Annotated in this window: 45 protein-coding genes and 1 tRNA gene (1 of these 46 only partly in view); 22 read left to right on the top strand and 24 right to left on the bottom strand. The window is 69.2% G+C overall.

Annotated features, from left to right (window positions below; all coding sequences use genetic code 11):
* Window positions 1-27 precede the first annotated feature (27 nt).
* Together M2351_RS24475 and M2351_RS24470 are read right to left on the bottom strand one after the other, a co-directional pair.
* Window positions 28-2,178, bottom strand: a complete 2,151-nt coding sequence (locus M2351_RS24475) for a methyl-accepting chemotaxis protein (protein ID WP_264658660.1) — start codon at window positions 2,176-2,178, stop codon at window positions 28-30.
* A 223-nt stretch (window positions 2,179-2,401) separates the two neighbouring features.
* Entirely contained in the window at window positions 2,402-3,070 is a 669-nt protein-coding gene (locus M2351_RS24470; protein WP_264658705.1) for a protein-L-isoaspartate(D-aspartate) O-methyltransferase, read from the bottom strand.
* Window positions 3,071-3,306: 236 nt separating this feature from the next.
* On the opposite strand from M2351_RS24470, the gene M2351_RS24465 reads away from it, so the two are divergent.
* The 3 genes from M2351_RS24465 (at window position 3,307) to M2351_RS24455 (ending at window position 8,222) form a co-directional block, all read left to right on the top strand.
* Complete coding sequence (locus tag M2351_RS24465) at window positions 3,307-4,962, top strand: 3-(methylthio)propionyl-CoA ligase (RefSeq protein WP_264658659.1); 1,656 nt, start codon at window positions 3,307-3,309, stop codon at window positions 4,960-4,962.
* 9 nt (window positions 4,963-4,971) lie between these two features.
* Window positions 4,972-6,369 (top strand): phospholipase D-like domain-containing protein, encoded by a 1,398-nt coding sequence (locus tag M2351_RS24460; RefSeq protein WP_264658658.1) that lies wholly within the window; start codon window positions 4,972-4,974, stop codon window positions 6,367-6,369.
* A gap of 284 nt (window positions 6,370-6,653) precedes the next feature.
* Window positions 6,654-8,222 carry a methyl-accepting chemotaxis protein gene (locus tag M2351_RS24455; protein WP_264658657.1) on the top strand — a complete coding sequence of 523 codons (1,569 nt, stop codon included), beginning with the start codon at window positions 6,654-6,656 and terminating at the stop codon, window positions 8,220-8,222.
* Window positions 8,223-8,428: 206 nt separating this feature from the next.
* Here M2351_RS24455 and M2351_RS24450 read toward each other — a convergent pair whose 3' ends face one another.
* On the bottom strand, window positions 8,429-8,563 hold the full coding sequence (locus M2351_RS24450; protein WP_264658656.1) for a hypothetical protein: 135 nt from the start codon (window positions 8,561-8,563) through the stop codon (window positions 8,429-8,431).
* Window positions 8,564-9,033: 470 nt separating this feature from the next.
* On the opposite strand from M2351_RS24450, the gene M2351_RS24445 reads away from it, so the two are divergent.
* From M2351_RS24445 to M2351_RS24435, 3 genes are all read left to right on the top strand, one after another.
* Window positions 9,034-10,710: an adenylate/guanylate cyclase domain-containing protein gene (locus M2351_RS24445; RefSeq protein ID WP_264658655.1), complete on the top strand. Its 1,677-nt coding sequence runs from the start codon at window positions 9,034-9,036 to the stop codon at window positions 10,708-10,710.
* Window positions 10,711-11,097: 387 nt separating this feature from the next.
* Window positions 11,098-11,703 carry a cold-shock protein gene (locus tag M2351_RS24440; RefSeq protein WP_264658654.1) on the top strand — a complete coding sequence of 202 codons (606 nt, stop codon included), beginning with the start codon at window positions 11,098-11,100 and terminating at the stop codon, window positions 11,701-11,703.
* A 153-nt stretch (window positions 11,704-11,856) separates the two neighbouring features.
* Entirely contained in the window at window positions 11,857-12,495 is a 639-nt protein-coding gene (locus M2351_RS24435; RefSeq protein WP_264658653.1) for a hypothetical protein, read from the top strand.
* A 20-nt stretch (window positions 12,496-12,515) separates the two neighbouring features.
* On the opposite strand, the gene M2351_RS24430 is transcribed toward M2351_RS24435, so the two are convergent.
* Together M2351_RS24430 and M2351_RS24425 are read right to left on the bottom strand one after the other, a co-directional pair.
* Entirely contained in the window at window positions 12,516-12,773 is a 258-nt protein-coding gene (locus M2351_RS24430) for a hypothetical protein (protein WP_264658652.1), read from the bottom strand.
* Window positions 12,774-12,937: 164 nt separating this feature from the next.
* Entirely contained in the window at window positions 12,938-13,222 is a 285-nt protein-coding gene (locus tag M2351_RS24425) for an HU family DNA-binding protein (protein ID WP_209766651.1), read from the bottom strand.
* A 336-nt stretch (window positions 13,223-13,558) separates the two neighbouring features.
* Between M2351_RS24425 and selD the strand changes: the two genes are divergently transcribed.
* The 6 genes from selD to M2351_RS24390 are packed head-to-tail and all read left to right on the top strand — an operon-like array spanning window position 13,559 to window position 21,502.
* Window positions 13,559-15,745 carry a selenide, water dikinase SelD gene (gene selD / locus M2351_RS24420; protein ID WP_264658651.1) on the top strand — a complete coding sequence of 729 codons (2,187 nt, stop codon included), beginning with the start codon at window positions 13,559-13,561 and terminating at the stop codon, window positions 15,743-15,745.
* Between the two features lie 59 nt (window positions 15,746-15,804).
* Complete coding sequence (locus M2351_RS24415; protein WP_264658650.1) at window positions 15,805-16,053, top strand: hypothetical protein; 249 nt, start codon at window positions 15,805-15,807, stop codon at window positions 16,051-16,053.
* Window positions 16,050-19,238, top strand: a complete 3,189-nt coding sequence (fdh, locus tag M2351_RS24405) for a formate dehydrogenase (RefSeq protein WP_319801919.1) — start codon at window positions 16,050-16,052, stop codon at window positions 19,236-19,238. Before M2351_RS24415 ends, fdh begins: the two co-directional genes overlap by 4 nt.
* Window position 19,239: 1 nt before the next feature.
* Window positions 19,240-20,142, top strand: a complete 903-nt coding sequence (locus M2351_RS24400; RefSeq protein WP_264658647.1) for a 4Fe-4S dicluster domain-containing protein — start codon at window positions 19,240-19,242, stop codon at window positions 20,140-20,142.
* Window positions 20,143-20,156: 14 nt separating this feature from the next.
* Complete coding sequence (gene nrfD, locus M2351_RS24395; RefSeq protein WP_264658646.1) at window positions 20,157-21,131, top strand: NrfD/PsrC family molybdoenzyme membrane anchor subunit; 975 nt, start codon at window positions 20,157-20,159, stop codon at window positions 21,129-21,131.
* Window positions 21,128-21,502 carry a hypothetical protein gene (locus M2351_RS24390; protein ID WP_264658645.1) on the top strand — a complete coding sequence of 125 codons (375 nt, stop codon included), beginning with the start codon at window positions 21,128-21,130 and terminating at the stop codon, window positions 21,500-21,502. Before nrfD ends, M2351_RS24390 begins: the two co-directional genes overlap by 4 nt.
* Here the strand turns inward: M2351_RS24390 and M2351_RS24385 are convergent.
* From M2351_RS24385 to M2351_RS24365, 5 genes are all read right to left on the bottom strand, one after another.
* Window positions 21,471-22,289: a formate/nitrite transporter family protein gene (locus M2351_RS24385; RefSeq protein ID WP_264658644.1), complete on the bottom strand. Its 819-nt coding sequence runs from the start codon at window positions 22,287-22,289 to the stop codon at window positions 21,471-21,473. The genes M2351_RS24390 and M2351_RS24385 overlap by 32 nt on opposite strands.
* A gap of 69 nt (window positions 22,290-22,358) precedes the next feature.
* A tRNA-Sec gene (locus M2351_RS24380) sits at window positions 22,359-22,451 on the bottom strand.
* On the bottom strand, window positions 22,441-24,429 hold the full coding sequence (gene selB / locus M2351_RS24375; protein WP_264658643.1) for a selenocysteine-specific translation elongation factor: 1,989 nt from the start codon (window positions 24,427-24,429) through the stop codon (window positions 22,441-22,443). Before selB ends, M2351_RS24380 begins: the two co-directional genes overlap by 11 nt.
* Entirely contained in the window at window positions 24,426-25,832 is a 1,407-nt protein-coding gene (gene selA / locus M2351_RS24370) for an L-seryl-tRNA(Sec) selenium transferase (RefSeq protein ID WP_264658642.1), read from the bottom strand. Before selA ends, selB begins: the two co-directional genes overlap by 4 nt.
* Before the next feature lie 19 nt (window positions 25,833-25,851).
* On the bottom strand, window positions 25,852-26,304 hold the full coding sequence (locus M2351_RS24365) for a rhodanese-like domain-containing protein (protein WP_264658641.1): 453 nt from the start codon (window positions 26,302-26,304) through the stop codon (window positions 25,852-25,854).
* A gap of 170 nt (window positions 26,305-26,474) precedes the next feature.
* On the opposite strand from M2351_RS24365, the gene ftrA reads away from it, so the two are divergent.
* Together ftrA and M2351_RS24355 are read left to right on the top strand one after the other, a co-directional pair.
* A complete protein-coding gene (ftrA, locus tag M2351_RS24360; RefSeq protein WP_264658640.1) occupies window positions 26,475-27,449 on the top strand; it encodes a transcriptional regulator FtrA in 975 nt (324 codons plus the stop codon).
* A gap of 163 nt (window positions 27,450-27,612) precedes the next feature.
* On the top strand, window positions 27,613-27,990 hold the full coding sequence (locus M2351_RS24355) for a response regulator (protein ID WP_264658639.1): 378 nt from the start codon (window positions 27,613-27,615) through the stop codon (window positions 27,988-27,990).
* Here M2351_RS24355 and M2351_RS24350 read toward each other — a convergent pair.
* Window positions 27,980-28,699 carry a Crp/Fnr family transcriptional regulator gene (locus M2351_RS24350; RefSeq protein ID WP_264658638.1) on the bottom strand — a complete coding sequence of 240 codons (720 nt, stop codon included), beginning with the start codon at window positions 28,697-28,699 and terminating at the stop codon, window positions 27,980-27,982. The genes M2351_RS24355 and M2351_RS24350 overlap by 11 nt on opposite strands.
* A 455-nt stretch (window positions 28,700-29,154) precedes the next feature.
* On the opposite strand from M2351_RS24350, the gene M2351_RS24345 reads away from it, so the two are divergent.
* On the top strand, window positions 29,155-29,586 hold the full coding sequence (locus tag M2351_RS24345; RefSeq protein WP_264658637.1) for a response regulator: 432 nt from the start codon (window positions 29,155-29,157) through the stop codon (window positions 29,584-29,586).
* Window positions 29,587-29,597: 11 nt separating this feature from the next.
* Here the strand turns inward: M2351_RS24345 and M2351_RS24340 are convergent, their stop codons facing one another.
* Genes M2351_RS24340 through cyoA form a run of 7 tightly spaced genes read right to left on the bottom strand, consistent with a single transcriptional unit; the run spans window position 29,598 to window position 36,371 of the window.
* Window positions 29,598-30,131 (bottom strand): response regulator transcription factor, encoded by a 534-nt coding sequence (locus M2351_RS24340; protein WP_264658636.1) that lies wholly within the window; start codon window positions 30,129-30,131, stop codon window positions 29,598-29,600.
* Entirely contained in the window at window positions 30,121-31,428 is a 1,308-nt protein-coding gene (locus tag M2351_RS24335) for an ATP-binding protein (RefSeq protein WP_264658635.1), read from the bottom strand. The genes M2351_RS24340 and M2351_RS24335 overlap by 11 nt, the downstream gene beginning before the upstream one ends.
* Window positions 31,429-31,483: 55 nt before the next feature.
* A complete protein-coding gene (locus tag M2351_RS24330; RefSeq protein ID WP_264658634.1) occupies window positions 31,484-32,254 on the bottom strand; it encodes an SURF1 family protein in 771 nt (256 codons plus the stop codon).
* Window positions 32,251-32,658 (bottom strand): cytochrome o ubiquinol oxidase subunit IV, encoded by a 408-nt coding sequence (gene cyoD, locus M2351_RS24325; protein WP_264658633.1) that lies wholly within the window; start codon window positions 32,656-32,658, stop codon window positions 32,251-32,253. Before cyoD ends, M2351_RS24330 begins: the two co-directional genes overlap by 4 nt.
* The gene (gene cyoC / locus M2351_RS24320; protein WP_454464592.1) at window positions 32,655-33,290 is read right to left on the bottom strand and encodes a cytochrome o ubiquinol oxidase subunit III; all 636 of its coding nucleotides are present in this window, start codon (window positions 33,288-33,290) and stop codon (window positions 32,655-32,657) included. The genes cyoD and cyoC overlap by 4 nt, the downstream gene beginning before the upstream one ends.
* A gap of 3 nt (window positions 33,291-33,293) precedes the next feature.
* Entirely contained in the window at window positions 33,294-35,288 is a 1,995-nt protein-coding gene (cyoB, locus tag M2351_RS24315; protein ID WP_264658632.1) for a cytochrome o ubiquinol oxidase subunit I, read from the bottom strand.
* Between the two features lie 21 nt (window positions 35,289-35,309).
* Window positions 35,310-36,371, bottom strand: a complete 1,062-nt coding sequence (gene cyoA / locus M2351_RS24310) for a ubiquinol oxidase subunit II (RefSeq protein ID WP_264658631.1) — start codon at window positions 36,369-36,371, stop codon at window positions 35,310-35,312.
* 153 nt (window positions 36,372-36,524) lie between these two features.
* On the opposite strand from cyoA, the gene M2351_RS24305 reads away from it, so the two are divergent.
* Both M2351_RS24305 and pdxR read left to right on the top strand, forming a co-directional pair.
* Window positions 36,525-37,859 (top strand): MFS transporter, encoded by a 1,335-nt coding sequence (locus tag M2351_RS24305; RefSeq protein WP_264658630.1) that lies wholly within the window; start codon window positions 36,525-36,527, stop codon window positions 37,857-37,859.
* Between the two features lie 172 nt (window positions 37,860-38,031).
* On the top strand, window positions 38,032-39,522 hold the full coding sequence (gene pdxR, locus M2351_RS24300; protein ID WP_264658629.1) for a MocR-like pyridoxine biosynthesis transcription factor PdxR: 1,491 nt from the start codon (window positions 38,032-38,034) through the stop codon (window positions 39,520-39,522).
* A 137-nt stretch (window positions 39,523-39,659) separates the two neighbouring features.
* Here pdxR and M2351_RS24295 read toward each other — a convergent pair whose 3' ends face one another.
* On the bottom strand, window positions 39,660-40,082 hold the full coding sequence (locus M2351_RS24295) for a hypothetical protein (protein ID WP_264658628.1): 423 nt from the start codon (window positions 40,080-40,082) through the stop codon (window positions 39,660-39,662).
* A 475-nt stretch (window positions 40,083-40,557) separates the two neighbouring features.
* Here M2351_RS24295 and M2351_RS24290 point away from each other — a divergent pair, with 475 nt between their 5' ends.
* From M2351_RS24290 to M2351_RS24270, 5 genes are all read left to right on the top strand, one after another.
* Window positions 40,558-41,577, top strand: a complete 1,020-nt coding sequence (locus tag M2351_RS24290) for a BMP family protein (RefSeq protein WP_264658627.1) — start codon at window positions 40,558-40,560, stop codon at window positions 41,575-41,577.
* Window positions 41,578-41,639: 62 nt separating this feature from the next.
* Window positions 41,640-43,214 carry an ABC transporter ATP-binding protein gene (locus tag M2351_RS24285; RefSeq protein ID WP_264658626.1) on the top strand — a complete coding sequence of 525 codons (1,575 nt, stop codon included), beginning with the start codon at window positions 41,640-41,642 and terminating at the stop codon, window positions 43,212-43,214.
* A complete protein-coding gene (locus M2351_RS24280; protein ID WP_264658625.1) occupies window positions 43,204-44,253 on the top strand; it encodes an ABC transporter permease in 1,050 nt (349 codons plus the stop codon). Before M2351_RS24285 ends, M2351_RS24280 begins: the two co-directional genes overlap by 11 nt.
* Window positions 44,254-44,262: 9 nt before the next feature.
* Window positions 44,263-45,174: an ABC transporter permease gene (locus tag M2351_RS24275; protein WP_264658624.1), complete on the top strand. Its 912-nt coding sequence runs from the start codon at window positions 44,263-44,265 to the stop codon at window positions 45,172-45,174.
* Window positions 45,174-46,460 carry an amidohydrolase family protein gene (locus tag M2351_RS24270; RefSeq protein ID WP_264658623.1) on the top strand — a complete coding sequence of 429 codons (1,287 nt, stop codon included), beginning with the start codon at window positions 45,174-45,176 and terminating at the stop codon, window positions 46,458-46,460. The genes M2351_RS24275 and M2351_RS24270 overlap by 1 nt, the downstream gene beginning before the upstream one ends.
* A 219-nt stretch (window positions 46,461-46,679) precedes the next feature.
* On the opposite strand, the gene M2351_RS24265 is transcribed toward M2351_RS24270, so the two are convergent.
* The 5 genes from M2351_RS24265 to M2351_RS24245 all read right to left on the bottom strand — a co-directional run.
* On the bottom strand, window positions 46,680-48,875 hold the full coding sequence (locus M2351_RS24265; RefSeq protein WP_264658622.1) for an HlyD family efflux transporter periplasmic adaptor subunit: 2,196 nt from the start codon (window positions 48,873-48,875) through the stop codon (window positions 46,680-46,682).
* Window positions 48,860-50,212, bottom strand: a complete 1,353-nt coding sequence (locus tag M2351_RS24260) for an efflux RND transporter periplasmic adaptor subunit (protein WP_264658621.1) — start codon at window positions 50,210-50,212, stop codon at window positions 48,860-48,862. The genes M2351_RS24265 and M2351_RS24260 overlap by 16 nt, the downstream gene beginning before the upstream one ends.
* On the bottom strand, window positions 50,209-51,060 hold the full coding sequence (locus M2351_RS24255; protein WP_264658620.1) for an efflux RND transporter periplasmic adaptor subunit: 852 nt from the start codon (window positions 51,058-51,060) through the stop codon (window positions 50,209-50,211). The genes M2351_RS24260 and M2351_RS24255 overlap by 4 nt, the downstream gene beginning before the upstream one ends.
* On the bottom strand, window positions 51,057-52,655 hold the full coding sequence (locus M2351_RS24250; RefSeq protein WP_264658619.1) for a TolC family protein: 1,599 nt from the start codon (window positions 52,653-52,655) through the stop codon (window positions 51,057-51,059). The genes M2351_RS24255 and M2351_RS24250 overlap by 4 nt, the downstream gene beginning before the upstream one ends.
* Window positions 52,656-52,729: 74 nt before the next feature.
* Window positions 52,730-57,465, bottom strand: the 3' portion of a protein-coding gene (locus M2351_RS24245) for a VCBS domain-containing protein (RefSeq protein WP_264658618.1). Its footprint extends 19,861 nt past the window's final position; the window shows 4,736 of its 24,597 coding nt (coding positions 19,862-24,597); its start codon lies off the right edge, out of view; it ends in the stop codon at window positions 52,730-52,732.

Raw genomic sequence — 57,465 nt, 5'->3', positions numbered from 1 at the left:
AGTTCGGATGGGCGAGGGGGGATATCGTCAGGCTGCGCGGACCTGGGACAGGAAGCGGTCGATCTGCTGGAGCAGGTTGCCGGTCTTCTCGGAAACCTGGCCGGCGGCGGTCAGGACCTCCTGCGCGGACTGGCCGGTCTGGCCGGCGGCGGTGCGCACCAGGCCGATGTTCTCCGACGCCGCGGCGGTGCCGCCGGCCGCCTGCTGGACATTGCGGGCGATGTCGGCCGTCGCCACGCCCTGCTCCTCCACCGCGGCGGCGATGGTCGTGGAGATCTCGTTGAGGCGGGCGATGGTCGAGGCGATGGCGCGGATCGCCGAGGCGGCCTCGCCGGTGGCGGACTGCATGGCGCCGATCTGGCCGGCGATCTGCTCGGTCGCCCGCGCGGTCTGGGTCGCCAGCTGCTTCACCTCCGACGCCACGACCGCGAAGCCCTTGCCGGCCTCTCCGGCGCGGGCGGCCTCGATGGTGGCGTTCAGCGCCAGCAGGTTGGTCTGGCCGGCGATGGAGTTGATGAGGTCCAGCACCTCGCCGATGCGGCCGGCCGTCTCGCTCAGGCTGCGCATGGTCGCGTCCGTGCGCGCGGCGTCGTTGGACGCTTGGCCGGCGATCACCGCGGATTCCGTCACCTGCTTGGCGATCTCGTTGATCGAGGCCGAGAGCTGGTGCGCGGCCGACGCCGCCCCGTCCACGTTGGCCGACGCGCTTTCGGCCGCCGTGGCCGCGCTGCCGGCCTGGGTGGAGGCGTTCTCGGCCGTCGCCACCATGCTGGAGGCGGTCTGGTGCATCTGGGTCGCGGCGGCGGAGACGGTCTCCACCACCATCTTCACGCCGTTCTCGAACTGGTCGGCGAGCGACAGCATGGCCTCCCGGCGCTCCGCCGCGGCGCGGGTCCGCTCGGCTTCCGCCTGGGCGCGGGCGGCCTCCACCTCGCGGGCGGTGTCGCGGAAGACGCGGAGCGCTGCCCCCATCTCGGAAATTTCGTCGCGCCCGTCCAGCGTGACCTCGGCGGCGAGGTCGCCGGAGGCGATGCGGCGCATGTCGCTCTTCAGCGCCATCAGGCGGCGCATCAGGTTGCGCCCGACGTAGAGCCAGACGACCAGGATAGACGCGATGATGCTGACCAGGCAGACGGCGATCTGCGTCAGGCGGCTGGTGTCGAGCATCTGCGCCGTGTCCGACGTGGTGGCGGCGATGCCGCGCTCCTGCGCCTGGACCAGTTCGCCGATGGAGGAGGTCATGCGCGCGGACAGGGCGTGGTTGCTCTCCACCAGGGCGCGGGAGCGCTCCCGCAGGTCCAGGATGCGGCGGCGCGTCTCGACGGCGCTGGTGTCACCGCTGGCGATCCCGGCGATGGCCTTCACCGCGGGGGTCAGCGCCTCCGTCAGCTTCTCTGGAAGCTGCGGCAGGACGCTGTCGATGACGGCCATGGACTGGGCGAGGCGCGCCTCGATGACGTTCAGCCGGTCGGCGTCGGTGGTGGTGCCGGCTTCCAGCAGCAGGTTGCGCGCGTTGCTGGTCTCGTCCATCAGCGTGCGGATCGGCTGCATCCGCTGACCGGCGTCGACCATGGTGGCTGCCGCCGCGCGCATGTCCTCCGGCTTGGTGTCCGGATCAAGCACTGTCTGGCGCGCCTGCCCCTCCTCGTTGGCGATGACGGTCTTCCAGGGCGAGGTGAAGCGCTGGATTTTGGTGTCGGCGTCCAGAATGGCGGGCACCTGTTCCGCGATGCGGCCGTTCTGGGCGATGCGCTGGGCGGCGGCGCCGTCCAGTTCGGCCAGATTGGCGAACAGCGCCTTGGCGGTGTCCTCGATGCCGTTCAGCAGATCGCGGTCCGTGTCGGTTTTGCGCAGTTGGTCGAGGCGGGCGGCGAACTCCTCCTTCACCTCGCGGACGCGGGTGGAGACGGTGTCGCGAGCCGCGGCGTCGCCGGCCGAGGTGAGGGCCGGCGCCAGGGCGACCAGCCGCTCCGTTTGGTAGGCGACGCTCATGCCCTCCTTCATGGAGGGGACCGCGCGCCCGACGATGACGTCGATGGTGTCGCGGACGTTGCCGTAGCCCACCAGCGCGACCGACGCCGCGACCAGGGTGCCCGACAGCACCACGCCGATCGACAGCATCAGCTTGCCCCGAACCCCCACACGCAACCCGGCGCCGGTGGCGTCTTGTGCGTTCAACCCCTGGTTTTGCATCCTTCTTCTTCCCGGCGGATTGTTATTTTATGTTCCGGGAAGCCTGCTCAACAGCAACTAAAAACGCAAGTAACAAAGCAGCATATCCGATCAGCCTCGTTAACTATTCGTAATTGATTCCGTGATGTAGTGCAGCTATCGCGTGGGGAGTCCTTCGATATCGAAGGAAAGTCCCCTGCGGTTGTGCCCCCGCGCGTCCGACGGTCTGTCATTGCACGGTTTCGAGCTGCGTGAAGCGGACCGGGATCACCGGTCGCAGCGACAGGCGGCCCTGCGCGTCCTTGTCCCCGACGGTCAGCGTCTGCGCGCCGGCCCCGCCCATCGGCAGCACGATCCGGCCGCCGGGCTTCAGCTGCTCGGCCAAGGCTGGCGGCACCCGTTCGGCCGCCGCGGTGACGATGATCCGTTCGAAGGGCGCGTGCTCGGCCCAGCCGCGGGACCCGTCGCCGACACGCACGCCGATGTTTATGTAGCCCAGCTTCTGGAACAGCGCCTCGGCGGCGGCCGCGAATTCCTCCACCACCTCCACGGTCCAGACCTGGCGGACCAAGCTCCCCAGCACCGCCGCCTGATAGCCGAGCCCGGTCCCGACCTCCAGCACCGCGTCGTCCGGCCGGACGTCCAGCAGGTCGGTCATCAAAGCGACGATGAAGGGTTGGGAGATGGTTTTGTCAAAGCCGATCGGCAGCGGCATGTTGTGGTAGGCGTAGCCGGCAAGCTGCGCCGGAACGAACAGGTGCCGTGGCACGCCGCGCATGGCGGCCATGACGCGCCCGTCGAGCGCCGCCTTGCCGATCTCGTCGCAGGCCAGCTCCGCCTGGATGGCGATCACCTCCACCATGTGCCGGCGCAGGATGGCGTAGTGATCCTCGCTCATCTCCTTCACGGCCGACTCCTTCCAGACATCCCGTTTATGAAAGGCCCGTTTATGAAAGGCCTGTTTATGAAAGGTCGTTCGCGCGTCGGCGCGGACCACTGCCAGGAGGGGATATCGCTCATTGCAGGACAGGCTGATTTTCGCCACCATCCACATTTAACGAATGGGCATGAGGAAATCCGCAACGCGAGCGGCCGCACCACACAAGAATGGCCGCCCAACAGGGGGAAAACACCATGTTCGGATTGATGCAGCAGCGCCCGCGGCTGGTGTCGTCGCTGATCACCCACGCCGCCCGGCACCACGCGACCGCGGAGGTCGTGTCGAAGACGGTGGAGGGGCCGGTCCACCGCTACAGCTATGCCGACGCCGAACGGCGCGCCCGGCGGCTGGTGCGGGCGCTGCAGCGGCTGGGAGTGGGGCAACAGGACCGCGTCGGGACGCTCGCCTGGAACGGCTTCCGGCATTTCGAGCTGTATTACGCGACCGCCGGCATGGGCGCCATCGGCCACACCATCAACCCGCGCCTGTTTCCCGACCAGATCGCCTACATCATCAACCACGCGGGGGACCGTGTCCTCTTCGCCGACACCAGCTTCGCCAAACTGGTCGAGACGTTGGCCCCGCGCATCGCCGGCAGCGTCGGGGCCGTGGTGATGATGACCGACGCCGCCCACCTGCCGGAGCTGTCGCTGCCTGCGGGCATGGCGCTCCATTGCTTTGAGGACCTCATGGCCGCGGCCGACGAGGATTACGAGTGGCCGGAGTTCGACGAGACCACGGCGAGCGCGCTCTGCTATACCTCCGGCACGACGGGGCAGCCGCGGGGGGTGCTGTACAGCCACCGCTCCACCGTCCTGCACGCCATGACCATCGCCCTGCCGGACGTCATGGGGCTGCGCGCGGCCGACCGCGTCATGCCGGTAGTGCCGATGTTCCACGTCAACGCCTGGGGCATCCCCTACGCCGCGCCGATGATCGGCGCGCCACTGGTCTTCCCCGGTCCGCACCTGGCCGGCGAGCCCCTGCAAACCCTGATGAACGAGGAGCGGGTGACCTTCGCGGCCGGCGTGCCGACCATCTGGATGGGCCTGCTTCAGCACCTGCGGACCAGCGGCGCCCGTCTGGACACGGTGGAGCGGCTGGTGATCGGCGGTTCCGCCTGCCCGCGCATGCTGATGGAGGCCTTTAGCGACGAGTACGGCGTCCGCGTCGACCACGCCTGGGGCATGACGGAGATGAGCCCGGTCGGCACCTTTAACGCTCCCAAGGCAACCAACGCGGACGTCGAGGGCGAGGAGGGCATGCGCCGGCGCATGAAGCAGGGGCGCGCGGTGTTCGGCGTGGACATGAAGATCGTCGGCGCCGACGGGCGGGAGCTGCCCTGGGACGGAACCAGCTTCGGCGACCTGTATGTCCGGGGTCCCTGGGTGTGCAGCGCCTATTTCCGGGAGGAGCCGGATGGCCTGTCCCACGACGAGGAGGGCTGGTTCCGCACCGGCGACGTCGCGACCATCGACGCCGACGGCTACATGGAGATCACCGACCGGTCCAAGGACGTCATCAAGTCGGGTGGGGAGTGGATCAGCTCCATCGCGCTGGAGAATATCGCCGTCGCCCACCCTGACGTGGCGGAGGCCGCGGTCGTCGCCTCCCACCACCCGGTCTGGGACGAGCGGCCGCTGCTGATCGTCGTGCCGAAGCCAGGCTGCCGTCCAGAACCGGAGGAACTGCTGCGCCATTTCGAGGGCAAGGTGGCGAAATGGTGGATCCCCGACGGCGCCGTGATCGTGGAGGAGTTGCCGCACACCGCAACGGGCAAGCTGCTGAAGATGGCGTTGCGCGACCGTTACCGCGAACACTATCTCCCGGACAGTGGTGCGGCGGAATAGACGGCCTTGATGCGGATGCAGGACGCGATCCCCTATCTTTTGACGGTCCTGCACATCGGAACGGCGGTGTGGGTGACCGTCCACGCCCTGCTGAAGAAGCGGGACGTCGCGTCGGCGATCGGCTGGATCGGCCTGGCTTGGCTGTCGCCGATTGCCGGGAGCGTCCTGTACGTCACCTTCGGCATCAACCGCGTGCACGCCCGCGCGCAGAGCCTGCGGCGGCCCTTCCTGCGCACGCGGTCGGGCGGAAGCGCCGCCGCGGTCCCGTTCCAGGGGCTGGCCCTGGCCGTGGAGCGGATCACCGGCCGTGGCATCGAGTCCGGCAACCGGCTGGAGATGCTGTCGGCCGGGGACGGCGCTTATCCCCTGATGCTGGAGGCGATCGGACAGGCGCGCACCAGCATCGCCCTGTCGAGCTACATTTTCCGCGCCGACGCCGCCGGCCTGCGCTTCATTGAGGCCCTGGCCGCGGCCCGGAAACGCGGGGTCGAGGTGCGGGTGCTGATCGACGGCATCGGCGGCGGCTACCTGCTGTCTCCGGCCTACCACCGGCTGCGCGACGCGGGCGTCCCGGCGGCGCGCTTCCTCCATTCGCCGCTGCCCTGGCGCATGCCCTTCCTGAACCTGCGCAACCACAAGAAAATCCTGGTCGTCGATGGTCGGGTCGGCTTCACCGGCGGGCTGAACATCGGGGCGGAGAACCTGCTCGCCGACTCCCCCCGGCACCCCGTGCGCGACACCCATTTCCGCATCGAGGGGCCGGTCGTCGCCCAGCTGATGGAGGCCTTCGCGGAGGACTGGCAATTCGTCGCGGGTGAGGGCCTGTCCGGGCCGGACTGGTTCCCGGTTCTGTCCCCGGTGGGCGACACGTCGGCGCGGGTCGTCACCTCCGGCCCGGACCAGGACATCGAGAAGCTCGAATACACGCTGCTGAACGCCATCGCCGTGGCACGCCGGTCGATCCGCATCGCCACCCCCTATTTCCTCCCCGACGACCGGCTGTGCAGCGCGTTGGAGATGGCGGCGCTGCGCGGCATCGCGGTCGACGTCGTGATCCCTGCCAAGGGGAACCACCGTGTCCTGGATTGGGCCGTGCCGGTGCAGATCCGCCCGCTGGCCGCCGCCGGCTGCCGGATCTGGCTGGCGCCGCCGCCCTTCGTGCACGCCAAGCTGATGACGGTGGACGGCTGCTGGGCGCTGGTCGGCAGCGCCAATTGGGACGTGCGCAGCCTGCGGCTGAACTTCGAGCTGGACCTGGAGGTCTACGGCGACGTCTTCGCCGCGCTGGTGGACGCCGCGATCGACACCGGCCGCTGCCGGCTGGTTTCGCTGGACGACCTCGACGCGCGGAGCCTGCCGGTGATGCTGCGCGACGCGGCTGCGCGGCTGCTGCTGCGTTACCTGTAATGCCCGGCTGCGGCACCGGGCTGCCAAACATGCTTTTCATTGTTGTACGTAATAGTAGCCGCCCGATCGCCTTCATCGCGAGCGGTCGCCGCGAATGCGCATAAAGAAATATTATCGACTCCAGCAATGCGACCAAATGGTCGCAAAGAGCGACGCCGAATCAATTTGACCGACATTCGAGCGAAGAGTTATACCACCAAAGTTCATCGGGGGAGTCTGCGTCCGCGCAAGCATTTGCGCGGGTATTGGCGTTCGCAGACGGTTTGCTTTCGAAGGGATAGGGAATGTTCGACCTGTACAGTCGGAGCTTGATCGCCCGGGTGGTGGTGCCCATTGCCGGCCTGCTGGGTGTGATCGCCTTCGCTTCCATGCTCGGCGCCGTCTACATGAACATGGCCACGGCCCGCGATGCCTTGGCGGCGCGTGCGCAGATGACCACCACGGTGCTGTCCGGCGGTGCGGCGGAGGTTCTGTGGAACCTGGACACCGGCGTGGCGAACTCCATGCTCGCGGCACTCGCGGCCGATCCCGACTATTCGGGCAGCACGATCCGCGGCAAGGACGGCAAGGTCTTCGCCGCCCATGGCAAGCCGCCGGTCGCCTCCGACGACACGATCATCCTGCGCACCGCGCCGATCACCCGCGGCACCGGGGCCAAGCTGACGGAGATCGGCACCATCGAGGTCGGGCTGTCCACCCAGCGCGTCTACGACGAGATCCGAAGCACCACGCTCGTCATCGCCGGCGTCTGCGCCCTGATCCTGCTGGTCGTCTGCGGCGTGCTGCTCACCATCGTGCGCGGCGTCACGGGGCCCATCGTGCGCATAACGGCCGTGATGAGCGATCTGGCCTCCGGCCGCACCGACGTCGAAGTGCCGGCGCTCGGCCGACGCGACGAGGTGGGGCGCATGGCGGCGGCCGTGCAGACCTTCCGCGAGAATGCCATCGCCAAGGCGCGTCTGGAGGCCGAACAGGCCGGCCACGCCGCCGAGACGGACCGGCAGCGCCGCGCCGCCCTGGCGGCCGTTGCGGAAACCTTCGACACCGACGTCGGGCAGCTCCTGTCCACCGTGAACCGCACCGCGGAGGCGATGAGCGGCGCCGTGGGCGAAGTCGCCACCAGCGCCAGCGAGAACGCGTCGCTCAGCAGCGGCGTCGCCAGCGTGGCGGACGACGTCAGCGGCAACGTGGAAACCGTGGCCGCCGCCGTGGAGCAGCTGGCCGCCTCCATCCGCGAGATCGCGGCCCAGGCGCAGAACTCGCACGGCGTGTCCGACGGGGCGAGCCGCCGGGTCAGCGGCACGGTCGGCCTGATGAACAAGCTGGTGGAGGACTCTAACCGGATCGGCGACGTGCTGACCCTGATCACGTCCATCGCCGGCCAGACGAACCTGCTGGCGCTGAACGCCACCATCGAGGCGGCGCGTGCGGGCGAGGCCGGAAAAGGCTTCGCGGTGGTCGCCACCGAAGTGAAGAACCTCGCAGGGCAGACCGCCAAGGCGACGGAGGAGATCTCCGCGCTCATCAACGCGATCCAGGCCTCCACCGGCGACGCGGCGGGCGAGATCGGCGGGATTGCCAAGGTGATCGGCACCCTGTCGGAGATCAGCGCCTCCATCGCGACGGCGGTGGAGCAGCAGAACTCTGCGACCACCCAGATCAGCCGCGCCGTGCAGCAGGCCGCCCATGGCACCCAGCAACTGCGCGAGAACGTGCAGGGTGTCGCCCATTCGGCCCGCCGCAACGGGGAATCCGCGGCCGGCCTGCACCGGGACATCCGCAGCCTGGAGGAGAGCCTGCACGCGGTGCAGTCCCAGGTCGACCGCTTCGTCGACAAGCTCACCACCGGCTGACGGGGCGCCGCCGCTCGGTAGGACGGCGGGTCCGCCAAACGAAAACAGGCCGCGCCGAAGGCGCAGCCCGTTTTTCGGTTCATCGCTGTTTCACGTCATCCCTGGGGTTGGGCAAGGGACTAGGCTGTCGCCAAAGCGGCGGCCGGCCCGGCCGGGGATGCGTGCGCCCGGATGATCAGGCCCCGGAGGGTTGGTCCGGTCTGGTTTCAGCGGGCCAGCGCGCTGTAGACGATGTAGACCGGAGTCGCCTTGAACCAGGAGACCGCGAAGCCGAGGATCGCCTGGACGGCGGTGGACGGCTGGTGCGAGGCGCCGGCGGGGGAGAAGGTCGTGGTCGTCATGATGTCCTCCATCGATCTGATGGGGTGACTATATTCTGGTATACCAAATACCAGATGCGCAAAGCTCGCAAGGCTGAAAGACCAAAAAATTACAGCCACATCAAGAGTTTGAGTCACTTACCATTGACGTGGCGAACAATGAGCCCCAAGCCCCTGGGCCCATTCCGGGCTGCCAGGCAGGGCCGGCATAGACAGTTTCGCCAAGTTGCGCACGGACGGGCGACTCTGGAAGGGTAGACCCTGGATTCTTGCAGGGTCCAGGGAGAGAGACTGCGGGCCGCCTTCGGGCGGCCTTTTTCGTGCCGCACGGTCTGTCCGGATCATGGGGGCCGGATCGCGGGCGCCGGATCACGGGTTGTTGAGCGAGCCTTGAAACCATCCGCGGGAGCACCGACGCTTGAAGCGTGGGGCATCGGCGACGCGGGCGCGCTTCGTGGCCGGCACGTGCACGAGGGCGGAAAGGGGGCGCGATGGCGGTCAGGGAAGGGGATTGGCCCAGCGGGCTGCGATGGAGTGCTCCGGTCACGGTGCGTGGCCTGCGGCTGTCCACCGGATTGATCATCTTCACCTTCCTCACCACCCACCTGCTGAACCATGCCCTGGGCATCGTGTCGCTCGAAGCGATGGCGCAGGCGCAGGACTGGTTCGTCGCCGTCTGGCGCAGCGTGCCGGGCACCGTGCTCCTCTATGGGTCCTTCCTGGTCCACGCCGGCCTGGCGCTGCTGGCGCTGTACCGCCGGCGCACCCTGCGCATGCCAGGATCGGACCTGTGGCAGCTCGTCCTCGGCCTGTCCATTCCGTTCCTCCTCATTCCCCACGTGCTGGGGACGCGGGTCCGGTCGGCGATGTCGAGCTTCGAGGACACCTACGACGTCATCCTCCAGCTGATGTGGGTCGAGGTCCCGACCAACGGCCTGCGGCAGGCCATCATCCTGGTCGTCGCCTGGGTGCACGGCTGCATCGGCCTGCATTTCTGGCTGCGTCACCGCCGCTGGTACCCGCGGGCCTTCCCCGTCCTGTTCGCCCTGGCGCTGATGGTGCCCGTGCTGGCCCTGATCGGCTTTGCGCAGGCTGGCCGCGACGTCGCCTTGCTGGTCGAGACCAACGGGCTGAAGCCGATGGTGCCGCCGCCCCCGGTCATGGGCACCATGTGGTGGGCCGCCTACAGCGTGGCCTGGGGCTCCCTTCTCGGGGTCCTCGGCGCGCGGACCTTGCGCTTCCTGCGGCAGCGCCGCACGCTGGTGCGCATCCGCTACCCGGACCGCCAGACCGTCGCCGTGCCGCGCGGCTTCACGGTCCTGGAGGCCAGCCGGCTGGCCGGCATCCCGCACCTGTCCGTGTGCGGCGGACGGGGGCGCTGCTCCACTTGCCGGGTGCGCCTGCTGGGAAGCTTGTCCGACCAGCCGGAACCCGCGCCGGAAGAGCGCGCGACGCTCGCGCGGGTCGGCGCCCCGCCGGGCGTGCGGCTGGCGTGCCAACTCCGCCCGGTGTCGGACGTGGCGGTGATCCCCTTGCTGCGCGCCAACGTTTTGGGCCAACAGCCGGCCGAGCAGCGGTGGAGCGGGGAGGAGCGCTTCATCGCCGTGCTGTTCTGCGACCTGCGCGGCTTCACCGCCTTGTCGGAGCAGAAGCTGCCCTTCGACGTGGTTTATCTGCTGAACCAGTATTTCGCCATGGTCGGCAACGCCGTCGAGCGCGAGGGCGGGCGCGTGGACAAGTTCATCGGCGACGGGGCGATGGCGCTGTTCGGCGTGGAGAGCGAGCCGACGCAGGCCTGCCGCCAGGCGCTGTCCGCCGCCGCGGCCATCGCACGGGGGGTGGAAGACCTGAACGGCAACCTGCAGCGGGAATTGGGTCATCCCCTGCGTCTGGCCATGGGTCTGCACGCCGGCGTCGCCATCGTGGGGGAGATGGGCTACGGCCCCGCGACCTCGCTGACCGCGGTCGGGGACGTGGTGAATGTGGCCAGCCGCCTGGAAGGGCTGGCGAAGGAGCTGGACGCCGAACTGGTCGTGTCCGACGGAACGGTCCGGCGCGCGGGCGTGGTGCTCGGCTCCGGCGAGGCGCGGGACCTGCCGGTGCGAGGCCGCACCGCAACGGTGCGCGCCGTCGTCCTGCCGCGGGCCGGCGCCGCGGCGGTCGCCTGAGCGTGGCCGAAGGAGGTGCCGAAGGGGGCGATCCGAAATAGCGGAAGCCGGGACTGGGAACCCAGAGGCCGGGCCGGCGTTTTTTCAGCACATCCCCCGCGCGCCGTTTCGCGCGATATTCTTCGATTCCGGCACCGGCGCCGGTATGATGTCGTTGCAGGAAGCGGTCCGGGTGGATTATGCACCGTTGGACGCCGCATTGTTCGTCTCTTCGCCCCTGGGGCCGGTGACGCCGCCCGGTCACACCCGGGGGCACACCCGGGCGCCCGCGGAGCGCGATGGTGCGTCCGGTGGGCTGGCGGCGTGACGGGTGCGTTGCATCGCCGTGCAAATACCGTCAGTGTTGCTTTCGTTTCCTTCCGACAACCGAGCATCCAGAGTGAACGAGTGAACGACGAACTGAAGAATGTCACCGCGACGGTGAAGTGGTACAAGGCGGACAAGGGCTTCGGCTTCATTCGTTTGTCCGACGGAAGCGGGGAAGCGTTTCTGCATTCCAAGGTCCTGGCCCCCCTGGGGGAGGTGACGCTGACGGAAGGGACCGTCCTGGTCTGCGACGTCGTGCCCAGCCCGAAGGGCCCCCAGGTCGCGGCCATCCACTCGGTCACCCCGGCCGCCCCCGCGGAACCGAAGCCGCCGCGCGAGCCGAAGGCGCGCCGCACCCGTGCCGCCGCCGTGCCGCCAATGGACGGCAAGCCGGCCAAGCCTCAGGGCGTCCGGGAGGTACCGCAGCGCCGTGTCGAGCGCCTGCCGCCGGCGCTGATGGCGATCTCCCCGGACGACATGATCTACGGGACGGTGCGCTGGTACAATCTCGACAGCCAATCGGGCCTGATCGACCCGTGGAACGACGAGACCGGCATCGGCGTCTATTTCGACCGCACGATCCTGCGGCAGTCGGGCCTGGACATCGTGGCCGACGGCGAGGATGTGCGGTTCGTCGCGGAACAGGGCGACAGCGGCCCCTTCGCGCTGCGCGTCGAACTGGCCTGACCCGGCCCCTGTCTCCTGTGTCCCCTGGGCCAGGGGGGTATGCCCCCTGATCCACCGCACCCCGAATGATCAGGGAATGATGGCCCCTGCCGCCGTGTAGGTCCCTGCATGAGGGTGGCCGCCCCGGGTGGCGGCGGGTCCGGGGAGGCGGACATGGGACAGATTTTTGGGCGTCAGGCGCTTCGGTCCGGCGCGGTGATCCTGGCGCTGTCCGCGGCGGCGGTCGCAGCGGCGGCGACGGTGTGCAGGGCGCAGGCGATCGATTGCTGGCTTCTGGAGGGGCAGGCGCTCGACCGTGCCCACCAGCGCGGCCTGTGCAAGGACGCCTTCGCGCGCAACTCCGTCGGCGGCGCGCCCGCGGCGGGTGAGCCGATCGTCGTGCCCAAGCAGACCGACGCCAAACAGACAGACACCAAACAGGCAGATGATGCCACGCGCGGGAAGGAGGTCGCGGCGGTTCCCAGCCCGCGGCCCGCGGCGCCCCCGGCCAAGCCGAAGCGGGACATGGGCTCGCAACCGCAGCCCCGGCCGACCCGGGGACCAGGGCCAACCCAGTCCTCACCCCCGACGTGGAACACGGCACGGGAAGAGCCGTCCTGGAACGCGCCCCGGCCGCCGGAGCGGGTGTATGTCCCCGACCAGGCCGCCCCCAGGGAAACCGCCGAAATGCCGGTCGAGCCGTGGCCCGTCCAGCGTCAGCCGCCGCCCCCGACGGACCCCGTCGAAATCTTCATGGACAACCTCCAGCGGGATTTCCAGTCGCTGGTGGGCAAGCTGATCAGCGGCCGCTGAGCGCGCCCGTCAGGCCGGAGTCAGGCCGGATTCAGGGGGCTGTCCGGCGGCGGTAGTGCGTCGTCCGGTCCCGCGGGGGCGGAGGGCACCGCGCCGCCTGCCTTCGCGGCACCGCGGTCGGCGTTCCGGGGCGGCGGCTCGATGACCGGCCCGATCTTCACGTCGCGGGCGGGGAGCGGGATGATGTCGCCGATCGGCATGAAGGATCCGTCCGCCTGCTCGCGGGCCGGTTCCCAGGCTCCGTCGATCTTGATCCAACGAAAGATGCTGCTGCTCATGCTATCGCCTTGCTGCGGTCGGTTCGCCAACACCAACCGGTCAACAGGCGAGGGGCCCCGCCCGTGTCCACAAAACTTGTGCCCTGAAACGGCCCCACCCAGAAATGCAAAGGGGCAGCGTTGCCGCTGCCCCAGGCGCGACGGGTCGGCCTGCCTCGACGGCGTCAGTCGGCCTTGCCGTTGATGGCGTCCTTGAGAGCCTTGCCGGCGGAGAACTTCGGGGCCTTGGAGGCCGCGATCTTGATTTCCGCGCCGGTCTGCGGGTTGCGGCCGGTGCGCTCACCGCGCTCGGCGATCTCGAACTGCCCGAAGCCGGGCAGCTTGACGGTCTCGCCCTTGACGAGCGCGTCCTGCAGGCTCTCGAGCACGGCGTCCAGCGCCTTGCCGGCGTCCGCCTTGGTGCCGCCCAGCTTGGCGGCGATGGCGTCGATGAGGTCGGCCTTCGTCATTCCCTACTCCTCTGTTCATTTCGAAACCCGCAGCATCGCTGGGGTTCTCGGCGCCTCTGACGTACTCTGCCGCTTTCCTGTGCGCAAGCCTCTCCAGGCCAAACCGACCGGGAAAAGGCTCAAAAGCCACTTGAAGCAAGAAAATTCCTGGCCGAATGGGATAAATTCCGGTTTGCCGGGGCGCCGCGCCGGCGCCGGGCCGGGAAACCGGCGACTCGGCGAAGCCCGCGCGGTGGAACTCCGGCGCGGCCCGCGGCATTATGCCGGGACCGGCCGCGTCCAAGCTCCACACGGGAGCATCGGGCCGGTCGCCCAACGGCCCGAGCGGCACCCGAGATGCAGACCAGCCCCACCGACGGGCCCATAGAACAGGATCTCGTGCTCGTCGGCGGCGGGCACGCCCATGTGCATGTGCTGAAGAGCTTCGGCATGCGCCCGCTCCCCGGCGTGCGCCTGACGCTGGTCGCCCGCGACCTGGAGACCCCCTATTCCGGCATGGTCCCCGGCTTCATCGCCGGGCATTACCAGCGCGACGACTGCCACATCGACCTCGTGCGCCTCGCGCGGTTCGCTGGGGCGCGGCTGATCCACGCGGAGGCGGTCGGGCTCGACCGCGCGGAGCGGCGGGTCCTGCTGAGCGGGCGGCCGCCGCTCCGCTACGACGTGCTGTCGCTGGACACCGGCTCCCGCCCGACGCTCGACACGCCGGGGGCGGCGGAGCACGCCATCCCGCTGAAGCCCATTGACGGGCTGATCGACCGGTGGGAGCGGCTGGCCGACCGGCTGTGCGCCGCGGCGGAACCGCTGCACGTGGCCATGGTCGGCGGCGGGGCGGCGGGGGTGGAGGTGGTGCTGTCCATGCAGCGCGCGCTGCGCCACGGCTGCCCCGCCGTGCTGCCCCGCTTCACGCTGGTCACGCGCGGGCGGCTGCTGGACGGGCACCCGCCGGGCGTCGCCCGCGTCTTCCGGCGCCTGCTGGCGGAGCGTGGCGTGGAGCTTCGGGAGGAGGTCGCGGTGGCGTCGGTGGCCGCCGACGGGCTGGACCTCCAGGACGGCGCGCGGATCGCCTGCGACGCGGTGGTCTGGGCAACCCAGGCCGGTGCCGCCCCCTGGCTGGCCGGGACGGGGCTCGTGCTCGACGAGCGCGGCTTCATCGCCGTGGACGCGGGTTTGCGCTCCCTGAACGACCCGCTGGTCTTCGCGGCCGGCGATGTGGCGTCGGTGCAGCCGCACCCCCGCCCAAAGGCCGGCGTCTTCGCCGTGCGGCAGGGGCCGCCGCTGGTTGCCAACCTGCGGCGCACCCTGGCGGGACAGGACCCGAGGCCCTTCACCCCGCAGAAACAATTCCTGTCGCTGATCGGCGCGGGCGACGCCTACGCTGTGGCCTCCCGCGGGTCGCTGGTGGCGGAAGGGGCGTGGGTCTGGAGGCTGAAGCAGTGGATCGACCGGCGCTGGATGCGCGACTATCAGGACCTGACGTCCATGCGCCCGGTTCCACGCTCGCAGCCGCCGGCCGAGATGCGCTGCGGCGGCTGCGGCGCGAAGGTGCCAGCCGCCGTGCTGGCGCGGGTTCTGGAGCGGCTCGACCTGCCCGGCACTCCCACCGGCGTTGGGGACGACGCGGCGGTGGTGGCCCTGCCGGCGCAGGGGCCGCTGTTGCAGACGGTGGACTTCTTCCGCGCCTTCGTGGACGACCCCTATGTCTTCGGCCGCATCGCCGCCACCCACGCGCTGGGCGACATCCACGCCATGGGCGGGACGCCGCTGACCGCGCTCGCCATCGCCGGGCTGCCGCCGGCCCGCGGCGCGATCCAGGAGGACGACCTGTACCAGATGCTGCGCGGCGGGCTGGAGGTGCTGGAGGGTGCCGGCGCGCGCCTCGTCGGCGGCCACAGCGCGGAAACCGCGGAGCCCGGCCTGGGATTTGCCGTCACCGGCATCGCCGGTCCGACCGTGCTGCGCAAGGGCGGCTTGAGGCCCGGCGACGCGCTGGTGCTGACGAAGCCGTTGGGCACCGGGGTGGTGATGGCGGCGGCGATGCAGGGCAGGGCGCGAGCCCCCTGGGTCGCTGCGGCGCTGGAGGCGATGCAGCGGTCCTCCGGCCCCGCCGCGGCCTGCCTGGTGGAGCATGGCGCCGTGGCCTGCACCGACGTCACCGGTTTCGGGCTGCTCGGCCACCTGCTGGAGATGCTGGACGCCTCAGAGGTGGACGCCACGCTGGACCTTGGCGCCATCGCGGCGCTTCCGGGGGCACTGGAACTGTTGGGGGCCGGGGTCGCCAGCACCCTGCATCCGGAAAACGCCCGCGCCGGGGCGCGGCTGGCCGGCGCTGTGCCGGATGCGCGGACCGCGCTGCTGTTCGACCCACAGACCGCCGGCGGGCTGCTGGCCGGCGTGCCCTCGGAGCGGGCGGAGGACTGCGTTCGGGCGCTGCATGACCTCGGCCATCCGCAGGCCGCCGTGATCGGCGCGATCCAGGCGCAGGCTGACCCTACGCCACGGGTTGTCGCCCGGGCACGGTAAATTTTCCATTCCCTGCGAACCGATCCGGCCGCGCGTCGTTGACGTCTCCGGATGCCACGATGCCGCCGGGGACCATGCGCACGGTCGAGGGAACCATCACGCTCGCCCAGGAGGGGCGTTTCCAGCTCGTCAGCGACGAGGGGATCGCCCGCCTGTTCATGCTGGCGCACGACGCGCCGATCGAGCCGCAGGACCTACCGGACCTCGTCCGGGCCAGGGCGCGGGTCGCCGTCCGCTACGACGAGCGCCCGGACCTGATCGCCGCCATCGTGCATGACATTGGATACGCCGAGGAGACGCGCCCATGAAGCCGATCCGCCGCCGCACGCTTGCCGACCACGCCCGCGGCTTCCTGCGCGACTGGTCGCTGCCCCGGCAGCTCCGCGGCGAGAGCCCTTATTCCGACGCGGCCAAAAGCACCGGCTCCGCCAAGCTGCGCCCGCGGCTGGAGGAGGCGGACAAGGTCGGCACCAACATCTGTCCCTACTGCGCGGTCGGCTGCGCGCAGCTGATGTACGCCAAGGACGGGACGCTGATCCATGTGGAGGGCGACCCGCGCAGCCCGATCAACCAGGGCACGCTGTGCCCTAAGGGGGCAGCGACCTTCGGCTGGCTGACCAGCGAGCTGCGGATGAGCAAAGTCCTGTACCGCGCCCCCCATGCCGACCGCTGGGAGGAAAAGCCGCTGGACTGGGCGATGGACCGCATCGCGCATCTGGCGAAGCGAACCCGCGACGAGACCTTCGTGCACAAGCTTCCCGACGGCACGGTCGTGAACCACACGCTGGGCATGGCCTCGCTGGGCGGGGCGACGCTGGACAACGAGGAAAACTACCTCATCAAAAAGCTGTTCAGCGGCGGGCTCGGCATGGTCTGGATCGAAAACCAGGCCAGGGTCTGACACTCCTCCTCGGTGCCCAGTTTGGGCGCCTCCTTCGGCCGAGGGGCGGCCACTTTGCCCCAGTGGGATCTCGCCAACGCGGACTGCATCCTGGTGATGGGGTCCAACATGGCGGAAAACCACCCGATCGCCTTCCGCTTCGCGCTCCAGGCCAAGCAGAAGGGGGCGACGCTGATCCACGCCGACCCGCGCTTCACGCGGACCTCCGCGCTCGCGGACATTCACGCGCCGATCCGGGCGGGGACGGACATCGCCTTCCTTGGCGGAATCATCCGCCACATCCTGGAAAACGACCTGTGGTTCAAGGACTACGCGCTGAACTACACCAACCTCGCCACCATCATCGAGGACGCGTTCGAGGATCCGAGCCAGAACGACGGCAAATTCTCCGGCTGGGACGAGGCCAAGAAGTCCTACAGCTACGAAAGCTGGCAGTATAAGGGGGAGTTTGTGCCGTCCTCCCTGGCGGAGCATTTCGTCAACACGACGGAGTCCTTCTCCGACCAGACCAAGCGCTTGCAGCAGGGACCGACGCCGAAGGACGAGACGCTGCAACACCCGAACTGCGTCTACCAGATCCTGAAGCGCCACTTCGCACCTTACACGCCGGAGATGGTCGAGCGGGTGACCGGCTGCCCGAAGGAGACCTTCGTGAAGGTCGCCGACGCGCTCGCCCGCGCGTCCGGCCGGGAGAAGACGGGGACGATCTGCTACGCGGTCGGCTGGACGCACCATTCCACGGGCGTGCAGATGATCCGGGCCGCGGCGATCATCCAGCTGCTGCTTGGCAACGTCGGGCGGCCCGGCGGCGGCATCCTGGCGCTGCGTGGCCATTCCAGCATCCAGGGCTCCACCGACATCCCGACGCTCTACAACCTGCTGCCGGGCTACCTGCCGCAGCCGCACGGGCTGAAGCCGCACCACAGCCTGCAGGACTACATCGACCACGAGACGACGCCGACGGGGTGGTGGCACAACTTCCCCAAATACATCGTCAGCCTGCTGCGCGCCTGGTACGGCGAGGCGGGGATGAAGGAGAACGGCTGGGGCTTCGAGTGGCTGCCCAAGATCATGGGCGACCACTCGCAGAACCCCATGACGCTCGCCATCGAGGACGGGCTGATCAAGGGCCTGTTTCTGCTGGGCCAGAATCCGGCGGTCGGCGGCAGCAACGCCGCGCTGGTGCAGAAGGCGCTCGGCAAGCTCGACTGGATGGTGGTGACCGACTTCACGGAAACGGAGACGGCGTCCTTCTGGTACAAGGGCAAGCCGGTGCAGGCCGGGGAGCTGGCGCCAAAGGACATCAAGACGGAGGTGTTCCTGCTGCCGACCTCGCTGGCGGGGGAGAAGGCGGGCACCTTCACCAACACCCACCGCCTGATCCAGTGGCACGACAAGGTCGTGGACGGGCCGGGCGACGGCCGGTCGGACCTGTGGTTCGTCTATCACCTCGGCCGCCGGTTGAAGGAGCTTTACCGCAGCAGCGCCGACCCCAGGGACCTGCCGATCCGTTACCTGACCTGGGACTACCCGGTCGAAGGCGAGCGGGAGGAGCCGGACGCGGAGGCGGTGCTGCGGGAGATCAACGGCTACACCTGGCCCGACCGGCAGCAGATCGCGGACTTCAAGGATTTGAAGGACGACGGCACCACCGCCTGCGGCTGCTGGATCTACACCGGCGTCTTCCCGAAGAACGACCACAACCAGGCACGGTCGCGCAAGCCGGACGGGCCGGACGGGCCGGGCACGCATCTCGGCTGGGGCTTCGCCTGGCCGTCCAACCGGCGCACGCTGGTCAACCGCGCCTCCGCCGACCCCGCGGGCAAGCCCTGGTCGGAGCGCAAGAAGCTGGCGTGGTGGGACGCGGAAAAAGGGGAATGGGACGGCTACGACCAGGTGGACTTCTCCACCGAGAAGGCGCCGGACTACACCCCGGACTGGTCGAAGGAGCCCGCGGGCATGGACGCGCTGAGCGGCACCGACCCTTTCATCATGATCTCCGACGGGCGGGGGGCGCTGTTCGTGCCTTCCGGCCTGAAGGACGGGCCGCTGCCGACCCATTACGAGCCGGTGGAATCCCCGGTGCGGAACCCGCTCTACGGCCAGCAGCACAACCCGACCGCCAAGATCTGGGACCGGCCGGACAACCCGGTCCACGTTCCGGAAGACCCGCGCTATCCGCACGTCCTGACCACCTACCGCCTGACGGAGCATCATTCCGGCGGCACGCCGACCCGCTCCGTCGCGTCCACCGCGGAATTGCAGCCGGAGGGATTCAGCGAGATCGCGCCGGAGTTGGCGAAGGAACTGGGCATCGAAAACCTCGACTGGGTCGTTCTGTCCACCCCGCGCGGGGAGGTGGAGACGCGCGCGCTGGTGACGGAACGGCTCCAGCCTTTCCGAATTGATGGGCGGCTGGTCCATCAGATCGGCATGCCCTGGCATTTCGGCTGGAACGGCTACGCCACCGGCGACATCGCCAACGTGCTCACCGCCATCGTCGGTGATCCGAACACCGGCATGCACGAGAACAAGGCGCTGACCTGCAACCTGCGCAAGGGCCGCCTGGACCGCCCGCAGAACGGAGGCTGACATGGGCGTTCCCGCCCGCGCGCTGGACTACGCCGAGCCGATCCTGCCGGGCCTGATTCCGGACGAGGCGGAGCTGACGGCCGGCGTCCGGATCGAACCGGGCAAGAGCTATGGCTTCTTCACCGACACCACGTTGTGCATCGGCTGCAAGGCGTGCGAGGTGGCCTGCAAGGAATGGAACGCCCTGCCGGCCGACGAGGTCGGGCTGACCGGCGACAGCTACGACAACACCGGCCGGCTGTCCGCCAACACGTGGCGGCATGTCGCCTTCGTCGAGAAGATCGCCACGGACGGGAAGCGCGCCGCGGAGATGGCGCCCTTCCAGTCCAACTGGCTGATGATGAGCGACGTGTGCAAGCACTGCCACAACGCCCCCTGCCTGGAGGCCTGCCCGACCGGCGCCCTGTTCCGGACGGAGTTCGACACGGTGGTCGTGCAGCAGGACATCTGCAACGGCTGCGGCTACTGCGTGCCGGCCTGCCCGTTCGGCGTGGTCGACCTGAACGAGGTGGACGGCAAGGCGCACAAATGCACGCTCTGCTACGACCGCCTGAAGGGCGGGCTGGAGCCAGCCTGCGCCAAGTCCTGCCCCACCGATTCCATCCAGTTCGGCGAGGTGCCGGTTCTGGTGGAAAAGGCCAGGGCGCGCGTGGAGGACCTGCACGGCAAGGGAGCCACGGACGCTTACCTCTACGGCGCGCCGGGAGAGCCGGGGGCGACCGGGGACCTCGGGCACCTGAACGCCTTCTTCCTGCTGACCGACCGGCCGGAGGTCTACGGCCTGCCGACCGCGCCGACGCGCGCCTCCAACCGGGTGGCGCCGGCGCTGGGCGCTGGGCTCGCCACCATGGCCGGCCTGACGCTGGCCGCCATCGCCCTGTTTGCCGCCGACCGGCGCCGCTGAGGAGAGACGCGACCATGCCGCAGGACAGCGCCGTGCGACTCTACGCGGGCGAGACCTACTATGGACGGCCGGCGCTGAAGGCGAGCCCGTTCGGCTGGAAGACCGCCGGTTACATCTTCCTGGCCGGCCTGTCGGGGTCGGCGCAGATCCTGGGCACCGTGGCGGACTTCGGCGGTGGACGCGAGCGGTGCAACCTTGTGCGCAACGCCCGCGGGCTCGCCATGGCCGGGGCCGTGGTTGGCCCGGCGCTGCTGATCGGCGACCTGCACACGCCCAGCCGCTGGTACAACATGCTGCGCATTTTCCGGCGCACCTCGCCCATGTCCATCGGCAGTTACATCCTGACCGGCTTCGGCGCCTTCAGCGCGCTGACTCTGGGGGCGGATTGGCTGGAACTGACCGGCGCGGCGCGCGCGGCGCAGGTCCCCGCGGCCGTCGCCGGGGCGGGGATGAGCGTCTACACGGCGGCCCTGCTGTCCTCCACCAGCACGCCGCTGTGGGCCGCGTCGCCGCGGCTGCTGTCGGTTCGCTTTGGCGCCTCGGCCATGGCGTCGGCCGCGGCGGCCCTGTCGCTGGGGGAACGGCTTGGAGGCCGGCCGGAGAGTGCCGAAACGCTGGACCGCGTCGCCCTGGCCGCCAGCGCGGTGGACCTCGTCGCCTCCGTCGCGGCGGAACGGGAGTACAGGGCCGAAGGCGTCGCCGGCCCGGTGGAGGAGGGGCCCTGGGCGCCCGTGGAAAAGATCGGGGCCATCGCCGTCGGGGCCGCGCTTCCCCTGGTCTGTCACGCCCTCAACGCCCGGCGGGAGCGCCCGTCGGCGGCGCTGTCGGTGCTTGGCTCGCTGGCGATTCTGGCGGGCGGGATGGCGCTGCGCTCCGCCATGCTGCACGCCGGCAACCGGTCGGCCACGCGCCCGCGCGACTATTTCCGCTTCGCGCAGCCCCGCCCGGCGTTGGACCACCAGCCCACTTCGGAAAGGATCGCCCGATGAAGGCGCAAGCCTCGGCGCCGGGAAGCGAGTGCGGCGACGCGCTCGCCGTGCTCGACCGCGTCCTGGCCGCCGGGACGGAAGAGATGCCGCCCGCCGAGGTCTACAACGCGATGGCCGAGGTCTCCCGCTGTCTGGTGCGCCTGCGCGAAGGGCTGATCGCCCGGCGCCGCAACGGGGATGAGGGCGCGTCGGCCCGGCTGGAGCATGTGAACGCCGCGCTCAGCGTCGCCTTCGGCGGTGAGTACCCGCTGGTCGGCGTGCACCGCACGCGCATCGAAAAGACGCGGGACCAATTGCGCAAGGTCCTGGACGAGAACGGCCTGGATGAAAACGGCGGATCTACTTGTCCTGCTTCACCTGCGCGTGGTTGATCAGCGCCACCATGCCCACGCCCCCGATCACGTTGCCGATGAGCGAGGGGATCAGGAAGCCCAACGCGTAGCCGTCCCAGGTCACCACCCCGGTCATGGCCGCGAAGGAAACCTCGACCGACCCGGCGACGACGTGCGCGAACTTGCCCAGCGCGATCAGCCAGGTCAGGGCCACGATGACGAAGAAGCGCGCTTGGCCTACGGATGGCGTGATCCAGACCAGCAGCGCGATCAGCCAGCCGGCCAGCACGCCGTGCAGCAGCGTCGACCAGAATCCGCCGTCGGCGGCCTTGCGGCCAAGCTCCGCGAAGGCCTCGTGCAGGTCCGGGCTGAAGGCCGGGGTGAAGGCGGCCAGCGCTGCGAACAGCAGGGTGCCGACGATGTTCGCGACGAACACCAGCGCCCACAGTCGGGCGACGTGCAGCAGCGTGCTCATGCGCCGGCCGTGGAGCAGCGGCAGGATGACGGTCAGCGTGTTCTCGGTGAACAGCTGCTGTCGGCCCAGGATGACGATCAGGAAGCCGAAGCAGTAGCCGAAGCTCGCCAGCAGGGGGCGCCATCCGGCGTCGGGCAGATGCGTCTGCATCAGCGCCTCCCCCACCATGGAGAAGCCCATGGACAGCCCGGCCGCCAGCCCCGACCACAGCAGAGAGGAGGACGGGCGCTTCAGCTCCTCCTCGCCCTCCAGGCGAATGGCCTCGTGGAGGATCAGGGCGGGCGGGTTCGATCGCTCCCGGACTTCGGCGCGTTCTTCGTGGTCGAGGCGGGAATCATGGACATCGGGCAAGGGGCGCCTCCGGCGGGCTGGGCGTAAAGCCCTTCAACCGGATTGCGCGACGTTCGGCGCGGACAGGGATGGCGGAGGCGGATGGGAATCGAACCCACCGTTCGCTGTTGGCGAACCGTCGATTTTGAAGATCGCGAGGGCCACCAGACCCTTATCGCCTCCGGTCCTGAGATGGGGCCGCGATGGCCGGGGCGCCATTGTCCTTTCGGGGCGGCGGGGTGGCGGCCACGCGGCGGTCGCCCATGCGCCGGGACACGCCCAACCCGTCCAGATGCTCCAGTAGGGGAACCGCGAACTTGCGGGAGATGCCGAGCAGCCGGCCGAGGTCGCCCGTGGTCAGGCCCTCCGGCGCATCCATCAGCGCGTCGGTGACGCGGGACGCGGCGTTCGCGACGGCGTCGCGGTGGAAGACGATCTCGCGCTTCTGCACCCGGTCGAGCGTGCGCACGAGAATGCCGGTGCGCGCGAGGTAATGCAGGGCCTTGTGCCGGCGCTGGTCGCGGCCGGCAACCGCGGCCACGTCCGGGGGCGACAGGCCACCCTCCCGGAAGGCCGCCTCGACGGCCGCCAGCACCGCGCGGTCGGCGGAGGAGAGCAGGGCCGACGCTTCCAGGTCGCGCCGGCGCAGCAGGCCGGCGTCGCGGACCAGCGTTCCCTCCGTGACCAGCCGGTCCAGCAAAGCTGCAAACAGCGGTTCCGGAAGTTCGGGTGGCAGCGCGTTTTTCAGTTGATCAGGGGAAGCGCCGCGTTCCGTGGGGTGGGCTGCCTGGACATCGCGCACAGCGGTCAACAGGGTGTCCTTAAGATCACGGAAGACCGTCACCGCGAGCAGCGTGTCGGGTGGCAGGCGTTCCGCCCCCCGGGCGGCGGGGTCCACATGGTTGGCCGTGGTGCCGAGCAGCCGGGCGACATCCCCGATCCTCAGGCCGCGGCTGCCCGCCTCAGCCAACCGTGCGGCAATCGCGTCCGCCAAGCGCCCCTCCGCCAGGGCGGCTAGGAGGTGGATCGCCGCCGCGTCGAAGCGTTTCCGCCGGACAGACACCGGGTCGAGGATGCGACCGCCCCCGACGGTCCGCAGCGGGGATCCAGTGCGCAGGATGAAGGGCTCCCCCGCGGGGACGGTCACCGGGACCGCACAGTGCAGCTGTGCCGGCGCGGTTTCGCCCGGTTCTAGCCGGTCGCGGTCGAGCAGGCGGAGGCGCGCCGGCACGTCCGTCGTGCCGAACAGCAGATGCGCCGTGGCACCGGTTTCCAGCGGCCGGTCGGCGTCCGCCAGCAATTCCAGACGGACGCCCAGCCAGCGCGCGGGCTCCAGAAGGTCTGGCGTTGCCAGGGCGCAACCAGGACCGAGATCGTCCAGTTCCACGCCCCGCAGGTTCACGGCGACACGGCTGCCCGGTCCGGCCGAGTCCACCGGCTTGCCATGCCGGTGCAGCCCGCGCACGCGCGCTTCGACCCCGCTTGGCCAGACGGTCACGGCGTCGCCCACGCCGAGCGAGCCGCGGCGCAGGGTGCCGGTCACCACAGGACCGAAGCCGGGCACCGCAAAGGCCCGGTCCACGGGCAGGTAGAAGGCAGGGGAGGGCGGGGACGGGGCGTCGTCGGCGAGCAGCCCGGCCAGGGCGCGGGTGAGGTCGTCCAGTCCCTGGCCGGTGGCGGTGGAGGTGAAGACCACGGGTGCGGCGGCCAGCGGGGTTCCGGCCAGCCGTTGCCGCACCGCCTCGGCCGTGCGGTGGGCGTCATCCGGGGGCACGAGGTCGCATTTGCTGATGGCGACCACGCCGCGCGTCACGCCGACCAGGCGGGCGATGTCCAGATGCTCGACGGTCTGCGGCTTGACGCCTTCGTTGGCGGCGACGACCAGCAGGACCGCCTCGATGCCCGTCGCCCCGGCGACCATGGTGCGGACAAAGCGCTCGTGCCCCGGCATGTCGACGAAGGCGAGCGTGCCGCCGGGCACCGCGCGGTGGGCGAATCCGAGCGCGATGGAAATGCCGCGGCGCTTTTCCTCCGCCAAGCGATCCGTGTCCATGCCGGTCAACGCGCCGACCAGCGCGGTCTTGCCGTGGTCTACGTGGCCGATGACTCCGATGACGGCCGTGCGATCCTGGGCGGTGCGGTCGGCGGAGGGCTCGTTCATCCCAGCACCGCGCGGCAGGCGGCGGCGATCTCCGGCAGTTCGGACTCCGCCACCGTCCGCAGGTCCAGCAGCAGGCGGCCGTCCTTGACGCGCCCGACCACGGCCGGCCGGTGGCGGCGCAGGCGGCGGGCGAGGTCGCCGGCTTCGATGGTCGGCGCGTTCAGCGCGACGAGGCGGGTCGGCAGCTCAACGCCGGGCAGGGAGCCGCCGCCGGCAAAGCCGGTCCCCTCCTGAACCTCCGCCTCCAGCCCCGGCAGGTCGGCCAGTTGCGCGCGCAGGCGGTGGGCGCGGTCCTCCAGCACGGGGACCGGAGCGGCCAGCATGGCGAGCGCCGGGACGCGGGCCACCACACGGTCCTGGTCCCGGTAGAGCTTCAGCGTCGCTTCCAGAGCCGCCAGGGTCATGCGGTCGACGCGCAGGGCGCGCATCAGCGGGTGCGCCTCCAGGCGCGCGACGAGGTCCGCCCGCCCGAGGATCAGCCCGGCCTGCGGGCCGCCCAGCAGCTTGTCGCCGCTGCAGGTGACCAGATCCATGCCGGCCGCGAGGCAGTCCTGCACCGTGGGCTCCGGCGGCAGGCCGAGGCGGCGCAGGTCGATCAGGCTGCCGCTGCCCAGATCCTCCAGCGCGACCAGCCCGTGGGAGCGGGCGAGGGTGGCCAGTTCATCCCGCTCCGGCGCGGCGGTGAAGCCCTGGATGCGGTAGTTGCTGGGATGGACCTTCATCAGGACGCGGGTGTCCGGCCCAATGGCGCGGGCGTAGTCGGAAATCCGCGTCTTGTTGGTGGTGCCGACTTCCACCAGCCGGGCGCCGCTCTGCGCGACGACGTCCGGTACGCGAAAAGACCCGCCGATCTCCACCAGTTCTCCGCGCGAGACCACCGTCTCGCCCGGTACGGCCAGGGCGGCGAGGGCGAGCAGGACGGCGGCGGCGTTGTTATTGACGACCAGCGCCGCCTCCGCCCCCGTCAGTTCGCACAGCAGGCCGGTGACGCCCTGGTAGCGGGACCCGCGCCGGCCCCCCTCCAGGTCGTATTCCAGGTTCAGGTAGCCGGTGGCCGCCTCCGACACCGCGGCGGCGACCTCGGCAGCCAGCGGCGCGCGGCCGAGGTTGGTGTGCAGGACGATGCCGGTCGCGTTGATGACGCGGCGCAGGCGGGGAGCGTCGTCGCGGTCCAGCCGCTCCGCCACCGCGGCCAGGATCGCCGCCGGGGCGGCCGCGGTCGCGTCGGCCTCCCCCGCGCGCAGCCGGGTGCGCAGGTCTTCCAGCAGGTCCCGCACGGCCTTCAACACCGGCGCGCGGCCATGGGCGGCGACGAGCGGTCCCGCCTCCGCGCTGTCCATCAGCCGCTGCACCTGGGGTAGGAGCCGCAGGGCTGAGGCTTCAGGGCTGGGCGTGTCCCGCACCGGCGCACTCCATATATCGTTACCTGCTGGTCAGAACCCCGTCCGATCCCGCGGGTTCCTGGATTCCGACGCGGTCCTCCTCCCGGACGAGGTTGAACCCCTCGTCCAGCCAGCCGGTCACGCCGCCGGCCATGACCTTGACCGGCCGGCCAAGCTTGGCGAGGCGCAGGGCACCGCGGGCCGCCCCGTTGCAGTGCGGGCCGGCGCAGTAGGTGACGAACAGCGTGTCCGCCGGCCAGTCCGCCATCCGTCCCGCGGTGATCTTGCCGTGGGGAAGGTTGACAGCACCCCGGATGTGCCCCGCGGCGAACAGCGCCGGGCTGCGCACGTCCAGCAGCAGGAAGCCGGGCTGGCCCGAGGCGAGCGCGCTGTGGGTGTCCCAGCAGTCTGTCTCGAAACGGAACTCGGCTTCGAAATGGGCGACGGCCTCGGCCGAGGAGGCGGCGGGCACGGCGGTGACGGCGTTGGTCATAGCGGTTCTCCGGGTGATGGCTTCGACCGCGATTTCGCCGGAACGGGGAGTAGGGCGGAAGGGGCGGGCCGGACATCCACCGGCAGGATTCCGCCAATTCGAGTGGTCGCGGTGGACCGGGCGCCTGGAGGTTGGCAGGATGCTGCCGATGTGACCGGGGGAGGTGCGGCGTGAAGGATCATCTCGTGGCGGCGCTCGCCTACGACGGGCTGTGCACCTTCGAGTTCGGCTGCGCCGTGGAGGTGTTCGGCCTCGCGCGGCCGGAGCTGCCGGTGGACTGGTACGACTTCGCGGTCTGCGGGGTGGAGGAGGGGCCGTTGCGCTCCACGGCGGGGGTGATGGTCACGCCGCCGCACGGGCTGGACACGCTGGAGCGCACCGGGACCATCATCGTGCCGGGCTGGCGCGGCATGGATGCGCCCGTCCCGCGGCCGCTGGTCGAGGCGCTGCGGCGCGCCCACGCGCGCGGGGCCCGCGTGGCGTCGATCTGCTCCGGCGTCTTCGTGCTGGCGGCGGCCGGGCTGCTGGAAGGGCGGCGCGCGACCACCCACTGGCGCTACACCGACCGGCTGCGGGCGATGCACCCGGGCGTCCGGGTCGAATCCGACGTGCTGTATGTGGACGAGGGCGACGTGATCACCTCCGCGGGATCCGCGGCCGGGCTCGACATGATGCTGCATCTGGTCCGGCGCGACCACGGCGCCGCGGTCTGCAACTTGGTCGCGCGGCGGCTCGTCGTGCCGGCCCACCGTGACGGCGCCCAGGCCCAGGTCATCGAGCGGCCGGTCCCCGCCAGCCGCGACGCGCGGCTCAGCCAAGTCATCGGCCACCTGCGCGTGCGCATCACGGAGCCGCACCGCGTGGAGGATCTCGCCCGCATGGCCGCGATGAGCGAGCGGACCTTCTTCCGCAAGTTCCGGGAGGCCACCGGCCTGACCCCGACCGACTGGATTGTCGCCGAGCGCGTCGCGCTCGCCAAGGACCTGCTGGAGCGGGGGCGGGACGGCGGGCGGCTGACCGTTGACCAGATCGCCGAGGCCTGCGGGTTCGGAGCGCCCGAAACCCTGCGCCATCATTTTCGCCGTCTCGTCGGGCAGAGCCCGGCGGCCTACCGGTGCCGGGACGGCGCTTTGCGGGAATCGTGAACGGCCGCAATTGTCCGGAACATATGTGCCACCCGATTTCATTTGTGTCGGCGAAGCACAAAACAGCTTTCCACCTACGTCTAAAGTAAGATCGCTAATTTCAGGGCCGTATGGTGCTATGCGCCGGCAGAACGAACGGCGAAAAGTTCCGAGGCAAAGTCTTATGGATTTCCGTCCTTTCGATGTGTTGATCGTCGAAGACGATGTTGTTGTTTTGGAGAGCATCAGGGCTGTCCTCGGGGTTGCGGGCTTTACCCTGATGCGTACGGGGCGGACACTTGCGGAAGGGCTGGCGGAAACCGAGCGGCGAACGCCGGACGGCGCCATCATCGACGGCAATCTGGCCGACGGGTCGAACGGCCTCGACCTCGTCGCCCGGCTCTCGGCGCTGGGCGCGCCCTGCCTGGTCATCTCCGGCCATCTGATGCGCGACGACGCGCTGTCCGCCGGGGCGCGGACCTTCCTGCCCAAGCCCTTCACCGAGACCCAGCTTCTGAACCACGTCACCGGGCTTTTTCAGGCGCGGGACGTCACAGAATGACGCGGTTGCCCTCGTCCACCGCGCTGTAGCCGGCGAAGGCTTCCAGCCGCTTGCGGTCGAGCAGGACCAGGACGTTGTTTCCCAAGGTCGCCAAGCCGCTGTCGCGCAGGTCCGCCATGGAGCGGTTGACGTGCGCCCCGGACAGGCCCAGGGCGTCGGCGAGGTGCCGGCGCTGCGGCGGGAACTGGCACCAGCTGTCACTGGTCATGCCGACCCGTTGCAGCCGGTCGAACAGCTCCAGCAGCAGATAGCCCATGCGCTGGGCCGCGGTGCGGCGGCCGAGGAACGCCAGCTGCCCGTCGGTGCGCCGCTGGTCCTGCATCAGCGAGCGCAGCAGGACGCGGGTCAGGTCGGGCAGCCGTTCCGGCATCCGGTCGAGCATGTCCGTGTCCAGCGCGCACAGGCTGACCGCGGTCAGCGCCTTCACGCCGTATTGGGTCTTGGGCAGGATCGCGGCCTGGAGCCCGACCAGGTCGCCCGGCAGCAGAAAATCCAGGATCTGCCGGGACCCGTCGGGGAAATCGCGGTACCGGTAGGCCCAGCCCGCGAAGAGGGTGAAGAGCTTTCCCGTCTCCCCCGTGTGCAAAATGTCGGCGTCGGGGGCGAGCGTCGTCTGCTCGCGCTTCATGGAGCGGACGAAGGACAGTTCCTCATCGGAAAGTTGATGGAAGAAGGTCCGTCGGCGAAGCTGGCACAAGTCGCACGCCACAAACGGCATCGTTCGGAGACCCACAAAAACTCGGCACGGACAGATTCTGCCCACGGCGGGGCAACACGCTGGTGGATGGCGCGAACAATTATGACCGCATTGCCGATTCCCATGCCAGGTGATCTTGGTGTCCTGCTGGATCATATGTGCCATCAACGCGCAGGCGATCCCTTTTTTTTCGGTGACGGAGGGATGCGTTGCGCCAAGATTGTGGAGTCACGAAGGATTCGGACGTGTGATCGCCCATCGGCGCAATGATCGTTGGAAGAGGATGATCGAAATCAAAGGCATGATCACTACGCCCTAAGAAGGGCAAGGCCGTGTTTGAATTGTGTGCCGGTCCGTGGGAACCAGATCGCGGTTCAGTGCGTTGTATCCGTTCCTTTTCACCCCGATGCGATTTCGGAGCTTCCGCCGATCGACATCGGGTCCTGTCATTACGGCGGAGCATCGACATGCAAACGACGCACATTCGAATCGTGATCCTTGATCGCGATCTTTCCGACGCCTTTTCCATGCGGCAGTGGCTGGAAGGCTCGGGACACCGCGTGATCGGCATCGCCTCGTCCTTGGCCCAGGCGCGCCGGATCGTCAGCCACGAACACGCGGATCTGGCCTTGGTGGAGACGGAGCTGGAGGATGGGACGGACGGCGCCGAGGCGGCACGGATCCTGAAGCAGAGGCACGGGCTGAAGATCCTGTTCGTGACGGCGGCGCCCGAGGCGGCCCGGCAGGGTGCAGATGCGGCGGCGGGGTGCGTGTTGAAGCCGATTCGCCCCTTGGCGCTGCTCGCGGCGATCCAATGCGCTGTTGGCCAGGGCGCGTCCGGCCAGCCCGGCGAACGGCACGTGCCCGTCGAGCAGTCGCGCGCCTTCGAGATGTATTGAGGCGGTCGCCGTTACGGCACCCGCTTCTTCTCCAGCTTTCGGGCGAGCGTGCGCCGGTGCATGCCCAGGCGGCGGGCGGTTTCGGAGATGTTGAAGCCGGTGTCGGCCAGCGTCTCGTGGATGCGCTCCCACTCCAGGTTCTTCAGGGAGGTCGTGCGCGCGGAGGGCGCTATGGAGGTGTCACCTTCCGTCCGGTCGAAGGCCGCCTCGATGTCGTCGGTGTTGGACGGCTTGGCGAGGTAGTGGCAGGCGCCGAGCTTGATCGCCTCCACCGCGGTGGCGATGCTGGCGAAGCCGGTCAGCACCACGATCTTCATGTCCGGGTCGTGGTCGTGCAGCGCCTTCACGCATTCCAGCCCCGACCCGTTGGCGAGCTTCAGGTCGACCACGGCGTAGCCGGGCTGCCCCTCCTCCAGGAAGGTGCGGACGCCGTCCAGCCCGGTGCACCAGTGCACGTCGTAGTCGCGGCGCTTGAAGGAGCGGCCGAGCGCCTTGGCGAAGCTTTCGTCGTCCTCGACGATCAGCAGGTTGCGCTTATCGTCCATCGTCTCGCTCCTCTTCTCCCTGCGGGGAGAGTGCGGCCAGCGGCAGCGTCAGCTGGACGGAGGCGCCGCCCCCGGACCGGTTGCGCGCCGCGACGGAGCCGCCCAGCTTGCGGACGACGTTCACCACCAGGAACAGGCCGAGACCGCCGCCGGGGCGACCCTTGCTCGACCGGTAGGGCTTGCCGAACTCGGCCAGCATGCCGTCGGAAAAGCCGGGCCCCTTGTCGTTGATCGAGATGATCAGGCTGTCGTCCTGCTGCCCGACCCAGACGCCGACCCAATCCGGCGACGCCTCCAGCGCGTTGTCGAGCACGTTGAAGACCACCTGCTTCAGGGCGAGGTCGGAGATCATCTCGACCTTGGCGCGGAAGGTGTTGTCGTAATCGAAGTTGGCCGGGGACCGGCCGGCGCGCCAGTCGGCGATCAGGTCGTCCATGAATCCGGCGACCGTCGTGCGCAGCGTGCCCTCGCCGCGCGCCTCGCCCGACGACATCAGGATGCCGGAGACGATCGCCTTGCAGCGGTCGATCTGGCTCTGCATCTCCTCGATCTCCTCCGCCATGTCGGGGTCGCGGGCCAGCGCCGGCATGCGGCGCCAGTCGCTGACGATGACCGACAGGGTGGCGAGCGGCGTCCCCAGCTCGTGCGCGGCGCCGGAGGCGAGAAGGCCCATGCGGACGATGTGGTCCTCCTCGATGGACCGCTGGCGCAGATCCGCCAGATAGGCGTCGCGGGCGCGCAGGTTGCGCGTGATCCGCGTGATGAAGGGGACGATCAGGCTTGCCGCCAGGACGAAGCAGATGAACATCCCCTGGATGTGCAGGTTGAGCAGCTCGCCCTCGTGCCGCGGCGGCAGGGCCAGCGACCGGTAGGTGCCGGTCAGCCAGGTGAAGCAGGCGGTCGCGACGAAGACGAGCGCCCAGGTGGACCACGCCTCCAGCAGCACCGCCCCCAGCGTGACCTGGAGCAGGTACAGCGAGATGAAGGGGTTCGACGCGCCGCCGCTCAGATACAGCTGCACGGTCAGCGCCGCGACGTCGATCAGCAGTTCCAGGAACAGGTGGGTGTTGGTGACGACCGCCTGCTGGCGCAGCTGGAGCAGGCTGGCGAGGTTCAGCCCGACCAGGAACAGGATGACCACCGCCATGGGACCCAGCGGCAGCGGGATCTCCAGCTGGACATGGACGATCAGGATCGTGACCACCTGACCGACAACGGCGAGCCAGCGCAGTTGAACCAGAAGAAGAAGGTTTTTCTTGTTGGTTGTGTCGCGCGCGGAAATCGTCCGGCTCCCCATCGGCTCTTCTTATCCCGACCTATATAGTCGGCTTCATCCACATTGGGAGCCCTTTTCAGGGACTTTGCCGCGCTGCGGGACGCTCGGTCTTTCGTTGCCGGATATCATGGCGCAGGACGAAGACACCGGCGCCCGCGACCATGATCGCCAGGGCGAACCAGGTCAGCGCGTATTGCAGGTGGTTGTTCGGGAAGCTGACCACGGTCAGGCCGCCGACCGGAAAGCCGCCGGGATTCGGCGTGCCGTCCGCGTCGATGAAATAGGGTGCGACGTCGGACAGGCTGCGCGCGGCGGCGATGGCGGCGACATCGCGGGAGTACCAGCGGTCCCCGGCGGGGTCGTTGGAGCGCAGGAAGCCGCCCTTCGGTTCCGTCATGCGCAGCAGGCCGGTGACCGTGGTCTGGCCGTCGGTGTGCCCACCCGCCCGGCTGGCCGGGTCGCGTTTGTCCGGGGGAACGAAGCCCCGGTTGACCAGGACCGTGAAACCGTCGGTGGTGTGGAAAGGGGTAAGGACCCAGAAGCCCCCGCCCAGATTGGTGACCGCCTGGACCAGGGTCTCCCGGTCGTTTTGGAAGGTGCCCTTTGCCTGGACGCGGCGGTATTCGTCGCTTTCGGCACTTACTGCGGCCCAAGCGGCGGTGCCAGGGGCGGGAACGGGCGCAGCGTGCACCCGTTCCTCCACCCGATCGATCAGGGCGAGCTTCCAGACCCGCCGTTCCAGCTGCCAGACGCCCAAAGCGGTCAGGCCGGCCACGCCCGCCAGGGTGAGCAGCCCGATGAGGAGCAGCACCCAGCGCGGACGGGACCGGCCCGACCCGGACGTCACGGCAGTTGGCTCGGGTCCGGCATCGGCATCATGTTGGTGTTCAGGTGGTACATGACCCACAGCGAACCCGCCAGACAGATGACGACGACGATGATGGTGAAGATCATGGCCAGCATCGACCAGCCCCCTTCCACACGGCCGTTCATGTGCAGGAAGTAGATCATGTGGACAACGATCTGCACCACGGCCAGGGCCATGATCGCCAGCGCGGTCTGCGTGTTGTCGAGCTTGCCCGTCATCACCAGCCAGAAGGGGATGGCGGTCAGGATCACCGACAGCACGAAGCCGATCATGTAGCTGCGGAACGTGCCGTGGGCGTGGCCGTCGTCGTGGTGATGACCGCCATGGTCGTGCCCGTGCCCGTGCCCGGCCGGCGCGTGAGAGGTGTGCGCGTGGGTGCTCATCGCAGCGTTCCCATCAGGTAGACGAAGGTGAAGACGCCGATCCAGATCACGTCCAGGAAGTGCCAGAACATGCTGAGGCAGGTCAGGCGCCGCTTGTTGGCCGGGATCAGGCCGTGCTTCTGGACCTGCACCATCAACGTCACCAGCCAGACGGTGCCGAAGGTGACGTGCAGGCCGTGGGTGCCGACCAGCGTGAAGAAGGACGACAGGAAGGCGCTGCGCTGCGGCCCGGCGCCCTCGTGGATCATGTGCGCGAACTCGAACAGCTCGATCCCGAGGAAGGCGAGGCCGAACAGGCCGGTGATGGCGAGCCAGATCTGCGTCTGCCGGGCCTGCCCCTTCTCCATGGTCAGCATGGCGAAGCCGTAGGTGATCGACGAGAACAGCAGCATCGAGGTGTTCACCGCCACCAGCGGCAGGTCGAACAGCTCCTTCGGCGTCGGTCCGCCGGCGAAGCTGCCGCCCAGCACGCCGTAGGTGGCGAACAGGATGGCGAAGATGAGGCAGTCGCTCATCAGGTAGATCCAGAAACCCAGCAGCGTGCTGTGGCCTTCCGGATGCTCGTGCTCGTCCACCACGTGGAAGACCGGGGTCTCCTCGGTCCGCTCCGCGGCGGTCATGGTCATCGTCATGGTTTACACTCGCCCAGAGAGGAGACGCGTCCGGTCATTCTCGGTCTGCACGACCTCATCGGCCGGGATGTGGAAGTCGCGGTGGTAGTTGAAGGTGTGGCCGATGGCGACGACCAGGATGCCGATGAAGCTCAGCGCGGCCAGCCACCAGATGTACCAGATCATCGCGAAGCCGAAGGCGACGCTCAGACCCGCCAGGATGACGCCGGTGCCGGTGTTGCTGGGCATGTGGATGGCCTTGAAGCCACCCATCGGGCGCTTGTAGCCGCGCTTCTTCATGTCCCACCACGCGTCGTTGTCGTGGATCACCGGCGTGAAGGCGAAGTTGTAGTCCGGCGGCGGGGAGGAGGTCGCCCACTCCAGCGTGCGGCCGTCCCAGGGGTCGCCGGTGACGTCGCGCAGCTCGTGGCGCTTCCACACGCTGACGGCGATCTGCAAGAGGAAGGCGCCGATGCCGACCGCGATCAGGGCCGCGCCGCAGGCGGCGATGAGGAACCAGATCTGCAGCGACGGGTCGTCGAACACGCGCAGGCGGCGGGTGACGCCCATCAGGCCGAGCACGTAGAGCGGCGTGAAGGCGACCCAGAAGCCGATCACCCAGCACCAGAAGGACACCTTGCCCCAGAACGGGTCCAGCCGGAAGCCGAAGGCCTTCGGGAACCAGTAGTAGATGCCGGCGAACAGGCCGAACAGGACGCCGCCGATGATGACGTTGTGGAAGTGGGCGATCAGGAACAGGCTGTTGTGCAGGACGAAGTCGGCCGGCGGGACGGCCAGCAGCACGCCCGTCATGCCGCCGATCACGAAGGTCAGCATGAAGGCGACGGTCCACATCATCGGCAGTTCGAACCGGATGCGGCCGCGGTACATGGTGAACAGCCAGTTGAAGATCTTCGCACCCGTCGGGATCGAGATGATCATCGTCGTGATGCCGAAGAACGAGTTCACGCTGGCGCCCGAACCCATCGTGAAGAAGTGGTGCAGCCACACCAGGTACGACAGGATCGTGATGACCACCGTCGCGTAGACCATGGAGGTATAGCCGAACAGCTTCTTGCCCGAGAAGGTCGAGGTGACTTCGGAGAAGATGCCGAAGCAGGGCAGGATCAGGATGTAGACTTCCGGGTGGCCCCAGATCCAGATCAGGTTCACGTACATCATCGGGTTGCCCCCGAGGGTGTTCGTGAAGAAGTTCGTGCCGACATAGCGGTCGAGCGACAGCAGGACCAGCGCGGCGGTCAGGATCGGGAAGGACGCGACGATCAGCACGTTGGTGCAGAGCGAGGTCCAGGTGAAGACCGGCATCTTCATCATGGTCATGCCGGGGGCGCGCATCTTGATGATGGTGCAGACCAGGTTGATGCCGGACAGTGTTGTGCCGACACCAGCGACCTGCAACGCCCAGATGTAATAGTCGACGCCCGTGGCCGGGCTCGCCTCCAGGCCGGACAGCGGCGGGTAGGCCAGCCAGCCGGTCTGCGCGAACTCGCCGACGAACAGCGAGACCATCACCAGCGCGGCGCCGCCGACGGTCATCCAGAAGCTGAAGTTGTTCAGGAACGGGAAGGACACGTCGCGGGCGCCGATCTGCAGCGGCACGACGTAGTTCATCAGGCCCGTCACGAACGGCATCGCCACGAAGAAGATCATGATCACGCCGTGGGCGGTGAAGACCTGGTCGTAGTGATGGGCGTTCAGATAGCCCTCGCTGCCGCCGAAGGCGATGGCCTGCTGGAGGCGCATCATGACGGCGTCGGCGAAGCCGCGCAGCAGCATCACGAGGCCCAGCACCATGTACATGATGCCGATGCGCTTGTGATCGACCGTGGTGAACCACTCTTTCCAGAGATAGCCCCACAGCTTGAAGTAGGTGAGGGCCGCGACGAGCGCGGCACCGCCCAGCACGACCGCGACGAAGGTCGCGACCACGATGGGCTCATGATAGGGGAAGGCCTCCAGGCTCAGGCGCCCGAAGATCGCGTGCATCACACTGGACATATCGAATCTGCCGGTTGGCCGTCAGGAGTTGGAGGGGCGCGGCAGGCCCGCGCCGGTGAGGGGGGCGTCGGGGACGGCGCTGCCCTGGATGGACTGGCCCTGGGGCGCCGCGCCGTGCTCGCCATGGCCGGAGCCATGCTCGCCCTGAACGCCCCCCTGAACACCGCCGTGACCGCCGCCATGTTGGCCGCCATGGCCCATGCCCATGTTGTCCGTGCAGGTCTTGGCCGGGTCGACGCACTGGCCGAGCACCGCCTTGAAGAGGGCCGGGTCGGTGGTGGCGAAGCGGCGCACGGGCTCCGCCACGCTCGGCTTTTCCAGCTGCAGGTAGCCGTTGCGGTCCAGCGAGCCACCGCCCGCCTTCACGTCGGCCACCCACTTGTCGAAGCCGGCATGGTCGAGGCCGTGGAAGGCGAAGCGCATCTGCGAGAAGCCGGCGCCGCTGTAGTTGGCCGAAAAGCCCTTGTAGGTGCCGGGCTTGTTGATGACCGCGTGCAGCTGCGTCCGCATCCCCGGCATGGCGTAGACCTGGCCCGCCAGCTCCGGGATGTAGAAGCTGTTCATCACCGTGGAGGCGGTGATGTTGAAGCGGATCGGCCGATCGACCGGCGCCGCCACCTCGTTCACCGCGGCGATCCCGTATTCCGGATAGAGGAACAGCCACTTCCAATCGAGGGCGACGACGTCGACCTCCAGCGGCTTGGCATCCGGCGGGACCGGCCGGTTCGCCGCGATGCGGTCGATCGGGCGGTAGGGGTCCAGCAGGTGGGAGCCCATGTAGGTCAGGGCGCCCAGGCAGATGATGATCAGCAGCGGGGCGGCCCAGATGACCAACTCAAGCTGCGTCGAATGGTCCCATTCCGGCTCATACCGCGCTTTGGTATTGGACTGCCGGTAGCGCCATGCAAACAGCACGGTCAGGGCCATGACCGGCACGATGATGAGCAGCATGAGCAGGGTGGAAATGACCACAAGGTTACCCTGTTGGCTCGCCACGTCGCCGGACGGGTTCAGCACCACCAGGTTGCAGCCACTCAGTGCCGCCATCAGGGGCAGCATGGCGAAGACACGATAACGGCTCAAGGCATGACCTGTTGACTAAGGTTTGCTTTGGGCGAACAGCTAGTTCCCACGCCGCTGGTGGGACATTGGACAATTTGTCCAATGCCCCCGCGCGCCCTGTCGCGACAGATCTTGGGCAGCCGGTGCGGCGTGGCGTCGCACCGGTATGCATTTATGTCGCAACTGCCCACCGGTGCCGAGATCATGGGGACCCCAACAACGGCGGCTGAGCACGACGCGCGGCTGGTCAACGCTCGCCATCACGGAGTGAATCCGGGCGAGATCGCCATCGGCGTCATCATCGGCCGGACATCCGAATTCTTCGACTTTTTCGTTTATGCGATCGCTTCGGTCATCGTGTTCCCGAAGCTCGTGTTCCCCTTTGTCGACGCGCTGACCGGCACGCTCTACTCCTTTGCCATCTTCGCGCTCGCCTTCGTGGCGCGGCCGCTCGGCAGCGTCGTCTTCATCGCCATGGACCGGTCTTTCGGGCGCGGCGCCAAGCTGACGCTGGCGCTGTTCCTGCTCGGCACCGCGACCGTGGCGCTCGCCTTCCTGCCGGGGTACGAGCAGATCGGCGCCTACGCGGTCTGGCTGCTGGCCTTCTTCCGCATCGTCCAGGGCATCGCGCTGGGCGGCACCTGGGACGGCCTTGCCTCGCTGCTGGCGCTGAACGCGCCGGAGAATCGCCGCGGCTGGTACGCGATGATCCCGCAGCTGGGCGCCCCGCTCGGCCTGATGGTGGCGAGCGGCCTGTTCGCCTATTTCGCGGGCAACCTGTCGGCCGAGGACTTTTTCAGCTGGGGCTGGCGCTACCCGTTCTTCGTGGCCTTCGCCATCAACGTCGTGGCGCTGTTCGCCCGCCTGCGCATCGTGGTGACGCCGGAGTTCACCAAGCTGTTCGAAAGCCGCGACCTGCAGCCGGCCCCGGTGCTCGACACGGTCAGCTCGGAAGGCAAGCGCATCGTGATCGGCGCCTTCGCGCCGCTGGCCAGCTTCGCGCTGTTCCACATGGTCACGGTGTTCCCGCTGTCGTGGATCTTCCTGTTCACGAAGAACGCGCCGGCCGAGTTCCTGGTCATCGAGGCGATCGCGTCGGTGTTCGGCATCATGGCCATCGTGGCGTCGGGCTACATCGCAGACCGCGTCGGCCGCCGCACCCTGCTGGGCAGCTGCGCCGCGGTCATCGCGGTGTTCAGCGGCTTCGCCCCGCAGCTGCTGGACGGCGGCCCGATCGGCGAGACCATCTTCATGGTGCTGGGCTTCGTGCTGCTGGGCCTCGCCTTCGGCCAGTCGTCGGGCGTCGTGGCGTCGCAGTTCACCCGCTACTACCGCTACACCGGGTCGGCCCTGACGTCGGATCTGGCCTGGCTGTTCGGCGCCGGTTTCGCCCCCCTCGTCGCGCTGATCCTGTCGGCCAACTTCGGCCTGGTCTCGGCCGGCGCCTACCTGCTGTCGGGCGCCATCTGCACGCTGCTGGCCCTGTGGTGGAACAAGGCCCTGGGTTGACGCCGGGCGTCTGATGGTTCGAAGCGGCTTGCGGGCGGCAAGGGGAAACCTTCGCCGCCCGTTCCGTTTTTCGTGCGCCCGTTTCCGGTGCGGGCTTGCCCGGCGATGGCCGTGCGGGGACAATGGTCCGATCGGCGGGACCGGCTCCCGCTTTCCGAAGAGGACCACGTTGATGGCGCGCCGCTCCCGCCCCGTGCTGGCCGGACTGGGGCCGATTCCGCTCGACCGGGGGGCGGAGGGGCCGCTCTACCAGCAGCTCTACAAGGCCCTGCGGCAAGCCATCCTCGACGGGCGGATGAAACCCGGCGCGCGCATGCCGGCGACCCGAGTCGCCGCGACGGAATGGACGGTGTCGCGCAACACGGTCGTCACCGCCTATGAGCTGTTGCTGACCGAAGGCTACGTCACCGGCCGCGTCGGGGCCGGGACCTACGTCGCGACGGCACTGCCCGACCCGCCGCCCATCGGTTCGGCCGACGGAACGGCGGGAACGCGCGGTATCAGCCTGTCGCGCCGGGGTGCGGCGCTCACCACGCCGTTCCATCCCTGCGCTCCGGCCAAGCGCCCGTTTTCGCTCGGCGTCCCGGATCCGGAGGGCTTTCCCTTTGCGTTGTGGAGCAAGCTGCTGGCCCAAGCCTGGCGGGTCGGGGGGCGGTCGCTCGCCGTCAGCGCCGACCCGCTCGGCTACCCGCCGCTGCGCGCGGTCATCGCCGACTATCTGCGGGCCATGCGCGCGGTGCGCTGCGAGCCGGAGCAGGTGGTGATCGTGTCGGGCGCGCAGCAGGCCTTGGCCTTGATGGCGCAGCTTCTGCTCGACCCCGGCGATCCCGTCTGGATGGAGGATCCCGGCTGGCCCGGAACCCGCTCCGCCCTGGCCGGGGCGGGCGCCCGCATCGTGCCGGTTCCCGTGGACGGGGAGGGGATCGACGTGGCGGAGGGGGAGCGGCGCGCGCCGGACGCCCGCATGGCGCTGGTCACCCCGTCGCACCAGTTCCCGCTGGGAGTCACCATGAGCTTGCGGCGGCGGGCGGCGCTGCTGGACTGGGCGGTGGCGCGCGACGCCTGGATCGTCGAGGACGACTACGACAGCGAGTTCCGCTACGCCGGGCCGCCGCTGGCCGCCTTGCAGGGTTTGGACGAAGCCGGCCGCGTCCTCTACATTGGCAGCTTCAGCAAGGTGATGTTCCCGACCCTGCGGCTCGGTTATCTCGTCGTGCCGCCCGACCTCGTGGACGCGGTGCGCGCCGGGCGGCGCCATTTCGACGGCGGGACCAGCGTCGTGCCGCAGGCGGCTCTGCACCGTTTCATTGCAGAGGAGCATTTCGCCTCCCACCTGCGCGCCATGCGCGCGCTGTACGCCGAACGCCGCGACGCGCTGCTGGACGCCCTGCGCCTCCATGTCGAGCCGGTCACCCGGATCAGCGGCGGGGAGGCTGGGCTGCACATCGTCGCCCATCTGGACGAGCGGCATCGCGACGTGGAGGTTGCGGCCCGGGCGGCGCGGCTTGGGCTGAGCTGCCCACCACTGTCCGACTATTACGCGGAGCCGGAAATGGAGAACGGGGCCGCCAACGGATTGGTGCTCGGCTTCGCCGCCCACCCGGCGGAGACGCTGGCCGCCGCGGTCCGGGGGCTGGCGGCGGCCTTCGCCACATCGCCCTGACATTTTTCGCCTGACGGTCCGCTTTGCTTGCGTTCCGTGGCCGGTCGGCAACGTTGGGATGCTTTCGACGTCGAACCCGGCGGTGATGGAGAGGCCGGGGCGGGGCGGCCGCGAGGACCGCACCGCCGGAAGGGCGCTCAGTGATGGGGCTGGCGCCGGCACTCGGTCTCGAAGGCCGACAGCCGGGCGCGCAGGCGCTCGTCGGTCAGGCGGTCGAAGGGCAGGATTTCGGCCGGCGGCATGACGCTGCGGACGAGCATGCGCAGCGCGACCTGGCCGTCGTGGGTCAGGCGCATGTCGAAATTGCCGACCAGGGAATGGATGCCCTCGGCATGATGCGGGCGGAAAAGGACCGACACGTCGTCCCCGCGGTTCACGACTTCCAGATGGCCGATGTCGGCCATGCGCTCGGACAGGTCCACGGTGGCGCGCTCCAGCAGGCCGACCGTCTCGTAGAAGCGGCGCCGGACGTCCTGGGTGAGATTCTCGTGATCGAGTTGAAGCTGGCTGGGGGTTACAGACCCGTGGCGCGCGATGCGCGCGTACTGAATGCGGTGCACAACAGAGACTCCTCGGGGCGCACGGCCCGGGACCATCCCGGCGCGCGCCTTGATCTGAGCTATTTTGTGCTGCAACGCATCATAGCGCTGTGATAATCGACCGGGGCAGGGACGCGAAACGTGCATATCAGCCTTTCCTAAGCCGGACCGGCATCGGCGATCCGACCCCGGCAACCGGTAAGCAATGGTGCTTTGCCTTGTCTGGATGTGTCGGGCTGGATTGTAGCGGGGTGGGCACTAAAATCCCATAAGGTATCTTATGGAAAATATGCTGAGGCGAATGCCGCGAAATGGCGATGGCGGCCAAACCATGTTGCCGCCTTTTCGATCACATGCCACGCTCTTCATCCGCTTCGAAGGCCGGGGACTGCTTGGAATGCACATTCGGGTGACAGCCCGCTATGTTGGCATTCCGGTTGCTAGCTGGAGCTGCGCAAATCACAGAAACGGCGACGAACAGATGGAGGGCGATCTGATGAGGCTTCGCGGATTTGATACGGCGGCGCGGCTGATGCGGCGGACGGTGCTGTGCGGTCTGGCCGGGATGGCGATGGCTGCTGTGGCCCTGCCGGCCTTGGCGCAGTCCAAGGTCAAGGTGGCGGGCATCTACACGGTCCCGATCGAGCAGCAGTGGGTCAGCCGCATCCACACCGCCCTGAAAGCCGCCGAGGCCCGCGGCGACATCGAGTATGTTTGGGCCGAGTCGGTCGCCAACACCGATTACGAGCGCGTCATGCGCCAGTACGCCGAAGGCGGCCAGCAACTGATCTTCGGCGAGGTGTTCGGCGTGGAGCGCGCGGCGCGCGCCGTCGCAAAGGACTACCCGAAGACCGCCTTCGTCATGGGATCCAGCTTCAAGCCGCAGGAGCCGAACTTCTCCGTCTTCGACAACTACATCCAGGAACCCGCCTATCTGACGGGCATGATCGCGGGCGCCATGACCAAGTCGAATGTGATCGGCATGGTCGGCGGCTATCCGATCCCGGAGGTGAACCGCCTGATGAACGCCTTCATGGACGGCGCCAAGGAGGTCAACCCCAACGTCAAGTTCGCGGTCAGCTTCATCGGCTCCTGGTTCGACCCGCCGAAGGCCAAGGAAGCGGCCTTCGCCATGATCGACCGCGGCGCCGACGTGATGTACGCCGAACGCTTCGGCGTGTCCGACGCGGCGAAGGAGCGCAAGGTGCTCGCCATCGGCAACGTCATCAACACTCAGCCGCAGTATCCGGAAACGGTCGTGGCAAGCGCGCTGTGGCACATGGAGCCGTCGGTGGACCGCGCCATCGCCGCGGTGAAGGCCGGCAGCTACAAGGCCGAGGACTACGGCCCCCTCAGCCACATGAAGGTCGGCGGCTCCAGCCTCGCCCCGCTCGGCACCTTCGATGGCAAGGTCCCCGCCGACACGGTCGCCAAGGTGAAAGCCCGCGAGCAGGAGATCCGCGACGGCAAGTTCACCGTCAAAGTGAACGACGGCGAGCCGAAGTCGACGATGTAAGGCGGCCCGCTTTCCATCAACGATCACCGTCGTCCCCGCCTTCGCGGGGATGACGGAATTTTTTGCTCGGCCAGGACTTCCGCTACAACGCCATGGCACAATCAAAAAGCATCGTCCTGCGCCTTTCCGGCATCACCAAGCGCTTCGGCCCCCTGGTCGCCAACGACGCCATCTCCCTGACGCTGCACGAAGGCGAGGTGCTGGCCCTGCTGGGCGAGAACGGGGCCGGCAAGACCACGCTGATGAACATCCTGTTCGGCCATTACGTGGCCGACGAGGGAAGCGTGGAGGCTTTCGGCCGCCCGTTGCCGCCCGGTTCGCCGCGGGCGGCGCTGGAGGCCGGGATCGGCATGGTGCACCAGCACTTCACGCTGGCCGACAACCTGTCGGTCCTCGACAACATCGCGGTGGGGACGGAGCCTCTGTGGCGGTTTTGGTCCGACCGGGGTGCGGCGCGCCGGCGCTTGCTGGACCTCGCCGAGCGTTTCGGGCTGGGCGTACGCCCGGATGCGCTGGTCGGCGAGTTGTCCGTGGGCGAGCGGCAGCGGGTGGAGATCCTGAAGGCGCTCTACCGCGATGCCCGAATCCTGATCCTGGACGAGCCCACGGCGGTGCTGACACCGCAGGAATCCGCTGGCCTGTTCGACACGCTGCGCCGGCTGACGGCAGACGGGTTAGCGGTGGTCTTCATCAGCCACAAGATGAACGAGGTGTTCGCGGCCAGCGACACGGTCGCGGTTCTGCGCGGTGGCCGCCTCGTCGCCACCCGGCGCACGGTTGAGACCGACCGCGAGGAATTGGCCGAGTTGATGGTCGGCCGCGCACTGAAACCGCCGACACCGGCCCTCATGACGGCGGGCGAACCGGTGCTGGAGCTGTCGAACGTCACCGTAGCCTCCGGCCACAGCCGGCCGCTGCTGGACGCCGTGGACCTGACCGTGCGCCGGCACCAGATCGTCGGCATCGCCGGCGTGTCCGGCAACGGGCAGACGGCGCTGGCCGACCTGATCAGCGGTCTGATCCACCCCGATTCCGGAACGCTGTCCCTGAAGGGCGAGACGGTCGGCCACGCCGATCCGGCCGCGATGGTCCGGCGCGGCGTCGCCCGCATTCCGGAGGACCGGCACGCCGCCGGCCTCGTCGGCGCCATGGCGGTGTGGGAGAACCTGATCGCCGAGCGCTACCACGATCCGGCCTTCCAGCGCTTCGGAGTCATCCGCCGCGGGGCCGCCCGCGCCCATGCGCGGGAGGTGATCGAGGCCTTCGACGTGCGCTGCCCGGGGCCGGACGCGCGGACACAGCTGCTGTCCGGCGGCAACATGCAAAAGCTGATCCTCGGCCGCACCCTGGCGCACGGACCGGACCTGATCCTGGCGAGCCAGCCGACCCGCGGCCTGGACGTCGGCGCCGTCTCGTACGTGCACGGGCGCCTGCTGGAGGCGCGCGCGGCCGGGGCCGGCGTGCTGGTGATCTCCGAGGATTTGGACGAGATCCTGGCGCTCGCCGACGCCATCGCCGTGATCCACCACGGCCGCCTGACCCCTGCCCTGCCCCACGACCGCGTGTCGGTCCGCCAGCTTGGCCTGCTGATGGCCGGCCATTGGGATGTTTTGCCGGAGATTCTCAATGCGGCTTGAACCGCGCGCCCACGCCCCCCTGGCCATCCGCCTGCTCGCCCCGGTCGGGGCGGTGGTGGCGGCGCTGGCGCTCTGCGCGCTGCTCGTCGCCTGGACCGGCGCACCGGTGCTGCGCGCCTATGGCCTGCTGGTCGAGGGCGCGCTCGGCTCCCGCTTTGCGCTGACCGAAACCTTGACCCGCGCCACGCCGCTGATCCTCACCGGCCTCGCCGCCGCCGTCGCCTTCCGCGCCAAGCTGTGGAACATCGGGGCGGAGGGGCAGCTCTACATGGGGGCGCTTGCCGCCGTGGTGCTGGGCGGGGAACTGCTGAACCTGCCCGCCTGGGCCGTCCTGCCCTTGGCGCTGATCGGCGGCGCGCTGGCCGGCGGCGTCACCCTGCTCGGCCCGGCGGTGCTGAAGGTCCGCTTCGGCGTGGACGAGGTGGTGACCACTCTCCTGCTGAACTTCGTCGTGCTGCTGCTGGTCTCCATGCTGCTGGAGGGTGCCCTGAAGGACCCCATGGGCATGGGCTGGCCGCAGTCAGCCCCGGTCGTGGAGGCGGCGGAACTGCCCAAGCTGGTGGCGCGCACCCGCCTGCATTTCGGCCTCCTCCTCGCGCTGGCGCTGGCAGTGATCCTGTGGCTGATCGACACGCGCACGATCTGGGGCTACGAAAACCGGGCGGTGGGCGCCAACCCGCGCGCCGCCGCCTTCGCTGGCATGCCCGTCACCCGCGTTATGCTGCGCACGGCCTTGCTGTCCGGCGGCTTGGCCGGTCTGGCCGGGGCGGCGGAGGTCTGCGGGCTGAAGGGTTACCTGACGCTCGACCTGTCGCCGGGCTTCGGCTACAGCGGCATCGTCGTCGCCATGCTGGCGCAGTTGCACCCGCTGGGCGTGGTCGGAGCGGCGGTCTTCATCGCCGGCATCTTCGTCGGCGCCGACGCCATGAGCCGGGCCATGCCGGTGCCCAACTACATCGCCGACGTGCTCGTCGCGACCAGCCTGTTGTGCATGCTGGTGGCCGGGCTGCTGGCGCGCTATCGCCTGCGGCGGAGCTGAGAGTCCATCATGGAAATTGTTGATATCCTCCTCTCCGCCGCCTTCTGGACCGCCGTGCTGCGCATCGCCACCCCCTATGTGCTGGGCACGCTGGGCGAGTTGGTCTGCGAGCGCGCCGGGGTGCTGAACCTGGGCATCGAGGGCATCATGACTCTCGGCGCCATGGCTGGCTGGATGGCCGTCTACCAGGGGGGCGACCTTTGGACCGGCGTGCTGGTGGCGGCCGGCTGCGGGGCGCTGATGGGACTGCTGCACGCCGTTCTGACCGTGCCGCTCGGCCTGTCGCAGCATGTGACGGGCATCGGGATCACGCTGTTGGGCACAAGCCTGTCCTATTACGTCTATCGCCTCGTCCTGCCGCAGGCGAGCACGCCGCCGACCATCGCCCCCTTCCAGCCGCTGGACCTGCCGGGTGCCTTGGCGCAGACGCCGCTGACCTACCTCGCCCTGCTGCTGGCCGGCGCGGTCGCCTACGTCCTCTACCGCACGCCGGTCGGGCTGGCGGTGCGCATGGTCGGCGAGAATCCGGCCGCGGCGGAGGCGCAGGGCCTCAGCGTCACCGGCGTGCGCATCGGTGCTGTCATGGCGGGGAGCGCGCTGATGGCGCTGGCCGGCGCCTTCCTGACGCTGTCGGCCTTCAACGCCTTCTTCTTCAACATGGTCAACGGGCGCGGCTGGATCTGCATCGCGCTGGTCGTCTTCGCCTCCTGGCGGCCGGGCAAGGCCCTGCTCGGCGCGCTGCTGTTCGCCGCCTTCGACGCCTTCCAGCTGCGGCTGCAACAGATTGCCGGCGGCGTTCTGCCCTACCAAGTCTTCCTGATGCTTCCCTATCTGCTCAGCATCCTCGCGCTGGTGCTGGTGGCGCGCCGCGCCTCGTACCCGCGGGCGCTGATGATCCCGTACCGCAAAGGAGAACGTTGATGTTCGATCTGGTCCTGCGCCGCGCCACCCTGCCCGACGGCCGGGTCGGCGTGGACATCGGCATCCGGGACGGCCGCATCGCCGCCGTGGAGCCGACACTCGCGGGCGAGGCGGGAGCCGAGATCGACGCGACCGGCCGGCTGGTCACCCCGCCCTTCGTCGACGCGCATTTCCACATGGACTCGACGCTCAGCTACGGCATCCCGCGCGTCAACCGCTCCGGCACGCTGCTGGAAGGCATCGCGCTGTGGGGGGAGCTGAAGCCGCAGTTGGTCCAGGACGCCATCATCGAGCGGGCGCTGGCCTATTGCGACTGGGCGGTGGCGCGCGGCCTGCTGGCGATCCGCAGCCACGTGGACATCTGCGACCCGCGCCTGCTCGCCGTGGAATCGCTGCTTGAGGTGAAGAAGCGCGTCGCCCCCTACCTGGACCTGCAGCTGGTCGCCTTCCCGCAGGACGGCGTGCTGCGTTCCCCCGGGGCGGAAGACCTGCTGAAACTCGCCCTGGACATGGGCGTGGACGTGGTCGGCGGCATCCCGCATTTCGAACGCACCATGGCCGACGGCGCCGCGTCGGTCCGCCTGCTCTGCGAGATCGCGGCGGAGCGCGGCCTGCTGGTGGACATGCATTGCGACGAGACGGACGACCCGCTGTCGCGCCATGTGGAGACGCTGGCCTACGAGACGCAGCGGCTGGGCATGCAGGGGCGGGTCACCGGCTCCCACCTCACCTCCATGCATTCCATGGACAACTACTACGTCTCCAAGTTGATCCCGCTGATGGCGGAGGCGGAACTGGGTGTGGTCAGCAACCCGCTGATCAACATCGTCATCCAGGGCCGCCACGACACCTATCCCAAGCGCCGCGGCATGACCCGCGTGCCGGAGCTGATGGCCGCCGGCCTGACCGTGGCGCTGGGCCACGACTGCGTGATGGACCCCTGGTACCCGCTGGGATCCGGCGACATGCTGGAGGTCGCGCATATGGGCCTGCATGTGGCGCAGATGACCGGCTACGACGGCATGGTCGCCTGCTTCAAGGCGGTGACGGAAGCGCCGGCGAAGCTGCTGCACCTGGACGGCTATGGGCTGGAGGTGGGCTGCAACGCCGACCTCGTGGTGCTCCAGGCCGCCGACCCGGTGGAAGCCATCCGCAACCGTGCCGCCCGCCTGTTCGTCCTGCGGCGCGGTCAGGTGATCAGCCGCTGCGCGCCGGTGGAAGCCGAATTGAGCCTGCCCGGCCGGCCGGAGCGCGTGGGCTTCACGATGCCGGTGGCGCGGAGCTGATTGCCTTTGGAATAAGCCCTTCTCCCCTTGGGGGGTGAAGCCGGAGGGCGCCAAAGGCGACCGCAGGCTTCACAGGTTGGGATGAGGGGTCGTTACGCCCGGTAGGGCGGAAATGAACCTGAGTTCGGCAATTGTCGAAGTTTCACCCTCACCCCAACCCCTCTCCCCTCAAGGGAGAGGGGCTTTTCTCTTATTATCAACGCCTTGTAGAGGGATTCCTCACCACCCGCTCTCGCGGATCAGCACGCCGACGGCGATGCGCCACATCCGCCGGAACCAGCTTTCCCGTTCGCCTTCGATCAGGACGGTGCCGCGGCTGGCGTGCGGCAGGGTCAGGCCGTCCACGGGCGCCAGGGTGGCGCGGTAAACGGCCTCTTCGGTGACGGTCTTGCCGTTGGGCAGGGCGCGGGCGGCCACGCCGCCGCCGTGGGTGGAGGCCAGTTCCGCCGAGTCCAGCTCCCGGGTGGCGAGCGCGTCGATGGAGCGCAGGCGCAGCGGGATGGATTTCGACCCGTCCTCCGGGATGAACTGCGCGGCGGCCCCGGTCGTCAGGCGCGACAGGTCGGCTTCGGCCACATAGGCTTCAGCGACGACGCTGTCCGGGGCGACCAGAAGCGCCAGCGGCTCTTTCGCCGCGACCCAGGCGCCGGGGCGCAGGTGGTCGGCCAGTTCCAGCACACGGCCCGCAAAGGGCGCACGCACGGCCATCTCGTCACGCTGGGCGGTCAGCGTCTCCAGGTCGGCGACCGCGCCCTCCATCTGCTGCCAAGTGACGGGCAGCGTTGAGGCCTGCTCCGGATCGGCCGCCTGGGCGTGGGCCTGCACCTGATAGAGGCGGATCTGCCGCTCGGCCTGCGCGATCTTGTAGGTCAGGTCGGGCGAGTCCAGCACGAAGGCCGCGGCGTTCGCGTCCAGCCCGGCGCCGATCCCCTCCGGCAGGGTCCGGATCCGGCCGGCGTGCAGGGCGTAGAGCACGGCCTGCCGCTCCGCGTGCAGCAGGGCGGGGGCGCTCACCTCGCTCCGCCAGGGGACGAGGAAGGCGGCGGCGAGCAGCCCGGCGGCGGCCAGCGTCGTCGCGCTGTTGCGGTTCCAGCGCATGGCGCGGCGTTGCGCCGTCCAGGCGGCGAGTTCGGTCACGATGGGGCGCACGATGAACCAGCCGATCTCCACCATCATCAGGAAAAGGCCAAGGAGCTTGAAGAACAGGTGATAGACGAGCAGCGCGATGCCCGTGAACAGCAGGAAGCGGTAGACCCAGATGGCGAAGGCGTAGCCGACCATGAAGCGCCGCCGCCCCGGCGTCTGCACCTCCGGCGGCGGGGCGCCTAGGCCGAACAGCCGCTCGCGCAGCCACCAGCGGCCCATGGCGAAGGCGCGGTCCTGGAGGTTCGGGATGTCCAGCGCGTCGGCCATCAGGAAATAGCCGTCGAAGCGCATCAGCGGGTTCAGGTTCACCGCCAGCGTCATGATCCAGGTCGTGCCGGCCAGCATGAAGACGCCCGACCGCAGCGGCCCGTCCGGCAGGAAGCTCCAGGCGAGCGAGGCGAAGGCGGCCAGCGTCAGCTCCGCCAGCATGCCGCCCGCGTCGATCAGCAGCCTCTTGCGGCGCGAGGTCAGGCGCCAGGCCTCGGTGGTGTCGGTCCACAGAACGGGGACCAGCACCAGGAAGGCCACCCCCATGGCCGGCACCCGGCAACCGCTGAGCCGCGCGGCGTAGCCGTGTCCCATCTCGTGGATGACTTTGGCGACCAGCAGGGCGGCACCGCCCATCGCCGCGCCTTCCAGCGTGAACAGGTGCAGGAAGCTGTGGGTGAAGCTGTCCCACTGCCGCCCGATCAGATAGAGGCCGAGCATCGCCACGACCAGCACCAGCATCAGGAATCCGGGCGTGTAGAGATGCTTCGCCAGCGGCAGCGTGGCGCGCAGGAAGCCGTCCGGCCGCACCAGCGGCACGCGCAGGAACAGGTAGTTCTTCAGCAGCCATTTCAGCGGGTGCAGCCGGCGGGCATCCACCCGCTGCGCCATGCGCGCGGTGCCCTGCGCGCCGATGGGGTGCAGAAGCTCGCTGCGCTCCGCGAACTGGACGAAGTGCAGAACCTCCTCCGCCGAGACGTCCAGCGGGGTCTCCCGCCCGATGGCCTCCGCGATGGCGTCGGCGCGGCCGAGCGGCCAGCGTTGCAGGATCTCGAACTCCAGCCAGCCGATGCGCAGGAAGCGGTTGGCGGCGGGGTCGTGCAGAGTCCAGGTCGGCGCCCCCTCGTGGGTCGCCGGGCCGGGAAGCAGCGCCAAGTCGTCGCGCAATGGCGGCAGCGGCATCTCGGCCGGCGATGGCGGCCGTTGCGGGGCCGCAGGATGCTGGGCAGCCTCGACGGCGGCGGCCGTCACGGCGTCGGACACGGTCAGAACGTCAGCCATTGCCGCGCCGTGGTGATGGGACGACGGAGGATCCACAGCGCCAGCGGCGCCGTCTCGCCATAGAGCTTGGCGGTGCCCTTGAAGCCCAGGCGCGGCGTGCCGCCCTGCCCTTCCGCGGTCCCGGTGAAGCCGGCCTTCAGCTTGTAGGCCACCACCCCGTCCGGCATGGTCTGCGCACGGTAGCTGCCGGACTGGAGCGTCGCGCGCATCGGCGCGTCGGGCGCCACGTTCAGGAAGAATGCAACCTCCGCGTGCTCGTCCAGCGGGATGGCGTCGCCGACCGGCAGGCGGATTTCCAGCTCCACGTCGGCCGGGTTGGCGACGATCATGATCCGCTCGCCCTGGGTGACCGGGCGGCCGATCCAGTCGTTGGGATCGTCGAAGACGGCCACCCCCGCCGCGGGCGCGGTCAGGGTCGCGCGGTCGAGCAGACTTTGCAGGTAGGCGATCTCCGCCGCCTGCTGCTCCAGATGGCCTTGCAGGATAGACAGCTTCGCCTTGGCCTTCGGGTCGAAGACGGCGAGCTGGGTAGCCTGCTGGTATTCGGTTTGGGTGACCTCGCGCGCCTTTTGCGCGACCTTCAGCTTGCTGCGCAGCTGCGCGGTGTCCAGCGTGGCGAGCGGTTGGCCGGCGCCGACGGACTGGTTCGGCGTCACGGCGACACGGTCCACCACCCCGTCGAAGGGCGCGCGCACCAGCGTCGGCGTGCGCGGCACCACCTCGGCCGGGGCCAGCACCGACTGGCGCACCGGAAAGGCCCCTGCCCCGACCACCAGCGCCATCAGCGCGGCGAGCGCCGCTTTGCGCCACAGGGTGCCGCGGCGTTTCAGCCGCGGACGGCGCGCGTGGGCGAGCAGCCAGGCGTGCGCGTAGGCGTCGGCGAGGTGGGCCAGCAGGTGCTGGTCACCCTCCGCCCAGGGCTCCGCGCGGGCGAACAGCAGGCCGCCGACCTTCTGGTCCCCAGGCGCCACCAGCGGCACCCACAGGGCGTGCGGGGCCAGATGCTCCGCCCAGTCGCGGCCGATGGCAGCGGGCACCTCCTCCGCCGTCACGGCGCGCGGCTCCGCCCCACCGGGTCCGCCCGCCAGTTCGGCGCACAGCCGGGACAGCCACTGCCCATAGGGAGCGGCGAGGTCGGCGACGGCCACCCCGGACAGCGCGTCGATGCGGCCGCGCGCGTCGCCGACCCACACCGCCGCCTGCTGGTAGGGCATGACGCCGGCGGTCTCGTTCGCCATCACGAAGGACAGCTCGTTCCGCGCGGCGTGGCGCGCGCGCCGTTCAATCTGAAGCAGAGCCGACAGCCGCAGAAGCTGCCGGTTCAACTGGGCGCTCATGGCGTCTTGACCACCGGTTGCGTGTCCGAAGGCGCCGCTTCTACCGGTTTCGCATCACCACCGGTTGTGTTCTCCCCAGGCGAATTTTGGGGAGGCGAAAGTAGCGCCCGCCCGCTCATGCCCGGCAACAGATCGCCCGACGCCCCGGTGATCGACGCGTAGATCTTCACCGACTGGCTGACCGGGTCGACGCGGCCGGACAGGCGCGACACCTTGGCCGGGTAGGTCTTGCCCGTCTCGTCCACCTCCACTTGGAAGCCGGTGCCGACGCCCAGCCACACCAGCCAGCGGGACGGGATGATGGCTTCCAACTCCAGCTGCTTGTCGTCGAGGATGTCCAGCATCGGCTGGCCTTCCCCGATGAACTGGTAGCGCTTGACCGACACGCCGGCGACCCGTCCGGCGAAGGGGGCGGTGACGGTGCAGCGGTCGACCATGGCCCGCGTGATGCTGACCTCCGCCCCAGCGGTGGCGACATCGGCGTGGGAGACGTTCATCTCCTTGACGCTGACCGAGCCCAGCTTGCGCAGCCGCTCGTTGACCTCCTGCAGTTGGCGGTTCTTCTCCAGCACCGCGACCGCGCGGGCGTGCTGCCCCTCCTGCACCGCGCAGTCGAAGCGGACCAACACCTCGCCCTGCTTGAAGCGGTCGCCGTCCTCGATGGACAGGTCGCGGATGCGTCCGGCCATCGGGCTGGACAGGGTCGTGGCAACGCGCGCCGTGACCTGGGCGCGGATCTCCCGGGCAACGAGCGGCAGGGCGTCCCCGCCGCCCTCCGCAGCCATTCCCGCGCCTGCGCCGGACAGGAGGAAGGCGGCGGCGAAACACGCCGTGAAACGATGCGTCATGACACCGGAACGGTCTGGGGTTGCGCGGAGGGGGCGGACGGAGCCGCGGACGGCTTCTCCGCTTTAGGCTTTTCGGACGTCTGGTCGGCCACCGGCTCCAGATGCGGGATCTCCGGCAGGCGCCCGGCGTCGAGGTTGTCGAGCGAGCGCTTCACCACGCCGGTCAGCACCTTCAGGTCGTCGGTCTCCACCGCAGCCGGCACCGGGTCGAAGCCCAGCGAGGTGTAGAGGTTGGCGAGCGACGATTGCAGGTCGGTGAAGGCGCGGTCGCGGTCCAGCTCCGCGGCGACCGCCGACAGGCCGCGGCGGATGCGCTCGAACTCCGGCTCCGCCTGGGCGAGACCGCCGTCCGACACGGCCTTGGCGATGCCCGCCTCCACCTGCGAGATCTCCTGGGCCGAATCCAGCGTCTCCACGGAGCGCAGATACTGCTGGTAGCTGACATTCACCTGGGTCAGCACCGCGACGCTGAGGGCAAGGCGGCGGACCTTCGACACCTCGATCTGCTTCTGGGCGGCGTCGATGGCGATCGGGCCGCTGATCAGGTTGACGAGGTTGTAGGTGGCGCGAATCCCCGCCTCGGCCCACAGGTTGTTCACGAGGAAGGAGTTGCTGTCGTAGTTCAGTCCGCCCAGCACCGACAGGCCCGGCACCAGCCGGATCATTTCCTTGTACAGGTTGTTGCGGTCCACCCGCTCCTGATAGGCCTCCTCGCGCAGCTCAGGGCGCTGCGACAGGGCGATCAGCTCCAGGGACGGCAGATCGGCCGACAGGCTGCGCGGGAAGGACGGCACCTCCGGCGGCAGCTCCACCGTAAAATCGGTGCGCGGCGGGATGTTGACGAGTGCCGCGAGTTGCGCCTTGGCGACCGACAGGTCCGACTTCAGGCGGCGCAGCTGCGTGATCACCTGCAGCAGGTTCTTGCGGTATTCCAGCGTCTGGAGCACCGGCTCCAGCGAGTTCCTGGAAATCTCCGCGTTCGCTTTCAGCGCCTTCTCGGCGTCGGCGAGCAGCGGGTCGATCTTCGGCAGAAGGCGCTGCGCCGTCGCCGTGCGCCAATAGGCGCTGCGCACCTCCTTGGCGATGTTGTTGATGACGCGACGGCGCCGTTCCACCGCGATCAGCGCCCGGTCGCCCTGCTGGCGCGCCTGGAAATAGCCGACGCCGAAGTCCAGCAGGTTCCAGGAGAAGGTCAGGTCGGCGGTGCCGCGCTCCTTGTCCTGGGACGTCGAGGGCTCCAGCGACTGCCGTCGGGTGAGCACCGACAGGGACGAGGACGCGTTCTCGTTGTTGCGCACGTTGTAGCCGGCGCTGGCCGCCAGCCGCGGCAGCATGTTCGTCACCGCCACGTCGAACTGGCTGGCCTGCATGGACGCTTCCGCGCTGGCGAGCTGCTGGTCGTAGTTGTACTTCAGCGCCCGTGCCACCGCCTCCGACGCGGTCAGCGGACCGGCCAGCGGCGCCTGGTCCTTGTAGAGTTGCGCGTAGTCGGTCCTGGCGCGGGCCAGATGCTCCTCCGGCTGGATCGGGGCCGGGGCGACGGCACAGGCTCCGAGGAAGGCGACCGCGCCAAGCGGGCCGAGGGAGCGTAGCATGCGGTGGGGGCTCATGCGGGTCGTAGGCTCTGTGTGATGCTGCAGGGTTAGGCGGCGGGGTCAGGGGGCGAGGTTCAGGCGGCGTTGCGGTCGTCGGTGATGAGAAGCGCGTTCAGGAGAGTGCGCGCCTCCGCCAGCAGGCCGGGCCGGCCGGCGGCGTGAAGCTGTGCGGTGAAGGAGGCGCGGCCGGTGAGCGGCGCCGCGCCGAAGGGCGCCGCGTCGGCGACGCTGCGGCCCGCGGTCGCCCATGCGTCGGCGCCGTCCATGGAGTCCGGCGCCCCGGCATCGGCGCGCTGGTCCTTCGGCACCTGGAGCGTCGGTTGCCCCGGCTCGCCGCCTTGCCCGTCGCCCTGGTTTCCGTTCGGGCTTCCGTTCGGGTTTCCGCCCTGGCCCTGACCTTGTCCCTGGCCTTCGCCCGGAGGCTGCTGCCCCTGGGCCTGCGGCCGCCCCTCGCCGCCGCTCGGCTGCTCGCCTCGGCCGTTGCCGATGGGGGCCTGGGTGTTCAGGTCCTGGGTGACCAGGATGCGGAACTGGGCTGCCGCTTGGTTGCCGCGGCTGTCCTTGGCAACGATGACGATGTCCAGCGCCCCGCGCGCCTGGGCCGGCGGCACGCCGCGGAAGGACAGGTTCTGGGCGTCGAACTGCAGCCAATTGGGCAGCGGGCTGCCGTCCGGCCGGACCGCTTGGTAGACCAGACGCTCATTCGGGTTGGTGTGCCGGAAGATGTTCTTCGGCACTTGGAAGCTCGTCTGCTGCTCCGGCAACACGGTCTGATTGCCGACCGAGCCGGCGAGGAACAGCTCCACGTTGGCTTGGCTGGTCTGCCGGAAGATGGCCGATGTGGACAGGTCGCCGTTGCCTTGGCGGTTCAGCAGGCTGGCGGTGTTCACCAGTCCGGCACCGAAACCGCCGTTGTCACCGGCCTGCACCTGGGTGAAGGGGTTCGCGGTGAAGCCGGTGGTCAGCCCGTCGCCCGCCGGGGTGGTGCCGGTGACGAGGGTCCCGTTCGGCGTGGCGTTGTTCGACCCGGTGATCAGCGAGTCCGAATTGGTCGGCGTCGCGGCCGGATTGGTGGGCGTGGTCGGCGTCGTTGTCGTCGGGGTGCCCGTCGTCGGCGTGTCGGTGTGCGGCACCTGCGCCGTGATGGTGAAGGTCACGCCCAGCGTCACGGAGGCGCCGGCCGTGTCGGTGGCCCGCAGGGTCAGCGCCAGCGTGCCGGAGGCGTCCTGCGGCGGCGTCCCGCGGAAGGTCAGCGTCGCCGGGTCGAAGGACAGCCAGGAGGGCAGCGGACGGCCGTCGGCCAGCGTCGCCGTGAAGGTCAGGCTGTCGCCGCGATCCACGTCGGCGAAGCGCCCGCGGTCGACGGTCAGCGCCATCTCCTGCCCGGCGTTGCCCGACGCGGTGGGCGGATCGCCGGTGACGGTCGGCGCGTCGTTGGTACCGGTGAGGGTGACGACCACGTTGCGGGTGACGGTGCCGCCCTTCCCGTCCGAGACGGTGATCGCGTAGGTCTCCGTCACCGTCTCCCCGGCGCGGAGGAATTGCAGGGCGGCGTTGTCGACGCTGTAGGTCCAGGTGACCTGCCCGCCGGTGCCCGTGCCTGTCGTGTCTGCCGTCCGCACCGCGGTCAGGCTGCCCAGCGCGCCGCTTCCCGTCGTCGAAACGAAAGCGGCCGTGACGCTGTGCGCGTCGGTCAGGTCAACGTCGGCGAAGGCGACGGTGCCCATGTCGGTCAGCGTGCCGGAGCCCCCAGTCCCAGTATCCTCGGTGACCGAACCGGTCAGCTTGGCGGTGCCGATGACCGGGGCGTCGTTTGTGCCGGTGATGGTCACCGTGACGTTGCGGGTGACGGTCCCGCCCTGCCCGTCCGACACGGTGACCGCGTAGGTCTCCGTCACCGTCTGCCCGGCCGCCAGGAACTGCACCGCCGCGTTGTCGACGCTGTAGGTCCAGGTGACTTCGCCGCCGGTGCCGCTGCCCGTGGTGTCCACGCTCCGCACCGCCGTCAGCGTGCCGAGCTGGCCCGTGCCGGTGCCCGTGTTGGTGGTTGAGACGAAGGCCGCCGCGACGCTGTGCGCATCCGTCAGGTCCACGTCGGTGAAGGCGATGGTGCCGCTGTCGGTCAGGGTCGTGCCGCCGCCGGCGTCCTCCGTCACCGCTCCGGTCAGCTTCGCGCTGCCAACCAGCGGGGTGTCGTTGGTGCCCGTGATCGTCACGCTGACGTCGCGGGTGACGGTGCCGCCCTTCCCGTCGGAGACGGTGAGCGTGTAGGTCTCCGTCACCGTCTGGCCGGCCGCCAGAAACTGCACCGCGGCATTGTCCACGCTGTAGGTCCAGGCGATCGTGCCGCCCGTGCCGGTCCCGCTGCTGTCCGCCTGAACGACGGCGGTCAGCGTGCCCAGCTGCGCCGAGCCGGTGGTGCCGGTGAATGCCACCGACACTCCGTGGGCGTCGGACAGATCCGTGTCGCCGAGGTCGACCGTGCCCGTGTCGGTCAGCACCGTGGCGGACGCGTCCTCCGTGACGGCGCCGGTCAGCTTGTCGATGCCGACGATGGGCGTGTCGTTGGTGCCGGTGATCGTGATGGTAACGTCGCGGGTAACCGTGGCCCCACTGCTGTCCTTCAGGGTCAGCGTGTAGACCTGCGTCACCACTTCGCCAGCCGCCAAGCCCTGCACGGCCGCGTTGTTCACGGTGAAGGTCCAGGCGATCTGGCCGGCGCTGCTCAGGTCCGTGGTGTCCTCGACGACGCTGGCGGTCAGCGTGCCGAAGCCACCTGTCGGCACAAAGCCGGACGGCACACCGGCCGAGGTGCTGACCGTCGCCGTGCCGATGGTGATCGTGTGCGTGTTGCTGAGATCCACGTCGGTGAAAGCGATCGTGCCCGCGTCGGTCAGAGTCGGCGTGCTGGCGTCCTCGGTCACCGCACCGGTGGTCTTGCCCACGCCGATCACCGGCGCGTCGTTCGTGCCTGTGATCGTGACGGTGACATCGCGCGTCACCGTGGCACCGCTGCTGTCCTTCAGGGTCAGCGTGTAGACCTGGGTCACCACCTCACCCGCCGCGAGGCCTTGCACTGCGGCGTTGTCGACCGTGAAGGTCCAAGTCACCTGACCGGCGTTCGACAGGTCGGCCGTATCCTCGACGACGCTGGCGGTCAGCGTGCCGAAACCGCCAGCCGGCACAAAGCCGGTGGGGATGCTCGCAGACGTGCTGACGGCAGCCGCGCCGACCGTCACCGTGTGCGTATTGCTCAGGTCCACATCGGTGAAGCCGATGGTGCCCGTATCACTGAGCGTCGGGCTGCTCGCATCCTCAACGACCGCGCCGGTGGTGCCGGTGGTGCCGGTGGTGCCGATCACCGGTGTATCGTTAGTGCCGGTGATCGTGATGGTGACGTCGCGGGTGACCGTGGCGCCGCTCGAGTCCTTCAGGGTCAGCGTGTAGATCTGGGTCACGGTCTCCCCGGCCGCCAAACCTTGGACGGCCGCGTTGTCGACGGCGAAGGCCCAGCTGATCTGCCCCGCGCTGCTCAGATCCGTGGCGTCCTCTACGACGCTGGCTGTCAGCGTGCCGAAGCCACTGGCCGGCACGAAGCCCATCGGCACACCGGCCGAGGTGCTGACCGTAGCGGCGCCCACGGTGATGGTGTGCGCATTGGAGAGGTCCACGTCGGTGAAGGCGATGGTCCCGCTGTCGGTCAGCGTCGGGGTGCTGGCGTCCTCCACCACCGCACCGACGGTCTTGCCCGCCCCGATCACCGGCGCGTCGTTGGTGCCTGTGATGGTCACCGTCACGTCGCGGGTCACCGTGGCGCCGCTGCTGTCCTTCAGGGTCAGCGTGTAGACCTGTGTCACCACCTCACCGGCCGCAAGGCTTTGCACCGCGGCGTTGTCGACCGCGAAGCTCCAGGTGATCTGGCCGGCGTTGGAGGCGTCGGTGGCGTCCTCCACGACGCTGGCGGTCAGCGTACCGAAGCCGCCGGTCGGCACGAAGCCGCTGGGGATGCCCGTCGAGGTGCTGACCGTCGCCGCGCCGACCGCCACCGTGTGCGTGTTGGTCAGGTCGAGGTCGGTAAAGCCGATGGTGCCGCCGCTGGTCAGCGTCGGGCTGCTCGCGTCCTCCACCACAGCACCACTCGTGCCGGTGGTGCCGATCACGGGCACGTCGTTGGTGCCGGTGATCGTGATGGTCAGGGTGGAGCTGCTGGTGGCGCCCGCGGTGTCGGTGACTGTGTAGGTGAAGGTCTCCGTCAGCGTCTCGCCAGCCGCCAGGGCCTGTACGGCAGCCGAGCCGTTGTCGATGGCGTAGGACCAGGTACCGTCCGCCTTCAGCGTCAGAGAACCGTAGCCGCCGGCAAGCACGGTGCCGACCGTGCCCGCCGTGGCGCCGAAGCCGACTGCCGTGACGGTGCCCGGATCGCCCACGTCGATCTCCACGTCGTTCGCCAGCACGGTCCCGGTTGCCGCGGTGGTGGCGTCCTCCTGGATCACGCCGGTGTCGGGCTTCGCCACCGGCACGTCGTTCACGCCGGTGATGGTGATGGTGAGATTGCGGCTGACTGCGGCGCTGCCGACGTTGCTGCCATCGGCGGCCAGCACGTCGTCCACCGTGTAGGTGAAGACCTCGTCGTTCAGCGTCTGCCCCTGGCGGAGCTGCTGGATGACGTCGAGGCTGCTGTCCAACGTGTAGCTGTAGCTGCCGTCGCGCTTGATGGTCAGCGTGCCGTAGCGGCCATTGACCGTGACGCTGTTGTTGGCGCTCGTGTCGATGGGGCTGGCCGTCGCGCCGGTGCCCTGGATCGCCGTGA

The sequence above is a fragment of the Azospirillum canadense genome, assembly GCF_025961225.1.
GTDB lineage: Bacteria > Pseudomonadota > Alphaproteobacteria > Azospirillales > Azospirillaceae > Azospirillum > Azospirillum canadense.
The sequence above is the reverse complement of the archived record's forward strand: the minus strand, read 5'-3'. Positions and strand labels throughout refer to the sequence as shown.

What these genes read in the sequence shown, in the direction of transcription:
- M2351_RS24265 (WP_264658622.1), bottom strand. Translation starts at nt 48,875, where the DNA reads ATGGCTGACGTTCTGACCGTGTCCGACGCCGTGACGGCCGCCGCCGTC.
- M2351_RS24415 (WP_264658650.1), top strand. Translation starts at nt 15,805, where the DNA reads ATGCCGCCGGGGACCATGCGCACGGTCGAGGGAACCATCACGCTCGCC.
- cyoC (WP_454464592.1), bottom strand. Translation starts at nt 33,290, where the DNA reads ATGACGATGACCATGACCGCCGCGGAGCGGACCGAGGAGACCCCGGTC.
- M2351_RS24465 (WP_264658659.1), top strand. Translation starts at nt 3,307, where the DNA reads ATGTTCGGATTGATGCAGCAGCGCCCGCGGCTGGTGTCGTCGCTGATC.
- M2351_RS24390 (WP_264658645.1), top strand. Translation starts at nt 21,128, where the DNA reads ATGAAGGCGCAAGCCTCGGCGCCGGGAAGCGAGTGCGGCGACGCGCTC.
- M2351_RS24460 (WP_264658658.1), top strand. Translation starts at nt 4,972, where the DNA reads ATGCGGATGCAGGACGCGATCCCCTATCTTTTGACGGTCCTGCACATC.
- pdxR (WP_264658629.1), top strand. Translation starts at nt 38,032, where the DNA reads ATGGCGCGCCGCTCCCGCCCCGTGCTGGCCGGACTGGGGCCGATTCCG.
- M2351_RS24455 (WP_264658657.1), top strand. Translation starts at nt 6,654, where the DNA reads ATGTTCGACCTGTACAGTCGGAGCTTGATCGCCCGGGTGGTGGTGCCC.
- M2351_RS24250 (WP_264658619.1), bottom strand. Translation starts at nt 52,655, where the DNA reads ATGCTACGCTCCCTCGGCCCGCTTGGCGCGGTCGCCTTCCTCGGAGCC.
- selB (WP_264658643.1), bottom strand. Translation starts at nt 24,429, where the DNA reads ATGAACGAGCCCTCCGCCGACCGCACCGCCCAGGATCGCACGGCCGTC.
- M2351_RS24450 (WP_264658656.1), bottom strand. Translation starts at nt 8,563, where the DNA reads ATGACGACCACGACCTTCTCCCCCGCCGGCGCCTCGCACCAGCCGTCC.
- M2351_RS24255 (WP_264658620.1), bottom strand. Translation starts at nt 51,060, where the DNA reads ATGACGCATCGTTTCACGGCGTGTTTCGCCGCCGCCTTCCTCCTGTCC.
- M2351_RS24340 (WP_264658636.1), bottom strand. Translation starts at nt 30,131, where the DNA reads ATGGACGATAAGCGCAACCTGCTGATCGTCGAGGACGACGAAAGCTTC.
- M2351_RS24305 (WP_264658630.1), top strand. Translation starts at nt 36,525, where the DNA reads ATGTCGCAACTGCCCACCGGTGCCGAGATCATGGGGACCCCAACAACG.
- nrfD (WP_264658646.1), top strand. Translation starts at nt 20,157, where the DNA reads ATGCCGCAGGACAGCGCCGTGCGACTCTACGCGGGCGAGACCTACTAT.
- M2351_RS24470 (WP_264658705.1), bottom strand. Translation starts at nt 3,070, where the DNA reads ATGAGCGAGGATCACTACGCCATCCTGCGCCGGCACATGGTGGAGGTG.
- cyoB (WP_264658632.1), bottom strand. Translation starts at nt 35,288, where the DNA reads ATGTCCAGTGTGATGCACGCGATCTTCGGGCGCCTGAGCCTGGAGGCC.
- M2351_RS24435 (WP_264658653.1), top strand. Translation starts at nt 11,857, where the DNA reads ATGGGACAGATTTTTGGGCGTCAGGCGCTTCGGTCCGGCGCGGTGATC.
- M2351_RS24275 (WP_264658624.1), top strand. Translation starts at nt 44,263, where the DNA reads ATGGAAATTGTTGATATCCTCCTCTCCGCCGCCTTCTGGACCGCCGTG.
- M2351_RS24430 (WP_264658652.1), bottom strand. Translation starts at nt 12,773, where the DNA reads ATGAGCAGCAGCATCTTTCGTTGGATCAAGATCGACGGAGCCTGGGAA.
- M2351_RS24445 (WP_264658655.1), top strand. Translation starts at nt 9,034, where the DNA reads ATGGCGGTCAGGGAAGGGGATTGGCCCAGCGGGCTGCGATGGAGTGCT.
- M2351_RS24400 (WP_264658647.1), top strand. Translation starts at nt 19,240, where the DNA reads ATGGGCGTTCCCGCCCGCGCGCTGGACTACGCCGAGCCGATCCTGCCG.
- selD (WP_264658651.1), top strand. Translation starts at nt 13,559, where the DNA reads ATGCAGACCAGCCCCACCGACGGGCCCATAGAACAGGATCTCGTGCTC.
- M2351_RS24365 (WP_264658641.1), bottom strand. Translation starts at nt 26,304, where the DNA reads ATGACCAACGCCGTCACCGCCGTGCCCGCCGCCTCCTCGGCCGAGGCC.
- M2351_RS24355 (WP_264658639.1), top strand. Translation starts at nt 27,613, where the DNA reads ATGGATTTCCGTCCTTTCGATGTGTTGATCGTCGAAGACGATGTTGTT.
- M2351_RS24345 (WP_264658637.1), top strand. Translation starts at nt 29,155, where the DNA reads ATGCAAACGACGCACATTCGAATCGTGATCCTTGATCGCGATCTTTCC.
- M2351_RS24335 (WP_264658635.1), bottom strand. Translation starts at nt 31,428, where the DNA reads ATGGGGAGCCGGACGATTTCCGCGCGCGACACAACCAACAAGAAAAAC.
- M2351_RS24425 (WP_209766651.1), bottom strand. Translation starts at nt 13,222, where the DNA reads ATGACGAAGGCCGACCTCATCGACGCCATCGCCGCCAAGCTGGGCGGC.
- M2351_RS24280 (WP_264658625.1), top strand. Translation starts at nt 43,204, where the DNA reads ATGCGGCTTGAACCGCGCGCCCACGCCCCCCTGGCCATCCGCCTGCTC.
- cyoD (WP_264658633.1), bottom strand. Translation starts at nt 32,658, where the DNA reads ATGAGCACCCACGCGCACACCTCTCACGCGCCGGCCGGGCACGGGCAC.
- M2351_RS24290 (WP_264658627.1), top strand. Translation starts at nt 40,558, where the DNA reads ATGAGGCTTCGCGGATTTGATACGGCGGCGCGGCTGATGCGGCGGACG.
- M2351_RS24260 (WP_264658621.1), bottom strand. Translation starts at nt 50,212, where the DNA reads ATGAGCGCCCAGTTGAACCGGCAGCTTCTGCGGCTGTCGGCTCTGCTT.
- M2351_RS24270 (WP_264658623.1), top strand. Translation starts at nt 45,174, where the DNA reads ATGTTCGATCTGGTCCTGCGCCGCGCCACCCTGCCCGACGGCCGGGTC.